The following is a 46612-nucleotide window of genomic DNA, read 5'->3' on the forward strand; positions in this document are numbered from 1 at the left end:
CTCGAGTTTCTCTCATTGGCTGTCCTTGTTGTTTAGTTTTCAAAGACCATTGGATAAGGTTTGCGATGGTAAGGTGCCGTGATGACAGTATATTCAACGGCCTTTCAATCGTGCGCGTCTTTGTGGCGCTCAGTTATAATACCATTTTGAAACTATGCTGTCAACACATTATCTCATAAAATCTCAAATTTCTAGAATCCTTAGATTCCTATCCTTCCAAAGTGTGCTCAATCGTTTGAAATACTGTTTTAAAGTTGTCATTATTGACAATCTGTGCAATTAAATCTCGCTTCTCTTGTTCTGTGTACTCGTAAAAGATGGGGTTTAAATCCCATACGTTTTCTCTAGGGTAGTATCTCAAATTTGCTCTGACCGTTTTTTCAGTATCTCCATTTCTAAAAACTAGCGTCAATGCGTAATTGTTAAAATTATATTCATTATCGAATCCCGACCCGTTCACATTTAAATCGGAAATTTCCATCTCTAATATACCTCCACTTAAGCTCACGTCCGTGTTATATTATGTTGCTTCAGATACTACTTTATTCAAGTATTTTTCTGAAGAGCATCGGTCAGCCATTAATCCATTTAATTGAGACCCCCACGAACGGAGTTAGGTGAACTACTTTAAATAATACTTACCGTAAAATCATCTAATATTACGGGAATCCATTGCGTTCCAGGTTTGGTCCGGGGCTCCACTTTCACGTTCTTTACAGCAATTTTTGTGACAGTTCCGCTAACTTGGATAATGTTTAATGAGTCATCCTCTTTGACTTGGGCGATCCCTACGATAAAACCTGTTACTACAGGGTCTACCTTGCTAATAGTAATCCCCTTTCCTGCGCGTCCCTGGGGTTTAAATTCGGCAAAGGAAGTCCTTTTTAGAAATCCACGTTCAGTGATAGTTATAAGATCTCTTAACGAACTCTCTGCTTCAGAATCAGATAATAACAAGGCATCGACAATCCAATCTTCATCACCTAGGGCTATTCCTTTAACCCCCCGTGATTTTCGACCCATAGGATTAATTTCCGCCTCTGAATAGCGGATCGCTTGTCCTTTGTGGGTTGCCAAAAATAAATCCCTTTGATCATCGCTAATGAAGACTTTAACCACTGAGTCACCCTCCTTGAGCCCAATGGCTTCGGGTGAACGAGCGTTTACAAAATCACTAGCTGGACTGCGCATAACCTGTCCATCTTTAGTAACAAATACAAGGTGAACTCCGTCTGAAGTGTCTTTGATGGATAAAGTAGAAACAATTTTTTCGCCCGTTGGCAAAGGAAATAGATTGGTTAGGGGACCACCTTTATCTTTATAGCCGACATCAGGAACTGTTTTGGCATTAATACTGTAGAATTTTCCAGTTTGGCTAAAGAAATAAAGTGTATCCTTTTCTGAACAAGTTATCTTCTCAGCTAAACTATCTCCATCTTTGAAAATACAGATCAGGGCAGTCGCTTTGTTTTTCTTGACTTGGAGAGTGGTCCTTTTAATATAGCCATTCTTAGTGAGCATAACTTCGATGAGATTGTCAGGTTCATCAAAAGAACTCAGGTCAAATTGATTTCTCATTTCTTCGGGCAAAATGATGGTCCGTCGATCATCTCCATACTGATCGGAAATGTCTTTGAGTTCCTTTTTAATAATGCTGTAGACTTTATTCACATCCGAAAGAATGCTTTCTAACTCAGCTATCAACTTTAAGACATCGGCATGCTCCTTTTTAATGCCCTCCAGTTCATAGTTCGTTAAATGTTGAAGTTTCATCTCTAAAATTGCTTGTGCTTGAATCTCAGACAGTTCAAAAGTAGTAATTAAGTTAGCCTTAGCTAAGGAAGGGGTTTTACTGGCCCGAATTATGGCAATCACATCGTCAAGATTATTAATTGCTATAACCAATCCTTCCAGAATGTGTGTTTTTAAGCGTGCCTTTTCTAGATCGAATTCTGTGCGCTTGGTGACAACAATTCTTCTATGGGTGATAAATGCAGCATTAATCTCCTTTAGACCTAAAACCTTCGGAGTGCCTTCTGCTGTAATCACTAAGTTAATAATCCCAAACGTATCTTCCATCTGGGTAAACTTATATAAAAGGCGTAAAACGCTTAGAGGATCCGCTTCTTTGCGGCATTCAACCACAAGACGAATCCCTTCTCGATCAGATTCATCCCTAACCTCACTTATTCCCTCGATTTTACCTATGTCAGCAAGCGTTTCTATCTTGGCAGCGAGGGTTGATTTATTAACTTGATAAGGAATCTCCGTAATTACGATTATGCTTTTACCATTTTTCCCTTGTTCTATGATCGCCTTACCACGCATCGTGACTTTTCCACGCCCAGTTTTGTAGGCATTAACGATCCCCTCAGTGCCGATGATCACTCCACCGGTAGGGAAGTCTGGTCCACTCACCTTTTCTAAGAGCTCATCAACCGTTATCTGAGGATTATCGATTTGAAGGATCACACTGGCTACAACTTCCCTCAAATTATGGGGAGGCATATTAGACATCATCCCTACAGCGATTCCTGAACCCCCATTAACCAGCAGATTGGGGAAAGGGCTAGGGAGGACGACAGGTTCTTTCAAGCGTTGATCATAGTTTGCTTTAAAAAGGACCGTATTTTTCTCGATGTCTTGGGTCATGAGCTGAGATAAATGTGTCATTCTCATTTCTGTGTAACGCATTGCCGCCGCATTGTCTCCATCAATTGAGCCAAAATTCCCTTGACCATCCACCATAGGATAGCGTGTGGACCAGGGTTGGGCCATACGTACTGCGGAATCGTAGATGGACGAGTCGCCATGGGGATGGTATTTTCCCATACAGTCCCCTACCAAACGCGCGGACTTGCTATACGGTTTGTCCGTATGCATCCCAATTTCGTCCATCGAAAAAAGAATTCTACGGTGAACTGGCTTTAGTCCATCCCTCACATCGGGGACAGCCCGTTGCAGTATAACATGTTTGGAATAACCTAAGAACGATTCTGGTAAAACGTCTTCAAGGGGACGTTGGCTAATGTTGTCCTCTAATATACTCATTGGGTATTAACCCCTCCCAAAAATTCTACATATCATCGTCAGTAAACACAATATTCTCCATCAGAAAATCACGTCTTGGCTCGACTTGCTCACTCATGAGGATTCTTAGTTTCCGTTCTGCCTCCAGAAGATCATCGATCGTCACCTGAATCATGCGTCGATTGGCTGGATTCAAGGTTGTTTCCCAAAGTTGCTCCGGATTCATTTCCCCAAGCCCTTTATAACGTGAAATCTTGGCTGTCTTGCCTAATTCCTTGAGTTCTTTCTTAAGTTCGTTCTCATCAAAAGCGTAGCGAATTATCTTGCCCCGTTCTTTCTCAACTTTATATAACGGAGATTGAGCAATAAAAACTCGTCCGTTCAAAATTAGCGGTTTCATGTAGCGATAGAAAAAAGTCAACAACAGACAACGGATATGTGCTCCGTCAATGTCCGCATCTGTCATAATACAAACGCGAGCATAATTACCCTTCTCTAAATCGAATTCTTTTCCGATCCCAGAGCCTACTGCTGTGATAATGCTCCTAATCTCCTCATTTTCTAAAACCTTATCGATCTTGGCTCGGTAGGTGTTAATGACTTTTCCTCGCAATGGAAGGATCGCTTGGAATCGTCGGTCACGACCCATTTTGGCAGAACCGCCTGCACTATCCCCTTCGACAAGAAAGAGTTCATTGCGGGATTTATCCTTCCCGCTACAGGCCGCGAGTTTACCGCTTAACGCCTTAACTTCGGCATCACGAGCCTTCTTTTTCAGTTCCTTAGCTTTCTTGGCAGCTAATCTCAGCAGGCAAGTCGTCAAGGACCGGTTGATAACCTCTTTAGCAACAGCAGGGTTTTGGTCAAAGAATTGGCTTATCCCCTCATTAGTTAGCGACTGAACAATCCCTTCAACTTCCATATTAGAAAGTCTGGTTTTAGTCTGCCCTTCAAATTGAGGCTCTTTAATCTTGAGTGATAGTACACAAGTCAAGCCATCTTTAAGGTCGTCGCCAATTAGATTTTCATCTTTTTTGAAAAGATTATTCCGCCGTCCGTAAAGATTAAAAACTTTGGTCAAAGCCGTTCGAAATCCCGACTCATGAGTCCCGCCCTCATCTGTAGGAATATTATTAACATATGAATGCAGAGATTCGTCATCTCCATCGTTGTACTTAATGGCACACTCCACAACGACATCATCTTTTTCCCCTTTGAAATAGATGGGTTTCTTATGCACTGGGGAAACGTTAGACACTTTATTTAAGTGTTCTATAAAGCCAATGATGCCATTTTGAGCATAAAAGGTTTCCGATTTCAGTTCTCCACGTAGATCAGTCAGAACGATGGTTAAGCCATTGTTGAGAAATGAAAGCTCCATCAAACGACTGCGCAGGGTGTCATATTTGAAGACCGTCGTCTCTTTAAAAATAAAGGAATCCGGTTTAAAAACGACCGATGTACCTGTTCCTGTCACCTTTTTCCCGATGGTATGTAAATCTGATTTAAGCTGACCACCATTGACATACTCAACACGATAACGTTTTCCATTCCGTCTTATCTCGACTGTCAAGTAAACAGACAAAGCATTTACGACGCTTGCCCCGACGCCATGCAAACCTCCGGATGTTTTATAGGTATTCCCATCAAACTTCCCCCCGGCATGTAACGTCTCAAAAGCTAAACGTACGGCCGAAACTTTTTTGACAGAATGTATGTCAACTGGAATTCCACGCCCATTGTCCTCGATCTTCATCGATCCGTCTGGATTAATAGTGACCTCGATTCGATCACAAAATCCAGCTCCAGCCTCGTCGATGGCGTTATCAATAATTTCATAAGCCAGGTGGTGCAGCCCTCTACTCCCCGTGGAACCGATATACATTCCAGGTCGTTTGCGGACTGCCTCCAAACCTTCTAAGACCTGGATAGATTCTGCATTATACTGAGTTTCTGACAAGACTAGTTCACTTCCTTAATGATTCTCATTTACTAAGCCCTGGATAAGTTCAGTTTAAACTTTAGATGACTAAAACTCCACCTGAAGTAAGTTTCCTTTATCCGATGGTTATCAATAATAAGTACATTATCATCTGATTCACCTATTTGTCCAGAAAACTCACCTCAATAACTTTAATAAAATAATAATGAGAACGCTCAGTAACTTCTGTGCGTTCTCATGACTCTCTTATTTAACGATCATGACCGGGCATTCTGCTTTGCTTAAAACACGTTGGCTAACACTTCCCAGTAAGGAACCAGCGATCGGTCCATATCCACGGTTACCCATAACCACAAGGTCTATCTTCCCACTCTTAATCTCTTCTAGAATAGCAAATGATGGATGTCCTGGAATTAACTTCTTTTCGATAGGTACTTTCCCTGGGTCAATTTTGTCCAAAGTTACCGTCAAAGCCTCTCCCCCATAAATACTAATTTCTTCTTGAGGGACACTTATTCCACTAGAAAGTGTGTATCCTAAAGCCTCTGGCGTGAAAACAACATGCAGAAGGACGATACGGGAAGCAAACTTCTTGGCAATCTTTATAGCAACCATCAACGCACGCTGCGCTGTCTCAGAAGCATCCGTAGGGACCAAAATAGTATTAAACATGATTTGCCCTCCTACTCTTACAAAGTACTTCTCCAGAGTATGTCTCATATCCGGTATTTTTTCAGTTAGGCGCTTCTATTTAAAACCAATACCTTGGGTAGTGTCTATTAGGTGAGAGGTTATTTATAAGGACTCCGACCACGACTAAGATGACCATTCCTACTGCTATAGTCACTATGTAATCCAGCTGGGCTTTCCCTAAAACAGCAAATAATGCGGTTGCTCCCCCTGGTGGATGTGTCGTCTTTGTTAGAAGCATAATCAGCAAAGCGAGGGCAGTGCCTAAGGCAGGCGTCCACCAGGTTAGACCAAACATCATAAACGTTATAACGCCCGCCGCTGCAGATAATATTTGGCCGAATACCACATTACGCGGTTGCGAAAGTGGAGCATCAGGAACCCCGTAAATTAAAACTGCAGATGCGCCAATAGAGGCCACAATCAACAGATCAAACTTGTTAAAAATAAACGTAATAGCCCATATCCCAAAAAGAGTGCCTATCAAAGAAAGGATCACATCCAAAGGTGGAGGGGAAATAAGGGGAGTAGCTCTCTTGTTACCCTTCATTTTAGTTAGATAGCTAATCAGAAACGACGGTACCTGCATATTAACTCACTCCCAGTCCAAATTTCTATAATTAATTATAACTTATTTTGGCTAAGAGGTTGTAACCAATGTCACACTTTTTCCAGTAATCATCCTCTATTCAAAGAAGAGGCAAGCATGCATAATGGAATTATCCACAAAAATGATTGGAGGAAGGCTATGAGAAAGATTCTACTGCTTCTACTTCCTTTTATGTTTCTTCTTACAGTTGATGTATCTGGATCCAAAGCTGCTTTCTCCCTAAATCAAGTTCGAAGTTTACCCACTCTCGGCAAGTCTTATACGTCTCCTATCAACTCTTCAATAAAGTTACAACCAGACGAGACGAAAGAGACTACACCAGATTTACGTTTTGCAGAACATCAATAGTGAATCTTTTTTTTGCTCATCTGACAAATTACAGATAATTCCAAAGATAAACTTCATTGAGTCGAAGTCAGCGTTATTTCTAATTATGTAATCACTTATCCAACTTTCCTGCCTCGACCATCTTTCTGTCTCGCCCTGCTTAGTGCTAAGAGCCGTTCGCCCAGTGAATTAAAGCTATAGAAAGATTTTGAGTTTTCTTTAATTGCATCCATTGCAACTGTGATTAACTCATCGTAGTTATCTTGATCCCAAAGAACATCCAGACTTGCATTGTCTTCATTATAGTTTCCATCCACCAAAATATTCTTTACAACAGTTGAAACATAATCAATATCTCTCTCTATTATTTGCATCAGCAGATGAAGGTGGACATGAATGCAGAACGGGTATGTCTGCAACGGTGAGAATTCGCGATCGGTTGGACAGTTCTACTCATCCAACCGTCTGCGGTACCGACAAACTGTCCAAGGAGTTGGAGTGCGGACTGTGGTCGATCGGACGAGTTCTCCACAGAAAGGTTGAAACGAATCGAGATCGACTGTAAGCAGCCTTGGGCGAAGACTACCCACGTGAAAAACCAGAGTTTCCAAAGTGAGAGGGTTGATTCATCCACTACAATGTCTCTACGTGGTGGTTCGTATAAAACACCCTCGATGAGGCGTCTTTCTCCTTTCTTCAAGGATATAACGTCATGGTCATTATATTCGTCAACTTAGGGACAGGCAAGACGTCAGCTTTCGGACTTTTTAATTCAGCGTCAACACTTTTGCCTTTTCTATCATTTTATATTTCACTTGCAGTTTCGTCTTCTGATCAGTATAGATCTACACTTTTTTATCTTGAACATACTTAAGCGCAATTCTTCAAGTTCAGACACATTATTCCTCCCAACTGGTTCAGGGATTAATATGCCAGAACAATTTGATCACCCCAACATTTGCGCCTGGGTGATCTAAAAATAAGTACTATACAAATAATATACTCCTGCGATTCCACCTGGGATTGCACACGCTATAATGTATGCGAGTATCGTTGGTTTGATTAGCTCCTTCCACACACTATACCCAGCCATATACGTTTCTCACCTCTGCGTATATCCTTCCCTAACCCATACGTCTCTTATTCGGATACCATTTGGATATAAAAAAGGACCCCACCGTTACCGATGCGAGCCAATGAGTAGGACGAGCAAATTTACAAAGGATATTATGCCTGCGACCCGGGTTTTTATGCTACTCGTATAGACAAATGCCTCTCTTCAGCCATTTCTGCTAATAGACTATATTAATGGAATCAGCAGAACGGAGGTTAAGTAATGTTCATAAGCGAGGATTTCCTGATATCGCCCTAGTTCCTTAATTCCATCCGTGAGTTGAATTTCCCCACCCTTGCATTTAGACGATGAAGGCCCCCATCCTTACCGATGAGAGCCTAGTGTAGGAGGAACGCGTATCGAGAGATATCATGCCCTAGATACGGATTATTATGCTATTATTTAGACGAATGCTTCTCTTCAGCCATTTCCGTAATAGAATACATCAATAGAATTGCTGAACGGAGGTTAAGTAATGATTGACGTTAATGCGCTAGAGGAACAATGCCCTAAGTGCAACGGTAAGGGTGGAATTGAGAACACCACGTGGTATCATAACTGGGCCATACGAAATTCTAAGCTTCATTTTTTAGAGGCTAAGGATAAGGTCCCCTCATTACGCGGGGGCCTTACTCTTCTATCATTCAACATCTTATACGTTAGCGTTAAGCGAACCACCATACTGTGGAGGGATCACGGTGATTTTTACTCCAGGCCATACTCTGGGACACATTTGCCTGTATCTTAACCAATATAAAACTCTTATTGCCGGAGATGCTCTTAATGTTGTAAATGGGCAATTGGTCGTAACACCTCACCATCATCCACCGTTTTATCCACTTTGGATTTTAGCGATTCCAAGAATTTCTTTATTGATAGTTTGAGGACGGTGGGTAAATCTACAGAATCGCAATGCCGCCCGGCTAAAATATGCGGCCTTGCTTATTACGGGGTTACTATTAAAAGCTGCTACCGAATAAGGATTAATGGAAGCTTCATTGGCTAAACAACCGACATATAGTCCCAATTAAAGAAATACTCTCCTACGCTTAATTAGCACAGGAGGGTATTTTAATGCTTTTTTGCGTCTTACTACTAGTTAAGTCAATATACTTACATAAGAAGTGAAATAGAGGATGGTGGAAAAAGTGAATCAGCGCACAATAATTCTGATCGTTCGCTGCCCGATTTTAGCAATTACGGCTCTAATAACAGTATTTTTGATATTTGTAGGTTTTGTTCGTATTGTAGGACATTTGAATCACACAATGACACCGCAACCTGTCAACGTTAAAATTGCTATCGTAATTGATGATTTTGGTATTGACAATCCGGGAACTCAACAGATGTTGGAACTGGGTATTCCTATTACTGCGGCAATAATGCCTAATTTATTGTATTCACAGAAAGAAGCTGAATTATTGCACAACCTAGGTTACGAAATCATCATTCACATGCCTATTGAATCAAAAAATGGACGTCCGGAATGGCTTGGACCCGGTGCCTTAACCACAAATTTATCTCCCCAGGAACTTAGAACTCGACTTGACCACAGTGTGGAGCAAATAACTTATGCTGTTGGTATCAGCAATCACATGGGATCAAAAGGCACAGAGAATCCTAAAATAGTGGAAGCAATTGTGGAAACCGCCAAAGAACACAATTTGATAATTTTGGACAGCAGGACCAGTGAATCCACAATTTTGGCCCAGGAAGCAAAGAAGGCAGGTGTTATATCGGGTACCCGGGATGTTTTCTTGGACAATTCAGCTGATCTTAATTCTATAAAAAAACAAATAAGACTATTGATAGCTAAAGCTAAAACTTCCGGTAAAGCTATAGGTATCGGGCACGTCGGACCACAAGGCCCTAATACTGCCCGGGCTATAAGGGAGATGCTGCCGGAAATGAGTGCTCAAGGCATTCAAGTAGTGCCATTATCTGAGTTGCTGCATTCGTAAGCAACATTCAGAATGTTACCTCGCTCTACTCCCTCATAAAACGCTTATTCAACGACGTCAGAACTGCGAACAAATTGACATGAGTTCTCGTCACACATCCATGCTGTCGCCCCCTCTGGGTTATCCAGAAACTTTACCAGCACCTCGAATTCCGATATTTTAAGACAGCTTCGAAGCATTCGTTAGGGATATATTTTCAAACGGCGTCTACTCAGGCTTTGACTTTTTCATCTGCTGTGAAAGTATCATCCGGAAAGGTAATCTAGTTTCTCTGACTTTAAAAAGCAACGCTTATTCCTTCCCCATGCGTTTTCACCTTCGCAAATACGTCTCCGATAAACTTCATTAGTATAGGGAGAGCGCAAATATATGTAACAGAGAAATTAGTTCTAATGGAGCGGGTGAAGAGAATCGAACTCTCGTAACTAGCTTGGAAGGCTAGCGCTCTACCATTGAGCTACACCCGCATGTTGGTAGCAGGTGGGGATTCGAACCCTCGCATGAGCGGGTATGAACCGCTTGCCTTAGACCGACTTGGCTACCCTGCCATGGCTCCCCGAGTAGGACTCGAACCTACAACCTACCGGTTAACAGCCGGTTGCTCCACCATTGAGCTATCGAGGAATATATCTGGCGGAGAAGGAGGGATTTGAACCCTCGCGGCAGTTACCCACCCTAACGGTTTAGCAAACCGACCTCTTCAGCCGCCTCAATAAAGTTACCCAGGTTAAGTTTAAGGGGGAGGCAAGCGGATTCGGGTGTGCTTAGGAATGGTAAACCAACTTAACCAAAAAATAAATAAATTCTTTATAATAAGGGAATATTAGTCCATGTATTTAAAAAATTTTTGAGGTGAAATGCATGGAATTATCCCCTCGTCTCTATCATTGGTTTGTCCGTCCAGATATTTTAAACAATTTGTACATAAAAGGTGTTCTGGGCCGATATTTTAATTTCACCGACAAAAAGGTACTTGATTTTGGTTCGGGAATTGGGTCAGCTAGCTCCCTGTGTTCGAAAGCCCACTATATAGGGGTAGATCCAGATTCGCGACGCATTGCTTATGCCAGATGTTTAAACCCGGGTTACAACTTTCTAGTCTTGGAAGGTACCAATCTGCCTCTGGAGAACAATTCTATCGATTACATCCTTACGCTATCGGTGTTACATCACATCGCTTCAGACGATTTCTCACCTTATCTCTCTGAGTTTCAGCGAATTCTTAAGCCTTATGGCAAAGTTGTTGTCTTGGAACCATGTCTGTTTAAAAAATCTTTTTTTTCTAACTCCGTTATGAAATTATGTGATAACGGTAGCTTTATTCGAGATTACGACTCTTACATAAAAATGTTTGAACTTAAAGACTTTAAAACCGAATTCCTAACACAATTTAAGAAGGTTTTATATAACGAGATTCTATTTACGGCAACGCTCCCATAAAAATAACGATTTTTTATTCGTTAACATTACGCTTAAAAGTTTTTGAAAAAGGTGAAAAATGGAGCCAGGTTACGTCAAACTCTTGAAAAACCATCAACTGGAACAAAGAGTGCTCAAGGCCAAAGAACATCTGTTAAAGTGTAATCTTTGTCCTCACCAATGCGGAGTCAACAGGCTAGAAAAGCTTGGTTTTTGCCAGGCTCCCGACAAGGCTGTGATCGCCAGCTATGGTCCGCACTATGGGGAGGAACCGCCTTTAGTTGGACACAATGGATCAGGCACGATCTTTTTTGGTTATTGCAACATGCGTTGTGTTTTTTGCCAGAACTGCGAGCTTAGTTTCGGCGGCGAAGGGCAAATAATTACGAACGAGACGTTAGCGGAAATTATGCTCCTGCTCCAGAATCATTACCACTGTCATAATATCAATCTTGTGACACCAACCCATTTTGTGCCGAACATCCTGGACGCTGTTTTTATGGCGGCTCAAAAAGGATTAAGCCTCCCGCTGGTCTATAATTGCGGCGGCTATGAAAATCTTGAAACTTTGGCTTTGCTAGATGGTGTGGTTGACATCTACATGCCCGACTTTAAGTATCATCTCGCTGAAAGGGGAAGCCGCTATTCCAAGGTGAAGGATTATCCTGAAAAGGTGAAGTTAGCTTTAAAGGAAATGGACCATCAGGTAGGCGGATTGAAGGTGAACAAAGATGGGATTGCTTACCGAGGACTGATTATTAGGCATTTAATGATGCCAGGGGGACTTGAAGATAGCAAAGAAGTCTTAAAATACATCAAGCAAGAATTGTCGCCCGATTGCGTAGTAAACTTAATGGACCAGTATTACCCGGCCCATCAAGCGTCCAGATATTTCGAGATATCCCAAAGACTGTCCAAACAAGAATACAAGAAAGCTTTAGCATTTGCCCAAAGACTAGGTTTAAACCTTGTAAGGTAACCATAATAACTGGTAGGGCTTTTTAAACTAATGATTGTTTATTAGGTATAACCAACTAACCCGTACCACGATATCTGATAGTATCCCTCTCTTTTATATAACGACCAAAATTTGACCGAAATATACACTGAAAGTTTTAATTGCCAACACTAACCTTTTTCGGTTTGTTCCGACGTCTTTTTTCATTAAAAAACGCTATTTATTAATGTTTGATAGTTTTATCAATTTTGACTTTATGTAAATATCTTGACTTTGCAAGATCCCCCGGTACAGGAAACTTAACGTCAGGACATAAATCAATTCCGGCCTTGCGGTAGGCTTCTGACCAAAGTGTTGAGCAAATGCTACTATCCTTGTTGTCGTAGGGCCATACCCAGTTAAACAAGTAGCGTGAGGCTTCCCAGATTATCAAGTAGTAGTCGTATGAGGCCCCGATCTTCCCCGTCACATAGTCAACAATCTTTCTTCGGTCATCGTTGGATAATCGTTCACAAGTGAACACGTCAGCACGTCCAGTATAATCCTGTATTTTTTTGAACCTTGCTGTTGACAAAGGAAGAATTTCTACTACTTGATTGGGGTTAACCACACCTACAACATGGCTATAAGGGCTTCTTGTCACTAACTTAATTATTTTATCCACCAAAGTATTACCACTTATTAAAAGGATGTCTCCGGGTTGAATTCCAGAAGCTGGAACCGACTCAATTATAGACTGTTCGGGCCTTCTAACTGACATGCCGTCATTTGAGTTGGCTAAAAAGTTATTAGTTGCCAACCACAATATTATAAAAAAATTTATCGAAAATAGTATCATTTTAACAGTTCCTATCATCCCTATGACCTCCTACCAGTTCAAGCCATAATATACCCTGTTTTGCTTTTTTCATGTGGAACAAAAGTCACTTACAAGAACGGCATGTTGGAAGTCAGGTTTCCCAAAGAAAAAACCGATACAAAAAAAAGAATAAACGTTGATTTATATTAATATTATAATTTAACGTCGCTGCGAAGAGGCTTGGGAGATCTCTTCGCTTTTCTTTTTCCCTTTTTAAGCCGAACCGTTGGTTGGTGGACAAACTTCGGTGCCTTCCCTAGTAACGATCATAAACTCATTACATACACATACACATACCCTATTAGTAAGGGTTTCTCAAATAAGGTAAGGAGCCACTACAGAGCACCCGGCACATAAGCCTACATAGGACTTATCTCGGGTGCTCGTCCATTTTAGCATTAATTTCGGACTCATTGGATCATCTCCCTGGCCCGTTGCCCTTTGCGGTGTTTCTATTTCGCATGATCGCCATTAGTACTGGTTATTGGATAGGCTGGCGGAACAGCCTCCAATTGCCTTGAACTTTAGTCCCAGGAAGCTTTCCGGGGCACTATTTATTCTAATCGGACATATGAACTGTTTAAAACTTATCTACCTACCAACTTTTTCTTTCTTAACATGGGGCATTGCCAATATTGAATGGGGAAATCTAGAATATTTTCTTCCAGAATAAATAACCCACAATCCCCAGGAATAGAGCAATACTAAACACTATGTAGCGATGTTTTAGGATGAGATGTAACCCAACGGAAATAAAGTCTGGCAATAAGATCTCCTCCTTTTAATGTGATGCGACTTCTACCTGATTTTGATCTGAAATCTCCACGATTTTTTCCCAGGCACTCCTTTCTAGCCTATCGAAGTAACTATCGACCCGTTTCCGCCAGTTTGCCTGTTTAAATTTGTCACTTAAAATACTAAGCAATTGTTCTCGTACAGGGCGTTCCTGAGTTATGGGATAAACTAAACCTTGAGTAGTAAGGTATTGCTGGTTAAATTGTTCTTGCCCAGGTAGAGCGGAATAGACAAAAATAGGTATCCTCTTCCAAAGGGTTTCGCTTATTGTTACACCACCAGGTTTAGTCACAATTGCATCGACTTGGTCATATAAGAGAGCCATTTCTCTCTTCGATGAAATATAAGAGAGAGGATAAATGTTTTTAATCTGCCAGGATATGATCTCTGTAAAGAGCCTTTTATTATTACCACAGAGAACAGTGCAATAAAAATCCGGGGAATTTTTCAAGGCTTGTAAAATCTCGGTCATATCTCCTAACCCGTTATTTCCACCTGCTATCAGGATATGGTAAGGCGGGAATAATTTCTGCTGGCGTGCCGTGGGAACTAACCACTCATCAACCGGAATACCGGTTATAAATACCTGGTGTTTGGGTACTCCATATTTTTGTACTAACTCGTTTTTTAACGGAACATCCGCAACAAAATGGTAATCGATTCCCCTACGTCCCCAAATGTTATTGATAAAAAAATCGGTATAAACGTTAATGACAGGGGTCTTAATTTTCCCTTGAACTTTCAGACACGAAATCAAAAGAGATGGATAAGCTTGGGTACAAACTATTAGATCAGGCTGCTTTTCTGACAGCAGCCGTTGCATCTTTGTTAGGAACAAACTTTCATACACTTGCCTATATTTTGTACTACTTGACGGGTAAGCGAAGTAATCATAAGCCCAATTGTAAGTTGCTGGAGAGTAACTAATCCAGTTTAAATAGAGGTTCGTAACGGCTCTTTCCAGTCGTGGGCTAAAATAGCTCAGAAAGTCAATACTCGCAAATTCTCCTTGAATCCGTTTTTCAAGAGAGCTAATTAAGGCATTGGCCACCGAGTGATGCCCTGTAGGTACGGTTAAGAACGGCAAAAATAAAATCTTCTTCAAGCTTCATCTCCTCTTTCTTCACGGACTACTTTATAGGGTAAAAAGTATTTGAAACTTTTATTAGTATTCTTCACAGCAGTCCCTTTTAAGCTAACTATCTACAAGAAATTTAAAATCTTATTTGGAAAATAATTTAAAGTTTAGTAGATAAATCAGGTCTTTATAATCTTACAAACCGGGGACCGATAGCTTGCAAACTTCATATTATAAAGTTAAGAGTTAATTGTTACCGACTCAAGGGAGAGCGTCGTCCAAGAAGAGTATTACACACTTACCACGGGTGTTCAGGTTGTTAAAACGAACAGTTGCTTATTTCTGGAGCTTACAAACCCTTTAGGCTCTGATAAAGTAGCGCGCATTTCAACCATCTCCGAAGGTTCTAAGGCAAGTACGGTAATTGACTTGATACGTAATGGTTCGCTTTCTGCTCCGGGAATTGTCATAATGCCACGGAACCTAAATACGGCCTGCGGTGATAACAGCGTTCTAGCAGCCAAGCTCATTTCTCAGAACAGCGATATGACGATAGGTGGGCAACTGCTAAGGTCTTTGATCCAAACTGGAGATCCCGTAATCATTAATTTTCATGGACGCTTTGTTATAACTGAAAATAATAGCTTTACGGTTTGTTTAAGAAATATTAATAACACGAGTAATCGTTTAACTATAAATATTTCTTGGTGGGAAATATAAGCGGAGTGCCACCGAGTGCCTAGTGGTAGAACATTCCAGCACTATCATAGGTAAAGATAAATCCATCTTGGGGAATATTACTATACTAGGAGGTGCTACAAGTGAAAGTATCCGAACTTGTCAATTTAGATAGCGATAGTTTTTGGAAATGGTGGTCAGGGGCTACAAAAAGAAATGATGAAGAAGAATTCAGGTCTATTCTTGTTGAAATCCAAGGTGGTACGAAAAGAAGATACAATTACTCTAAGGCTGTTTAAATTTATAGACTTATGAGAGCTTAGACCCTGATTTGGATACACAATAAATCTCTTACCAAAAAAGGGAAAAACTAAAATCATCTCGCTAATGGGCGAATGTCAACTATATGAGTATGCCCTCTCTCGCTTAGGTGGGGGAGGGCTATTTTGTTTTCACCAAAAGGTTAACTTTTGCTTTATACAAGTTGTACTCCCTAAACGGGATTGGGATTCCGGGTTGGCATAATTACCAACGTATCGGGAAAATTACGGATAAGGTATTAGGGAGGTATTGGAGCAAATTGGAAATTAGAGAAAATATCATTATTCCCTTGGGATATGGAAAATTCGTACGCTCCGATAAGATCATTGCGTTGGAGCCAATCGAGGAAGACCGAGGTCCCAGACGGAGAACACGCGTGTATGTAGAACAAATAGGTATTCCCCTAATTGCTTCACGGACCGAAACAGCGGTTTTAGCCAATATAGTGGAAACCCCCAAAGAAGTTATGGAAGCCACAGCTGCCCTAGAACTTTTACATGACATCTATGATGATATTCATCAGATAGGTCCTATGCTTCGAAAAAGTATTAGAAAAGAAGCCCAACTTGATTTGGATAAAATAGAAAGACGAATTGAAGAAATTCTAAAACATGAAGTTGAGTTTTAAGCCTTGTCAGAGATGTACCTATCAATAAAGCCCTCGGCGGTGCCGGGGGCGATTTCGTAACAATGGGTTAATAGGTTTATTAGAATTTCGTATGGTACACCTGTTTTTCATAGCGATTAGGATATTATTAAGTTAAACCTGCGATACCAATTACTGATTCTGCCCCACACCCAGGACAAATGTAACTGTAGTTCGGTATTTGCATCTCGATAGACTCAATATCATCATCACTAAAATCATTTATCTTGTTCTGACCTTTAGCCTTCAGTGTTTCCGTATCCCATGCTATGCTACTATACTCAATATTGCATTTCGGACATTTATAGTTCATAACAGAACCCCCTTAAAATTTTAATATTGACTAGATTAAATCTCCTTTACCTCGTCTAGCCCAAGTATTAACCTTTTGTCCATGACCGTCCCTGTTATAATTCCCCTGCTGAGGTCTTGCATTTCCCATGCTTCTCCCTCGCATGGGTGCCGCTTCAGTCAATCGGACCTCTACGGTTTCAGGTTCTTTCGTTATAATTTTCAGCGCAGCGGATAAAAGGGTCACCGAGTCATTTTCTGCCAGTAACTCTTCAACTACCCCTTTATATTTCTCAATATCTTCTTCTGCAATCACACGTAGGATCTCCGTCATAGTTAATCGTTGCTGACCCTCCACCGCCTCTGTGATTGTGGGAATAGGCATACGTATGATTTTCCGTTTAATAACCTGCTCAATGAATCTTAGCATACCTATCTCCCGCGGTGTGACTAACGTAATGGCTAAGCCGGATTTTCCTGCACGACCGGTTCGGCCCACACGATGGACATAACTTTCCGGATCTTGTGGGATATCAAAGTTAAAAACGTGAGTCACTCCGTTAATATCCAGTCCCCGAGCAGCCACATCAGTCGCGACCAAAACTTCGATCGTTCCCTCTTTAAACTGTCTCAAGACGCTGTAGAATTAACAACGCCGCGCTTAACAAAAAGATGGGAAACAAAGCATATTATAACCTCAAAAATAAAAGCGAATACTAATCTCAATGAAACAATATAGAACAATTCCAATTGACATATAAAAAGGCAATGTTAATTAGCCAACAATTATAACAATTTGACTGACATGATATAAAGGATGCCCTGCTGATTACAGGGCACCCTTTATCGTTAAGAATTAACGATAATCTACAAGTATCGATTGAAGTTGTTTTCCTGTTCATGCTAAAATAAACACAACATAGTGGATTTGCCCATGCAACTAAAGAGTTTGGTCAACCCACATTGGTTATTTGGCCATAGGAAATGAATTATTGGTTTTTGGCAATCAACAATGTTCCGATATTTCGAGCATATTGGCCAAGTTCATCATTTGTGGAGATTGCCCATTATGCATGGAGTTTACTTGTGATAAGTTGGCGAAGAATAAGTTGTGGGTACACTTTAGCAAGCATTTTACCTGCCGTTTTGGGGGCAACAATACCAGGAAGTCCTGGGGCGAGGAGTGCCTTGATACCTAACATTTCTGCGTATTCAAAGTCTGTGCCTCCTGGAATAGAGGCTAAATCAATGATGACCGCATCATGATTTAGGCACTCTAGCATCACTTGGTCAAGAATACGATGAGGAACAGTGTTAAATATGATTTCCGCACTTCCAATCTCATCTTCCAGATCGGAAAAATGCACTGCCCTAATTCCCATTTCCTCGGCTCGGGCCAAGTCAGCGGGTTTCCGCGCTACTCCGGTGACATGAGCTCCCATACCTTTCAACATACGCGCAATAGTCCAACCTAGACGACCTAATCCTAGAACGTAACTTTTACTTCCGTGAATCGTGATCGTCGTGGCTTCCATTGCCATTTGAATCGCCCCCTCTGCCGAAGGAATAGAGTTAAGAATGCAAACCTCATTAAGATTTGCGGTTTCTATGATCCGAATTCCGATCATTTCTGCAGCAGACTTCAAAGCCGGGCGTGCCCAACCAATAAAAAGAGGGACACGACTTGGTATTGCCTGAAGTACCTCTTTATTCAAGACGATGGGAAAATCCGAATATTTCGCTTTCACCCCCCCGCGTTCGTCGGTGCCAAACATCGGAAAAAGCAAAGCATCAACTTGACCAATCGCCTCTAAAGCAGACGATGCCAATACCATACCAGGAATAGGAGATGCTTTTTCGTAGCCGACCCCGACTATGTACGCTCCCTGTTTGATAAGTTCAGGAATGAGATAGAGTTCGCGATCATCCCCTCCTATAACAGCTAGGCGAACTCCATTGAGAACCGAAACCATTTTAAATGCCCCCTTTATATGTGTGAACCATTAGCTACGTTCAGTATATGAAGGTTGCAAGATTACGGTGCACATTGGTTTAAAACAAGGAAATCGAAGGAGCAGAACGATTTTAATCGCCCTGCTCCTATAGTTATATTTATTTGGTTCAAAGGTCAAGAAACTCATTTTTATTCATAAAACAATTTATTGAATTGATTCGGTATTGCCGCTTGCTAAATTAACACCCGATGAGTGTGTTGTAGTGGGGCAACGCTAGCTTTAATCATCGCCATAATCGGTTAGCGATTAAACATTGTTTCTTGTCAATGGTGGGGGTTACTGATAGTTTACCTAGGTGCGGTTACGGAGTTCTTGAAGACGGTTCCATTGTTTTTGCATAAGTATCCTCCTCTTGTCTTAAGATGTACATTTTAAGGCTGTGCATTCTTGTTTCCTTTTGCTGACAACAATAAATATAGAGTTTGCATCATCGGTCCGTAATATACGGATTTTATAAATTAAGTACCCCTTGGCGAGAGGTATGATATTACCGCTATGTGGGGGAACCTGTCATCGTTCCTGCTGAAATGCAGCTTTGGGAAGTGGATTGGATGTCTTCTTTAGTAGCGCGTTACTGCACAATGCACCTAATTCAATAATTCGCTGAAATGTGGCGGTTTTCTATATAACAACATTCTTAATTGTTCTGCGACTAATTGTAAGAAATTTCGAAGATCCCCGGCATAACATATACGCTTACAATATCTACGACAAAGATAAACTGGATATCACCTATTTAACTGGATAACGTTTCGCTATTCCTAAAATCGTCATCAGATTCCGAAACTAGAAATTCTGATGGTATACCTTGATTAAAGTGTAACCAAAAGGCAGTTCCCTCTAAGAAGGAACTGCTCTTTTGGTATCTAAATGGATAACTTTAGACTATTGATTTTTAGGTAAGCGTCTTTAAACGTTGGACTCTTCTAAGTAGTTTTAAGCTTGGGGTTTTTGATTTAAGTCGTTATTTTGCGTTAAATACCCTAATCGGCTATTTAACATCGCCACATGTTTTTGCATATCCACCGTCATGTCCTTAAACATCTGTTTAGCTGTTTGGTCTTGTGTGGATTCTGAAAATGTAGCATAGGTCCCCAACGCAGATTGAGCAGCAGCAACCGCTTTCTGCATATCTTGTTGAACGGTCATACAATACCCTCCTTTAATGTGTATAAAAGTAGTATGAAAGAAAACGCCTATTCTTATGTAGGTAATATATTACTTTACATACAATAAACAGCTATATTTTGGGTATAAAAAGGCCAGTATTGTTTCTCTACAGTATCTGATGATTTAAATCCTTCCTAAACTTACCAACTCAAAATTAGGATTAAAAAGGAAGTAATTGTAATAATAAGGTTGACTAATTGGAGGTTGATAATATGACGGTTGCTTCTCAGGTAAAACAAACCCTAGCCACTTTAAAAGGAGCTCGTGGAACGTTAAATATGTATACAGCACAAACACGGGATGACGAAACTCGATCAGTTTACACTAATTCTCTAGAAATTACCGATAACGTTATTCATGATTTGGAAGATCGACTTAAAACTCTCGAATTTGAAGAGCCACAGTATAAAGGTAATTAAAAGGGTGTGAAACTATGCAGGAACCGCTGGCTGTCATTATTAGATCACTTTCTCTATTTGTTTTAGTTTGGTTATCAACAAGACTTATAGGCAAAAGAACTATTAGCCGAGTAAAACCCTTTAATTTTATGGGCTATATTGTTTTAGCCATTGTCGCTACTTTAATGTCTTTAAACCTAGTAAATCTCATTTCCGGTTTTATAGTTTTGCTGACATGGCTTATCCTCCCCATAGCCCTGGATTATTTATCAATCAAGAGTGGATTGGCCAGTATCGTTAATCGGAGAAGATTCGATCGTATCTCTCTTACAATACTTTGATTGGTATTCCTGTTATTGGCGATGACAGTGTCAAAAAGATCCTGATAATAGGTAATTTGGTCGCTCATCATGTCAATTGATTTTTTATTTCCAGCCAAAATATTATTGTATGACTTTTGGTCGGAACTTTGTCTTTCCTTAGAATGGACTTGGGTTTTCTTTGGTTGCTTGATAATATAAAACTTCTAGGATATTCCAATTTCAAGCTTTAAAGTTGTAAGTTTTATTCCTGGGCACTTCCTAATTCATCCACGTCAATAGGATACGTTTGCCCTATCTTTAAGCTAACCATATCCACAAGCCAGAATAAGAGAGCCCCGAATACTATTCCTCCGGCGACATCCAACAAAGTATGTTGTTTGATAAACAACGTGGATAGGATAATTATCACTGCTAAACCCCGTACCGAAGCTGTAAAAATAGGTGCCTGGATATTCAATCTTGAGCAGGCTCGGAAAAGAACAAAACTAATTAATACATGGATACTGGGAAACGAATTATACGGTTTATCCGCAAGGTAAATATACAATACAATCCCGGTAAACAAGTCGTGAGCGTCAAGCGGCGGCCTAGGCGTAGTGGTCTGGGCAAGTATAAAAAAGCAATAACTTAATACTAACCCCATTAGACAAGAGATTAGTGTCGTAACATAAAGACGCGGTTGCCGTTTCATCAGCCATAATAATGTGATCATTACAAAAGGGTACCAAACGATGTAAGGAAGGGCAAAATACTTAACGAATGGGATCATCTGATCAAAAACGGTAGCGAGATTATAGACCCGCCCGCTGGTGTGATTTAAGAGAAAATAGATAGAATTAAACGCCGGCAAAACTAATAATGAGAAACCCCAATACTTCGAAAACTGCTTTTCCAAGATACCTACCCCGTTCTTCGATAATACAGCCATACAACATTTATGTCATTTAAAGATGTCGAAGGCTTTTTTTTACTGTATCTAACCCTTTTCCGTCTTTTTTATCATCAGCATTACTTGGTACCTATCTAAGACAGCATCCAATATTTTACTTACGGTTACAACTTCCGGATCTCTAAAAGATCTACCCTCTTTAATCTTGATCATGCTTAGATCATGCTTAAGTGCAATTCTTCGATTTGCTTTATTACTGACACATATGTCAGTGTTCCAATATTGTTCGGGCATAACCTCTACTTTCTTAAACAGATACTAATACCTTTGGGTTACAAAGAAGGCCCCCATACTTACCGATGAAAGCCTAGTGTAGGAGGAACGCGTATCGAGTGATATCATGCCCTTGATACGGATTATTATGCTAGTTGTTTAGACGAATGCTTCTCTTCAGCCATTTCCGTAATAGAATACATCAATAGCCGGAAACCCGACTGTAGCCGTTTTAATAATACTGACTGTTCTACTAACTGGTTTCGGTGTTTTTGACCATATTGCCCAATGGGCTGGATCGGGTACGATCATTCCAGTCACTGGTTTTGCTAATACAATAGCATCCGCTTCGATCGAATACCGAAGCGAAGGTTATGTTCTTGGAGTCGGTGGCAATATGTTAAAACTAGCAGGTCCAGTGATCGTTTATGGTGTTTTCTCTGCGTTTGTTGTCTCAATAGTCATCATAATTTTTAGAGCATTGGGTGTGATGTAAATGCTATCAGCGGTGGGAGGTCCCAACGAAGCACAAGGTCCTTTGGCAGCCGATTTTGGAATTTCGATAGATCAAGATTCAACGATGTTCATCCAACAATACCCATTTCGCTTATTGAATATATCGCCGTATAAGACGGTTGCTGGTAAGTGGTAAGAAGTAATCGAATGGCCTTTCGCACTCTTATTTACCGAGTTCTTTCCAATGTTCATAGGCCTCACTTAATTCAGTTAGACCAATGGATTTATCTTTCGCTTGTATAGCACCCCTAAGCCTAGCAATATTGCTTGAGAAAGCATTAATTTCATCACGTTCTGAACTGAATTGTACTCTGTTAACGACCTTATCCCAAGCTCTATTTAAATTATCGATATCTTGCTTAGCTGCTTCCCAATTTTCGTGATTGACATCCTGTACAAGCGTTTCAATGGATTGTGGAATATTGTCATCTACCCCTAGGGGTTGTTTTAATAGATCACCACTTAGCATGACCATCACAAAGAAAACGAGTGTGACTATTGGAATAGATATCACCAAAAACCGTCTCATAAAATCATCTCCTTAGTAGGGTCCCTTATAATCACCAATATCTGTCATATTCTTAAGATGATCCTCGTACTTGTCCACATACAAACTCCCTGATGGATTTAAGGTTGCCAAGAAAACGTCTGATATGTCACGAATTCCCTGCTTTTTGAGCTCATTAAGTAGCCAAGTATTGTCTTTCTTAAGCTGTTTTAGGTTCTCTTCTACAATAATACCATCGTAAATTAATTCGGAACTTATTCCTGAGGGGGAAACTGCAATGTTCATGTCCTTGGGAGTTAAAGGCAGGTGTTCCGGTTTTAATAAGACAGAAATCTGACCGTTGGGCTCTATAATTGCAAAATCGACTTGGGTCACATCAAATACGCCTTTGTTCCTGAGCAGTTCTAAAATCTCTGATATCCTATATTTCATTTTCTTTAACACATTCTCCATAATTTTGCCGTTCATGATGACGATCGTCGGTTCACCCTCTAAAAATTTAGCAGCATAGCGCCATTTTGAGGATATGATTTCCATCAAGTATCCTAAGACACACCAAATTAAAAGGCCTACAAAATGTGGCCACGCCCGACTGGATAAATCGGTTGTTAAGGTAGCGGCAATGGAACCAATTGTAATCCCGAGTACATAATCGAAAAAGTTAAGCTGACTTATCTGTTCTTTGCCAATGATTCTTGTAAAGATCAGAAGAGAGAAAAAACCTATAAAAGCTCTAACAATTACCACTAAACCCTCATCCATATTACACCTTCCATAATTCGCATAGTATAAGGGTATTATCTGACATTAATAAATCTTTATACTATAAAAAAAGACTCAGCCGCAGATACGGCTAAGTCCTCTAACATTCTGACTACGGGCAACTAGGGTTATGAGCCTTGGGGGCCTCACCCCTGTGCAGGTTGTGGCGGTGTTGGAGTAGGGGGCGGCTCCCACGACAAAAAAGGAAATGAAAATTGGGAGCTGGCGCTGGTCTGCAACCACTGCGGCTACTTGACAACCATAGCCCGCACCAAGAGTGCTGCTCCCGAACCTTCAAATCTCCAACAACAGCGAGGACGACAGTCAGCCCCTGGGCAAGTACGGCAGAATGGCGATGGAGTACCTGCACGAAAACCATCCACAGCGGTTTATGATTTTGAAAATGGATGGCACGCTGATGGAAAAAATGCACAGAGTCCACAAGGAAGCGGTGGAGAAAATCGAGTACATCACCCAGCAGATGCTGGAGGCCGAACCGATGTCGGCAACGGAGGACATCATGGAGAAGACCCGCCACATGAACAGCCTGCGGTCGGCAGCGGAGGAAATCGTGCTGAACGAGATCATATTCAAGGTGAGATAAGCCCGTCTCCAAACAGTCAAAATGCAGAGCCGCCCAAAAGCGAACAGGAGTCGCCGCCGGACGGCTCTTTTTTCCAGCCGCAGATTGGATTCGACAAACATGCACTTCGCTTTCTCAGGGTTCGACTTGACGCGGGACCCTATGTCGTCGGATGCTCTAATGTAGCGAGGGTGAGTGGCCAATGGCCAATTTGAAGTTATAAATGTTCTTGAGTATAAAAAACCAAGCCTGTTTCCGTTGGAACCGGAAACAGGCTTCATAAATTTGTTTTATTAAATGTGCACTACTTCTCTTAGGCATTATAAAACGAAATTTAACGGTTTTGGCTTATCGACCCTTCTCCAAGGCCATTCGCTTAAATTTCTCCCGCGCATTCTCTGGGGGAACCGATAAAACTTCTCGACGTGTCATAACCAGAGCACCACTCGGACAGGCAGCAGAGCATACACCACAACCTATACAGACCTCATTCTTCAAAACTGGTGCTTCAATCCCACTTCCCTGGTCGGTCATAGAGATCGCCTGGATATGACACTTATCGGAACAAATACCACAACCAATACAATTCTCCAGTTCAAAAGATGGGATAAAATTACTAGGGTGGGTGGCATAGATCTGTTGTTCATTGATCCCGCGGAGAACATTACAGCAACAACCACAGCAATTGCAAATGTAAGTTGGTTTATTCATCACATTATCACACAGGTGTACTAAACCAAGCTCTTGTGTCTCAGCGAGCACCTTCAGAAGCTCATCGACAGTTGCCGGTTTGCCTAAACCTTTACGAACTATCCATTCAGCGGCTCCACCAAGAGACATGCAGACTTCCAAAGGTGCATCACAAGCCTTACCAACATGGGATCTTTCATGGCGACAAGCACACATGGTTATGGCGCCTCCGCCAGATTGCCGAATGATTTCCGTGGCCTTCTCATAATCCAAGACTTCAGTTTCTACTGCTAAGGGCATTACATTCTCATATATCAAGGTTCGCATGATCTTCGTATCCAGACCAGCTATTTCTTGCATGACTCCAGGACTGTGAAAGTAGGTGTCGAATAGTTCTGCTAACTCTTTCATGTTAACTTGGTCTCTTGTTCTCATAAAAGTATATTCAAAGAATCCGACTAAAACTGGTGCTAACATATAATAAAAAGAATTTTTGCGAGGGATATCAAGGACCAAACCCTTGTCAGACATTCCGTCTAAGATAATCTTTAATTCGCTTTCCTCGATGCCTGTGGCAGATGCTATTTTATCTAAGGACATCGGAATTAAGGAAAATTTACTACCTACTAAAGCTTCACTTTCCGTGTAGAGACGATGGAGAATTGCCATGAGATCTTCATTGATCGGTGCACCTTCTGGAGCCTTACTTAGACGTTCTGCAAGTGCATGGAATATCTCTTCCTTAGCATTAATTACATGACCCAAACTCTTTCCCCCCTCTTAATCGAAGTTCGATATACGAAGATCGTGGTTCGATTTTGATTAGGGATTGTTTTCCTCCCTACTTATGGTGTACTCTTTCGAACCTCGGACCTCAAGCATCGAACTTCGCACCTCGCCATAATAGTTATCCTCTTAGAAGTTTGAACTTCAAACTTCGCGCCTTGCCTTATTAGCTGTATTCACTCTGACCTCGGACCTTAAACTTCGCGCCTCGAACCACGCTATTTGATCCCCTCAGCATAGGCTTCATGGATAGCATCGAGAACTTTACGTGGTTTAGCAGCATCCCCAATGATACTCAACGACTCAATCTTACCTTGAAGAGCAGTGTAAAGTTCATTTTGGGAACAAGATCCTACTGCTAAGATGACGGTATCTGCCGGTATGACCCTTTGTTCTCCAGCGTTTTCCACGAATACACCATCCGCCCGAATTTCAAGGACTTTGTTATCTTCGAGACAGTTAACCCTGTAACGTTTCAAATCTGCCAACATGGACCAGCGGGTACTAGGCCCGATGTCCCGTCCGATTCCTTTGCCCATCTCTAAAACAGTAATCTTTTTACTTCCCTGAGTTGCCAAACGATAGATTTCTTGGTCTGTTTCAGCCTGCTGCAAGAGAAGGAATCGCAAAGTTTGATTATCTATGGTACCTGATTCCGCTAGCAAGAGTGCTGTATCAACTCCGACAGCCCCACCCCCAACGATGATGACATTTTGACCGATTATTTTGCGACCTAACAAAACATCCCACGCCTGCAAAACCTGGGTTCCTGGTTCGATTTTGATAGGCGGAGTAATGGGGCGAGCACCCGTTGCAATTACGACCCTATTAAATTCTCCGTTCTGGACGGCGGATAGAATCTTTTCAGGGGTAGCCTTTACGTTATACTGGATAATCACCCCTAAATCCTGGCAGATATTTGCTAAGTAGGTTCCAAAATATAAGAAATCTTGACGACCAGGAGGGGCTGAAGCTAATGCTAATTGTCCACCTGTCTTGTCACTTTCTTCCCAAATCGTGACCTTATGTCCTTTTTGCGTCGCGACACGTGCAAACTCTAATCCGGCAGCACCTGCCCCGATCACAAGAATCTGTTGATTTTGAGCTGGTGGATTTTTTAACTCTAATTCTGCCAATTCAGCTTCTCGGCCTGCCTCAGCATTGACCAAACAACTTACGGGTTTAAGTTGAAAAACATAGTCTAAACAGCCTTGATTACATCCGATACAGGGTCGAATTCTATCCGAAGCTCCACTCATGGCTTTTTTGGGTAGCTCTGGGTCCGCAAGAAGGGGGCGGGCCATGCCAATAAAGTCTGCTTTACCTTCTTGCAGAATTTCCTCTGCCAATTCAGGAGTGTTAATCCGGTTACAGGCGAAGACAGGAATTGAGACCGCTTGTTTAATGCCATGAGCTAGGTAGGTATAAGCTCCAGGAGGAACATTCATGGTAAGCTGAGGGACTTGGGTTTCATGCCAACCGCCTGTCACATTGAGAGCGTTTACGCCTTTTTTCTCAAGAGCTTGACAAAAAGCTCGTGATTCAGTATTTGTGTGACTGCCGGGCACAAAATCATTTCCCGCAACTCGAACTATGATAGGGTAATCCGGTCCAACTGCGACACGTACTGCCTCTACCACTTCAAGCCCGAAAGTCATGCGGGCCTGGAGGTCTCCACCATAACGATCGGAGCGTTGATTGGTGACCGGTGAAAGAAATTGGGAAATCAGATATCCCGCACTGGCGAGAATCTCAACCCCATCAAACCCTGATGCTTGTGCTCTTTTAGCAGCCTTAGCAAAGGAATCAATCACTTGGTTAATTTTTTCCTGCGTAAGCTCTTCCGGAGTTTGCCTTGTCAACCTGGAAGGAATTGGAGAGGGAGCCACCGAAGGCTGGCCGGTAAGAACAGAGTGAGCGTACCTGCCGGCTTGATAAAGCTGAGGCACGATTTTGGCACCTTCGGCGTGAACAGCCTCCACTAAACGTCTCAGACCGGGAATGAAGCAATCGTCATCTAGTTGAGTCATCCCAGGGCCGTTTCCAATCCGGTCAATACCACAGCCGCCAAACACGATAAGACCAACCCCACCACGGGCTCGGGCACGATAAAACTCAATCAATTTGTCATTTACTTCACCTTTAGGGCTATATCCTAAATGCATAGGCGTCATCACCAGACGATTGCGAAGTTGAAGTGTACCTATTTTTGCAGGAGAAAAAAGCATAGACATTATCACAAACCTCCTAATTGTAGTTTCTTAATACAAAAAGCAGTCCAGTGAACTCGTTCAACTAAAGATGAACTTTAGTTCTCGATCATACTCGTTATGTAGATATATAGATATATAGATATATCGGAATATTCGAACAGCAAAAATGAAAAAAATTAATCCAAGGAAAGTTTTTCGAGAACTTTTTCAAAGGTAGCAAACTCTTCATCCGTAAAGCGTTCTTTAATTTCTTGATTCAAGGTTTCAGCCAGACAGGTAATTTCCAAGATATTTTGTTTAGCCTTATCCTTAAGAAAGACTAAAAGTGAGCGTCTATCTTCTGGGTCGTCCCTCCTTTCTACTAAATCCTGGCGTTCCAGACGATCCAAGATGGAGGTAAGTGTAGATCCATCCATTTCTAAACTTTTGGCTAAGTCCTTGAATTTAACCCCATCTTTTTCCCACACCACACTCATTACATAGAATTGTGCCGGAGTAATTCCGTAATGAGAAAAACTACTCTCATAATACCGATTGACCTTTCTCATGACTCGACTAAGTTTATAACAGACATACTTCGAAGGGCTACAGCTAATATTGGTCTCGTCCATGATCGCACCTCGTATACTTTTTGTTGGCACACCATTATTGGTATAGACATTAATGGTGTACCAACAATTATGAATCAAGTATAGCGCAGAATAAATTTAAAGGCAATAGGATTTACCATGATTTACAAACTTATTGACCAGCAAGGGTCATCTTCGTATTGCATATTTATGACCGAAAGCTGTCCTCAAGTGTTTTTGAGAACAGCTTTATCAATCTAGTATATGCTTCCTTAGCTCGGGTCCCTTTGCTCTAAAGACATATCCACAGATTCATCTTTGGCACTTAGAAGTCTAAGTTCTCGGTAACTTAGAGTCTCATAGTTCTTAAGTTTTAGCCTGCTTCGATTCCTAGATCTGCACCCTTAAATTGACTGTTATAAAGGTCTGCATAGAAACCATTCTGGGCAAGAAGTTGGTAATGGTTACCCACTTCTACAATACTTCCTTGATTCATAACCAAAATTAGATCTGCATCTCTAATAGTGGAAAGCCTATGTGCTATCACAAAACTTGTTCTATCTCTCATTAGATTGGTCATCGCTTTTTGGATAAAGACTTCCGTTCTTGAGTCAACGCTACTGGTAGCTTCGTCCAAAATTAAAATGGCAGGATCGGCTAGGATGGCACGTGCGATCGTCAGTAGTTGTTTTTGCCCTTGAGAAATATTCGAAGCTTCCTCATTTAAAAATGTTTGATAGCCATCCGGAAGTGTCTTAATAAAATGATCGGCATGTGCAGCTTTTGTAGCTTGGATAACCTCTTCTTCTGTAGCTCCTTCACGACCGTAGGCGATGTTTTCCAGCACAGTACCATTGAAGAGCCAGGTATCTTGGAGGACCATCCCGAACATACTGCGTAGGGCACCACGTTTAATCTCTCGAATATCCACTCCATCAATCGTAATTTTCCCAGCACTTATTTCATAGAATCGCATTAATAGATTGACAAGGGTAGTTTTACCAGCACCCGTTGGCCCCACAATAGCAATGGTATTTCCCTGTTTAACGTCAATATTCATACCTTTAATTAATGGTTCTTCCTCTTTATAGCTGAAATCAACGTTTTCAAATCTTACATTACCCTTAGGAAAGGCTATTACTTGCGCATTAAGATCATCTGAGACTTCTTCAGTCTCATCTAAAAGTTCAAAGATGCGTTCAGCCGAAGCGATTGTCGACTGAATAATATTAGCGATATTAGCCGTCTGAACAATTGGCATTGTAAATTGCCTCGAATATTGGATAAAAGCTAGTATATCTCCAATACTTATTGTACCTCTGGTGGCGAAAACACCACCGACGACACAGATAATTACATAACCAAGATTACTGACCAATCTCATTAAGGGCATTATTATCCCAGAAATAAACTGTGCTTTATAGCCTGCCGTATAGAGTTGATCATTAATTGAATTAAAGGTTTTGATCGATTCCTCCTCACGCCCAAAGGCCTTAACCAGTTTGTGACCAGCAAACATTTCTTCAACATGCCCATTAAGTTCTCCAAGCGATTTTTGTTGATTAGCAAAGTGTTTTTGAGAACGTTTGGCAATATTAATGGTAATAACCACGTATAGGGGTAGTGTTAAGACAACAATCAGGGTTAATAAGGGGCTGATTGATAGCATCATCACGACAACCCCTACAAGCGTCACAATCGATGTAATCAGTTGAGTGAGACTTTGCTGAAGAGTGGTTGAGATATTATCTACATCATTTGTGACGCGGCTCAAAATTTCGCCGTGGGTCCTGGTATCAAAAAACCTAAGCGGTAAGCGTGAAAGCTTCTCACCGACTTCCTTACGCATCTTATAGACAGTTTTCTGGGCTACACCAGCCATAATATATTGCTGCAGATAACTAAACGCGGCACTTATCAGATATAACCCGATCAGGATTAGGACGATCTGCCAGATATATGCGAAATCCAGCTTTGGTACAGGCTTTAGCATCTGGACAGCGATCATTTTAGCGCCGAAGCCCTCCGCGATTTTTGTGATTCCTTTACCCATAATCTTGGGGCCCAAAATACTAAAAATTGTGCTTAGAATTGCAAATACAAATACGATTATGAATTTCGTTCTTTGTGGCTTTAAATAATTAAGCAACCTGAAAAGTGTCTTTTTAAAATCTTTAGCTTTTTCTACTGGTTTCCCGAGGGATCCCATAGGCCCCCCAGATCTTCCGCCGGAAAAACCCTTGTCCGTTTTATTAATCTTTCGTTCTTCACTCACCCTACTTCCTCCTCTGCAAGTTGTGAAGCTACAATCTCGCGATAGACACTACAGGTTTGTAACAGTTCTTTATGGGTTCCAATCCCTGTGATTTGTCCGTCATCTAAAACGATGATTCGATCTGCATCTCTCACGGTTGAGACACTCTGAGCAATGATGAACACCGTAGCCTTGGCGATTTCAAGTTTGAGCGCAGCTCGCAGCCTCGCAGCCGTTTTAAAATCCAGCGCAGAGAAACTATCGTCAAAAAGATAGATTTTAGGTTTCCTTACCAGAGCCCGAGCAATGGAGAGACGTTGCTTTTGTCCTCCAGAAATATTAGTTCCTCCCTGAGCAATCTTATGATCAAAGCCAGCTACCATACCTAGGATAAATTCAATAGCTTGTGCTACCTGAGCTGCATGTTTAATCTCTTCTAAAGTAGCCTCTTCTTTGCCGTATTTAATATTTTCTGCAATAGTCCCTGTAAAAAGCACAGTTCTTTGAGGAACAAAACCTATCTCAGCTCGCAAATCTTGCTGCCTCATGTCTCGTACATCAATCCCATCCACTAAAACACTCCCATGTTCAACATCATAGAAACGTGTTAATAAATGAATTAAGGTTGATTTACCAGAGCCTGTCCCCCCAATAATAGCCGTCACTTCACCTGCTTTGGCGCTAAAACTAATATTACTCACGGCAGGTTGATCTGCACCAGGATATCGAAAGGAAACATCTTTAAATTCCACGAGCTCTCGTTCACTGTTTACAGATCTTGGCTCTTCAGGATCCCTAATATCCAGATTTGTATCTAGTACTTCATTGATTCTGACTGCGGAAACTTGGGCACGTGGAATCATAATAAATAACATAACGAGCATTAATAAAGAGAATAAGATTTGGGTCGCATATTGAATAAATGCCAAAAGTGAACCCATCTGCATATCTCCTAAGTCTATTCTAATAGCACCAAACCAAACTAGGGCTACTGTTGTCAGGTTCATGATCAACATCATCATTGGCATTAAAACAGCCATAATCAAATTAATTTTTATGGCATTTTCCATAATATCTTGATTGGCCTGATCAAAGCGTACTTTTTCTTTGTCAATGCGATTGAAGGCACGTATCACTCGAATGCCGGTGAGATTCTCACGTAGAACCAGATTTAATCGATCAAGTTTTTCCTGCATTACTTTAAATAATGGCAATCCTCTCAGCAACGTAATCCCAATAATCCCAAAAAGTACGGGTATGACTACAACAAGCACCCAGGCTAACGATATATCCTGTTGGAGTGCCATAACAATTCCACCGATACCCGTCAATGGCGCAGTAACCATCATACTAAGGATCAAAACGGAAACTTGTTGAACTTGAGTTACATCATTGGTCGTTCTGGTAATCAGTGTGGCAGTCCCCAATTTGTCAAACTCCTGCAAGGAGAAACTTTCGACTTTGTTAAAGATTTTTTCACGCACAATTTTTCCGAAACCCACTGCCGTTTTCGAGGATAGATAGGTGGCAATGATTGCACAAACAGTACCTCCCGCGGCAATGATTAACATGAGACCACCAATTTTAAAAATATAATCAACATCTTTGTTAACGATTCCGTAATCCACAATATCTGCCATCAAGGTAGGAAGATATAGATCAGAAAGTACTTGGAGAAAAAGTAGTAAAACAACAGCAGCAATGTGGGCAGAATACTCCTTCATCAATCGAAACAGTTTAAGCATAAAAGATCCTCTCCCATCCTCGTCCTATTTAGTGTGATTAGCCAAACTTTTATCTATCATCTATGCCGCTTAAAAGCTTCTTAAGTGTACTCAAACCCTCAAATATTTTCTCTAGGTCCTCAGGGTTTCCTTTATTCATAACACTTTCAATATTTTGTTGCAGATTCATCTCAAAATGTTGATGCATCTCCTTAAAATGAGGCGAAATTTTGACAAATACAATCCTTCTGTCCTTTTCACTGCGTTCTCTTTCTACCATTCCTTGCTTTTCTAACCGATCAACGATGCCAGACACAGTACTATTCGGTAGGCTTAGCTTACTACTGAGCTCAGTAATCTTGAGCTTAGTTTCCTTACTTAAGATCATGAGTACCATGCCTTGTGGTGGAGTGATCCCTGAATCTTCGAAGACTTTATTCATGCTCTGTTTAAATAGAATCATGACCTCCTGAAAAAGATTTGCCACTTCCGCACTTTTATTTATTCTTTCCACTTCGTACTCCTTTATTTAAGTATTTCGACTTGGTTTATTTTCCGACGTATATATTTCGGTCTCGAAACTTTCGTTCATGAAATATATTACTCCTTAAATATTTGATCGTCAAATCAAGATATGTGATTTCCTCAGAATAATGGGATATCCAGGAAATACGTTGATTGGACACGTTAGAGATGACACCTTGTAATCAACAATTGGATAAATTTTCTCGGAAGTGACCTTCAAAATATTACCAAGCACTTTTCGTTCGTAGTAAAAATTGCAAGAGCCTTCCACCACCTCATTTGAAGTGTGTGAAAGGCTCTAGTCAGCTTCGAAGTGTAACTACCTTACGATTCCACGATTCACAAAATCCTGTTTCAGGATCTCCAATCTCTTCGTACCGTCTAAACGTTTTTGTCTCATTTCTTCTTGAATCGCTTTTGTTTCCTCAATACCCTTGACGATCGTCTGCCAGGATTTTTCCAAGGTTTCTATACTCACCGAACTCCCTGAAGCTAGTTTAGCCACCATTTTTGATTGTAAGGCAGTGTTTTCGGCATTACGAAGTAATAGCTCATTTGTCTTCTCATCTAACGCGCTCATCGCTTTGGCTTGTACTGATTGACGCTTTAACATGATGGCCTGAACCAGGCATTGCTTAAAGATTGGCATGGTAATCACAAACGCCGAATTAATCTTACGCACCAAGTTATAATTTCCATATTCAATGGCTTTGATGGTTGGCATACTTTGTACAGCAACATTTTCAGCAAGTTGTAAGTCATAAATTCTTTGTTCCATAATATCTTGAACCTGCAGTAAGTTATTGACGTTTTGTTGGTCGAGTCTGTCACCCGTCTGATTAGCTTTAGCCTGAGCAGCAGGGATAACATTATTCTTAAGTTCTGCAAGTACAACTTGACCAGCGTAAATATATTGCCCTAACTGCTCGTAATACTCCGTGTTTTTATCAAACATATCCGCTAAGTGCTTATTGGCAATATTAATTTCTGCTTCATATTGTTTCAGCGTTACAAATACTTTATCAACTTCATCACCCATAGAGTTATATTTTTTAAAGAGGGCATCAACTGAATTCTTTGCTTTAGAGAAAAGCTTCTCTAGAAAGCCTGGTGATTTTTGTTCGAAATCTTTGATATCAAACTTCTCCATGATCTTATTGAGTTGAAGCAATAGTTCGCCTGAATCCTCAACCTTTGTCGATTGCATAGAATGAAGGATAGCGTCTGAAAAACGAGCAACCTCTTCTGCAGAGTTCTTACCAAAGGACATGATTGAGCTAACATCTTCTATATTGATTTGTCGTACAATACTGCGAACCTCGAGGCTTTCTTGGACTCTAACCATAACTTCATGTTTCTGTTTCTCTAGATCAAACTCTGGTACAGGGACCGGCAATAAGCTTTTATCCTCTGTTAACGTGGTTGTAAAGCCTTGAATTTCCATTTCAAATCCCCTTTTCTTATATTTATGTGCTAGCGAAGGTTAAATAATCGAGATAAAAGTCCAGGTTTAGGAGTTGATGGCGCTGAAATGCTGCTTAAAGGTGGCAGAGCAAGGTCGTATTTCACTAAAGGAAGCTGATGAACATCCAAAAGAGTTGGCTTGATATGCTGTTCAATGTTTCTGTAGCTCGTTGGCGTAAAAATAACAACGTCGAGACCGATCAGGTTAAAATAGGCAATTAAGATGCAGTCATTTTCATTGAAGGATTCCTTAACATGATCATAGAGTATCACTTTAGGTATCTCTTGAGGATAATCAAAACCTTGGATGAGCTTAATAAAGGATTCATCCATTGTTAAGATCGTCATGATTATGGTTAACTTAAATTTCTCATCAACCGTTGTTAAAAACATTCCTGAGCTCATTAGTTCGTTGATTTTAACCATCAGGAAATGTTGCAAAGGTTCTTTGAGATAACTCAACTTGTAATGCCGATCTTTCAGGACTTTGGACACATCTAAAAATCCGTCCTTGTTCAGTAAATAGTTTGCTTGGTAAAGTTCCTGCTTGGTATAGCATATTTTAGTGAAGGGGACATCCTGAATAATTTTTGTATTAGGAGCCTCGGCAAGCGCTTTGAGGCCTTGCCAATAATCATTAATATCTTCGCTAACTCCATTGACCTTGGCAAATATATTGGGAACATAAACCTTCCTATTCTGTATTTTAAACTCTGGACGAAGTTTTGTAGGTTCTCGCCAGAGTATTTTAAGTTCATCATAGGTGGTTTTAAGAGTTATCGGTTGAGTTAGGTAGTTTTCAAATTGCCATGGTTTAAAAAGACCCACTTCTTCACCATAGATTACTTCCTCAATTTCTTTCGATGCATTATAGGCAACGGTGCTTTTGCGAATCAATTGCTCGTGTTCTGGAAAGGCAGCGAAGGATAAATTATGATTATTTTTGACTGGATAAGTTAAAACATTGCCCTGATCGAAGCGTTGAAATGGTTTATCGCCCAATTGCTCAGAGTGAATAAACAGAACGTCACACCCTATCCTATGGAAAGCATAAAGCAGAAATATTTCGTGTGCTTTAATCGGACCATAGAAAAGAATTTTGGGATTATGTAGATTAGACCCTTCGACACGGAAAGGATTACTCCGCTTCCCTTGCGTAAAGAGACTCGGAAGGTATCGGTTGAACCAACTTACAATCTTTAACGAAAAATTTAAGACAATGGAACTATTAACGTTACTATTTTTTTCTACAAAGAGCTTAACAATCTCCACAAACGATTTCAATATCGTGTTATTTAGAAGCTCTCCATAGGTTTGGGGGAGGATCTTGGCCTGGAGAATCTTTTCGATAAGCTCCTGCCAGCCCTGAGGAGAATCGCTAAATAGTCTCTGGGGTATCAAGGCACTTTCCTCAGCTGTGGGTGCCGGAATACTCTCAAGAAACTTTAGATACTGGAATTTTTGAAAACCTTTATCAAGATTGTAAAGAGTATTATAATACTCCGCCTGCCAATCATCCGTAGTACTGGGCACTCCAATATAACGAACAAAATAGGTCGGAACTATTGGATAGGGTTCCCCTACAAAACCACTGCGTTGGTTCAAGGGCACTAAACTATCCTCAAAGATCGAAGCCGTTTTCTTCAAGGAGACCACAATAATAGGACCGTTGCTTAAGCTATCCAACCGATTCTTGTTCTGTATTTGCGTGTCGCTTTTGATCTTCTCTTGCTCAAGTGTGGGCATAATGGTTTTAGGCTTTTCCTGAGATCTTTTTGAGGGAAAGGCCCCTATTGGAAGGTCTTTCGACTTTCTAATTAACAAGCAATATTCGTTTTTGTAATCTATAGTCTCAAATAAATCTTTAAACGAAGTATTTAGCACAAGTACATCAAACCCGACTAGGGACATTAGAATCAGGAAATAAGTTTCGTGTTTGGTAGGACTTCCCCAATAAACAATTTTAGGGTTATAGGGTGATTTTTTATTGATGAGTTTGCCATAGTTACCAAACCACAGCAAAATTTTAGTACTAAAATTGAGCATTATACTTAAATTAACCGGTCCCTCATTCGTCATAAATAGATTTATCATGAAGCCAAAGGCTTTTTTAATTTTTTGATGAACTTGATTATCTGAGGTTAATGAAAAATAGCCCTGTGTTTCTAAGACATTTAGAAGCGCCCCATTACTAAAATCCTTCAACGGAAGAGGTGCCAATAATTTTTTAGCTCGTTCAATTAATGATCGGTCGGTAGTCAGTGGGACAGTTTTGTCAAAACAATAATAATTACCCATTGATCTCAGTCTTTCATCTAACCTAATAACCTCAAGTTGATACTGTCTCTCGTCGTCGCAGCCAATAATACGGTAAAAATATACGTACGGTATCGCCCCCCTTTCTTTCAGAGGAGATAAAATATCCTTAAAAATATCGTCTGATTCTTTTAAAATCGTTAACTTCTCCTTGCTTTCCGTACGTCTCACTCCTTTCAAGAAAGCTAAGTATCACTATTCCCAAGATTCCCAGATAGATGGTTCATATCCTACCGTTGCCTGTTTTCCATTGCGTACGATAGGGGTTTTATAAAGACTAGGATTGTTCAAGAGTATTTCTTCCTTACCACTAGTCGAAATAATGCGATCCATGTTTAAGCGCTTATAATCCTTAGTCTCATTATTAACTAGATTCTTTAATCCTACAGCAGCCTTTACACTTTGCAATTCTCCTTTGCTCAAGCCAAGCATTGTCAAATCTACAAATTGATAGTTAATTCTTCGTTCTTTAAAATAACGTTCTGCTTTTTTTGTGGCAAAACATTTTTTTACACCGAAAATCTGAATATTCATCACCCGATCTCCTTTAGAAGAAACAATCTCTATGGGATTATTACACGATTCGTTCTAACTGATACTTCCATAACTCATTATCTAATTATCTAGACCATTCCCCCTCGTTTGTTTCTAAGAATATTTTTTAGTAAGCTTATCATAAAACGGTCTGAATTCTTTAGGGAGTAACAACTTATTTTCCGACACAGCCATTTAATTATTTCTACAATTATTATCTTAATACCTGCAATAAAACTCATTTCATTGATATAATAACCAAAAAGCCTGCAAAAGCAGGCTATGACATAACTATTAATGCCTCATTTCTTCAAGATTTACGATTACAACGAAAAAAGAGACACTTGTAATGTCTCTAAATCCTAATGCACCATCCGTGCTACTTCAGCTAAAGGACCTATATCTTCTATATTAAAATAACGTAAGTTTTTTAGCTTCTTCACGGAGTTCGTCTCTGAAATCTGGATGAGCAATACTAATTAACTCTTGGGCACGCTCTCTCATAGTCTTCCCTCGAAGTTTAGCAACACCGTATTCAGTGACGACGTAATCAACGTCCTGGCGGGGAACAGAAACCGCAGTACCATGGTTTAATAACGGTACAATTTTAGAAAGCCGGCCTTTCTTAGAAGTATTGGCAGCTGAATGCAGGCATATAAAGGCTTTTCCTCCAGGTGAAAGCTGTGCTCCCCGGACGAAATCCAACTGACCACCTGTACCGCTATGTTGCCTCGGACCAATGCTTTCTGAAGCTACCTGACCTGTAAGATCCACTTCAATCGCTTGATTTATGGCGATCAATTTATGATTTTGACCTATTACAGAACAATTATTGGTCCAAGTTGTGCTGTGCATCTCCACCGCAGGATTCTCGTGCATCCACTTATAGGTTTCAGCTGATCCTAGAGCAAAACATGCACATATTTTATGGCGACTCAAGGTTTTCTTTTTCCCATTTAGGACGCCTAATTCCCATAGGTATTTATAAGCATCACCCAGCATCTCCGTATGGGCTCCTAAATCATGCTTATTTGCCAGGAGTGTGCCTAGTAGATTAGGCATCCCTCCAATGCCTAACTGTATAGTAGATCCATCCTCAATCCTTTCTAATAATAAATCAGCAATGGCGATATCTTCTGCAGAGCCTTCTTTAGCGACAGGTATCGTATATAATGGTCGGTTACTTTCTACAATACAATCGACCTGCGATATGTGTATGAAGTTATCACCAAATACATAAGGCTGATTCTCGTTAACTTCCATGATTACCATAGCATTTTCCTGTTTCGCCACCTCATGAAAGTATAGGGGTGCAGTTGCAGTACAAAAATACCCATTCTTATCCATTGGAGCTGAAGCGGATATTACCTTGGTCTTTCCTGGCGGAAGGTCTTTAATCCTGTCGATAAAAACTGCAGCATTGCCGCTTACACTATCTGGAATAAAATTAGCGTATCCCTTCCTTACAGCTTCTCTCAATATTGGAGAAAGAATGAACACAGAACTTGCCCTTAAGTGGGGATAAATTTCGGGTTTTATCCAATCCGTCGATAATGTCGGCCCCAGCCCAAGGACCTCAACATCGTCAAATTCTCCTGCTTCAGCCCGTTTACCGATCGCATTTAATATCCCTATCGGTTCGCTGACGAATTGATTTGCCACAATCTTGTCTCCAGATTGAATCAACATCGCGGCATCTTCCAGTGACCTATACTTTTCTTTATATTGTTCTTGAAATTTTAAATACAAGAAAACTCCTCCTTTGATACATGACAGTATCAAACTATCCCGCCACCGGACATTATTTGGTTTCTTCGAGCAAATAGGAATGTCAGGAATTTAGGCTTTAATAGTGTTAATAGCGTTAATAGTGGCAATACTTTCGATACTTTTTCCTTTCATTTCAACAACAAAGAAAAATGCAACCAAACATGCTATAACTGGTGGAATGGCAAAGAATACAAAAGTACCGGTAAAACCAACACCCATCTGTTGTACATAACCTGCGACAATAGGGCCGAGAAATCCTCCTACACGACCAAATGCCTGAGCCCAAGAAACACCAGTAGTTCTAAATTCGGTTGGGTATGCTTCAGCAAGGAGCGGCTGGGTACCACTTAACGCCCAATTCATTGCAAAACCTACTACCACACCAAAAACAACTACTTGCCATTGGTTACCGGCAACTCCTAGTAAGAGAATTGCTATGGCCGTAAACCCCCAACCCATAATAACGTTTTTTCGGCGTCCAATGATATCTGCAACATAACCAGTGCATAATCCGCCTATCATTCCAAAGACATTTTGTAAGACAGCGAAAGAATAACCCTTTACTAAACCATACCCTGCTCCAACAAGAAGGGTAGGTAGCCAGCCTGTTATACCATAAATCACCACTGAGCCCATGAAGTAAATAGTCCAAATAGTCATAGTCGCTTTGCGATATTCAGGAGAAAAAATTGCACTTACTCCAACTTTTTTAAAGGCTGGTGGTACAATTAAACTACCCGGAGCCCAATCACTAGCCACACCTTTAGCTGATATCTCCATTTTTTTAATGAGTTCTAATGCTTCTTTTTCTCGCCCTTTGCTTAAAAGCCAGTGTGGAGATTCATTGAGTTTGAACAGCAACACTATCGAGAATAGAGCAGGTATCCCTCCTGTAAGAAAGCAAACTCTCCAGCCATAGACAGGAACTATATAAATAGCAACAATACCCGCTATCACCCAGCCTAAGACATAGAAGGCCATTATTGACGAGATAAAATAACCCCTATTCTTGGTCGGTGCACTCTCTGACATCATTGTCACTGCAATAGGTATACAAGCACCGAGACCCATGCCAGCAATTACCCTCAGAATAGCAAATACTTCAAAATTAGGCGCAAAATAAATGGGCATTGTTAAGATGGAATAAAAAGCCACAAAAAATGCAAGAGTCTTTTTCCTACCGATGCGATCAGAAATAACCCCTGAAAATATTCCCCCGATCATTAAGCCCAAAAGGCTCCAGGAGGCAAGACTTCCGGTTTGAACCTTTGTTAGCGCCCATTCTTTGGCCATCTGCGGCATTGTATAGGCGACAATCATATAATCATATCCATCAAAAAGAAGCGCAAGACCAACTAAAAGATAAACAGTAAACGTATATTTTGATACACCTAAACTATCAATAATCTCAGAAATTGTTGACTTCTTATCCATTGGTTACCTCCCTAACTTAATTAGATAATGAATAATACCAAAAGATTGACTGGATTTTTTTTAAGAGAACTTCCTCCCCATGCCGATATTTTTCATTTTTCATACATAAATAGGATATTTAATCAAGAAGCACTTTTCCTTTACCCTTTATGGCTTTACTCAAGAGTCGTTAGTCAGACCATGTTCTAGGCAACTCACCTCATTTCAAATAAATATTGCAACTACTTTTGATCCCGACAATTGCTTTTTCAAAACAATATTGTCGGTATAATCTAAATAGTTGCAATATTCATGCCAATCAGATTTTATGATATTAATTTTTCAGGGCCTGATTATAGGCCAGCTTATCAATTCTACTACTTATTTCTTAATGTCTATGAACTCATTATTAACCATTTATGAATGTCAATTTTGACCTTTTTAGTCTTCTGATCCTTCTTGTTAGACTAGATAGACTGATATCCAGCTGTACTGCTGCTTCTTCCCTGCTCCCGCAGCGCGTAATCATTTGAGCGATAAATCTATTTTCGAATTCTTCCATTGCTTCATTAAGGGTCTTCGCTAGATAATTATTGTCTAATGATAGAGGTTCACATGTTTGATGAAATTTTGGAGGGATGTGTTTAGGAGTTATAACCGTTTCTTGGGCAATAATGATCAAGCGCTCAACTAAATTGGCCAGTTCTCGGACATTACCCGGCCAATCATATTTAGACAAAGTTTCAATCGCTTCTTTGCTGAATTTTACATTGAAATTATATTTTTTATTGAAATGGTCAGCATAATGTTGAATAATTAAAAGAATGTCATCTTTTCTTTCACGCAAGGGGGGAATCGTAATTGGCAAAACATTTAATCGATAAAATAAATCTTCCCGAAAAAGTCCTCGCCTGACCATATCCTCAAGGTTTTTATTAGTCGCTGCCAATATCCGCACATCAATCTCTTTTGGCTTAACTCCTCCCAGCCTAGTTACTTGTTGATCCTGAATAACATTCAAAAGCTTAACTTGCAAGTTTTTAGGTAAATCTCCTATTTCATCTAGAAAAAGAGTACCTTTATTTACAAATTCAAAATATCCCGCTTTACCTTCTTTGCTAGCTCCAGTAAATGCCCCTGTTTCATATCCGAATAATTCAGATTCCAAAAGATTCTCAGGAATAGCCCCGCAATTAATTTTTAAAAATAAGCCAGCTTCATTACGAGGGCTTGCCTTATGAATTATATTAGCAATTAAGTCTTTTCCGACCCCAGACTCGCCTAGTAAAAGAACCGTACTGTCAACATAAGCGACTCGATAAGCCAAATCGATAACTTTACGCATTTCTCCGCTCTGGGCGATGATCTCCATGTTATTGTCTTTTTTAATTTGATTCAGTTCTGCTAAATATTTAGAGGCAAGCGCTTGTGTTTGCAGGTATTTGTTCTTTAATTGATTTAAATCCGTTATATCCCGTACGTTACAATATATCCTATGGATTTTCCCGTTACTATCGTAACTTGGAACACCAGTACTTAGAGCAGTCTTACCAAGAATAGTATTTATCACTGCCGTTTCTTTCACGCCGGATTCAATAACTCTTAACGTCGCACTGGCATCAGTTATTCCCTCTGCAGTCAGGTCTCTTGTTGTTCGACCTATTGAATCTGGGTACTTTAGCCCCATAATTCGTTCAATCGAGGGATTGGTATAGATAATTTTACTTTCACCATCGGCGATAAGCAGACCATCATAAGAGTTTTCAAGCATTCCTAAATAGTCCCGATTCTGTTTCTCTAATTCGGCATTACGTCTTTTAAGCTGTTCAAGAAGTTCTTGGCTAATGGTTTCTTCTCCTAGTCCCATTGAATCCACTCCTTTTTCAATACTGCCAAATTAATTGGAAATCGGATTTAGTTTTTTATCTTAAAAAGTTATTTTCAACGATGCTCTATGTCATAAATGACCATAGATGGTTAAATATGTCATAACGCTATATTGATTGTACTGTTTGAAAGGTTGCAGCGCAAGAGTATTATTCAAAAAATACTGAATGATTGGATAATTTAAGCAATTTACCATAAGTTAAATAAATAGGGTTCAGTTGAAACATTGTTGAGATAAATTATTTCATAACAAAGAAAACCCTCGTGGGAGAGGGTAGCTATTACGACTGCCTGTTCAAGATTCATTACTATTCTCCTTATTTTAAAGCACGAGCCTTAAGTACTGTATAGATCGCTGCTTTATTGTAATATATAACCCTAATCTCCTGCTGCCTGCCAAAATATAGCCTCATTTAATATTCTTACTGCAAAATCTATGCCAGACGAACTATTGTTTATATTCTGTATTTTCAAATAAATAAAGCTGGTTTGAAGCCTTTTGTCCTATTTATTCCCTTTGATTTTTTTAACTAGGAACCCATTAACGGTCATCTATGAGCGTCAATTTTGACCTTCTTGGGTTATTGTTGTGGATTAAAGATCAACGTTTATAATCCTCGAGCTTGCTTAGGAAAGGTAAGGAAACTAAAGAAATGCGACTATGGCATCAAGATCTTCTTCCGTTATTACCGCGCGCTCAACTACTCGGACAGCATCGAGAATGCTGCGCCTTGCGCGGAATGGGGTGGGGAAAAAAACATTCTACCGTTGATTATGTATTTACTCACAGTGTGAAAAATCTTGTAGACTATCATTGTCTAGTTCTCAAAGAAATGGAACACCGGGGCTATCAGCCGAATCCTCAATGGTACTACCCTGAATACCGTGGGAAAAAGGCTATTCCTTGGGCGAGCATTTTGACATCTGAACAGAATCCTGTCGTGGAATCTAAGATTTACCCTGAGCATGACGATGCTTATCGAGAGGAATGTATTGCCAACCTTGCAAAAAAAGGCGTAAGACTCTCCTCGATATCGCCTCATAGCAGCAGTGCTAAGACGAGATTCATGCAGCATATTAAATTGACCGGGGCTGAATAAATAAATCCAGATATTTAACTATGGTATTTATATAGGAAAGGAAAAATATTATTAAGTGAATGAGTTACTCTTATAGAAATAAAATAAGCAAGTCCGAATTAACAAATTTATTGCGAATTCGGACTTATTATTTATGGGACTATTTTTAAAAAAAAGCCTGGAGTTTAATGATTTAAAGAGGTATTGTTTTGTTTGAATTTACGATAAAGTGTGGCACGAGAAATACCTAGCTCTTTAGCCACCTGGGTCATATTTCCTCCACATGTTTCAATGCACGCTTGAATAGCGTCATGCTCTAACGTCTTCCTAAAATCTCTAAGTTTGCATGCCTCTGAATTATGAGGAAAATCAATTGATAATTTAGCCAATCTTTCCGGGAATAATTGCGAACTTATTGTATTTCCCTCTACCATAGTCACTGCCCTTTCTATTATGTTCTGCAACTCGCGTACATTCCCTGGCCAATCATACAGTGCACAGTTCCGATAAACATCTGGGGCGATACTGTCTATTTTCGTCTCCATTCGTTCAGCCATTTTTTTGACAAAGTGAGCTATTAATAGAGAGATATCCCCTTTTCTATCTCGTAGGGGCGGAAGTTCAATGCTTACAACGTTAATGCGGTAGTACAAATCTGCACGGAAATCTCCTATTTCTACCTCTTTTTCTAGATCCCTATTCGTAGCCACAATGACACGTACATCTACAGGAATGGCACCTTTATCCCCGACCCGGGTGACTGCCTTTTCCTCAAGAACACGCAAGAGGGATGTCTGCATGTCTAAGGGCATTTCCCCAATCTCATCCAAAAAAATAGTGCCGCCATCAGCCAGTTCAAATTTCCCAGGACTGCCTCCTTTTTTAGCCCCGGTAAAGGCACCTTCTACATATCCGAAAAGTTCACTACCCAATAAATCTCGTGGAATAGCGGCACAATTTATAGCAAAGAAAGGTTGATCTTTCCGTGAACTTGCATTATGGATTGCTTGGGCGAACAGTTCTTTTCCAGTTCCGCTTTCTCCTAGAATTAAAACATTGGAATAAGTTTTTGCAACTTTTATACCGATTTTGATGCAGTCAAGAAATTTTTGCTCTTGTCCAATGAGATCGGAGAAAGTAAAACGAGCATAATTTCCCAAGGCGCTGGTAACGAACTTTGCAGCTCGGGACATCTGTTGAATTATCAAGACTTTACCGAGAAGCTCCCCGTTTGATTCTAAATAACGTGTCGAGACCACACACCTGATTATTCCGGTAGAGTTTTGGATGTTTACAAACCGATCCGTAACATTTTCTTGGGAATTAATAACACTTGCAAGATCTCTGTACCGATTAATTGATTCAAAGGTTTTATTCAAAATACTAAAAATATTTTTTCCAATAGGATGTTGTTCAAAACCCAGGATATCTAAGGCCTTTTGGTTTACATGGATGACCGCGCCGAATTCATCAATGGCTATTAATCCGTCGGAAAAACATTCCATAATTACGGTTTTAAAGTGATTGGCAATCTCGAATTTCCTGGCTAGGCGATGGACTGCCAGTTGTTTCTCGATAGAGTCAACCGCAGCTACTACCATCCCTAAAGTATGAGATTGAACCTTGATATAACTTGCGGCCACAGTTAACGTACCAATTATTGCCTGAGTATCTGGATCATGAATAGGAGCGGATGAGGTAGTGCAGTGCTTGAGACATACGCACCAATGCTCGTCAGGATGAACCTGAAAAGGTCGATCATGATAGACTGCTATAGCAGAGGCACTGGTTCCCATCACGGATTCTGACCAATTGCTTCCCTGAACTGCCTTGCTTGTTTCGTGCATCGCTAATGCTGAAGGGTCCCCGACTGCTTCAAGCACAAAATGATTATTATGCTCGATAGCCTCTAATGTTATCGAAAAGCCCGAACCTTTGACAAAATCATAAAAGTTATCCATGGCTGGAACAGCAATCTCTATTAATTCTCTGTATTTTAGCTTGATTCGTTCAAAATCCTTAGTAGACCATAGATCATAATTTTTCCCTTTACGTGGATTAACTTTGCCTTTACACCTTCGCCATGAAGCTAAAACTTCTGGCTTTAGTTTTGAGGTATCAATAGGCTCGCCAGCAATAAATTTACCCCAAATACTTTTATCTTGGCCATTTGTGTTAGATGTCATATTAATCCTCCTCCCAAAGTTGGAAGTATCAAAGCGATTAAGCAAAGACCACAAATGGTTCCATCTTAAAACAAATTAAGCATTTTAGCCTCTTCGCGGAGTTCGGCTCTGAAATCGGGATGAGCAATACTAATTAACACTTGAGCACGTTCGCTCATATTCTTACCTCGAAGTTGGGCAACCCCTTGTTCAGTCACAACGTAATTAATTTCTTGGCGGGGAGTAGTAACCGCAGAACCATGTTTTAACAATGAAACAATTTTTGAAACTCGGCCATAATTAGTATTAGCTGCTGAACGAAGGCATATAAAGGCTTTTCCCCCAGGTGAAAGCTGTGCTCCCCGTGTGAAATCCAACTGCCCACCTGTACCACTATATATCTTTGGGCCAATGCTTTCAGACGCCACCTGACCCGTAAGATCTACTTCAAGAGCCTGATTTATGGAGACCATTTTATGATTTTGACCTATTATATATGGATTATTGGTCCAAGCTTGGCTGTGCATCTCCACCGCCGGATTTTCGTGCATCCACTGGTACGTTTCGACTGACCCGAGAGCAAAACATGCACATATTTTCTCGCGACTTAGTGTTTTCTTTTTACCGTTTAAGACGCCTAATTCCCATAGGTATTTATAGGCATCGCCCAGCATTTCCGTATGAGCTCCTAAATTATGTTTATTTGCCAGGAGCTTACCTAGTATATTAGGCATCCCTCCAATTCCCAGCTGTATCGTAGAACCATCCTCAATCATTTCTAATAGTAAATCAGCAATGGCGATATCCTCTGCAGAGCCCTCGCCAGCTGAAGGTATTGAATATAACGGTTGGTTACTTTCTACAATACATTCGATCTGAGATATGTGGATGAAGTTATCACCATATACATAGGGCTGATTCTCGTTAACTTCTAGGATTACCATCGTATTCTCCATCCGCGCCGCTTCATGAAAATACAGGGGAGCAGTGGCTGTACAGAAATACCCATTCTTGTCCATTGGTGCAACACTAGATATCACCTTGATCTTACCTGGCGGAAGGTCTTT

At 40.5% G+C, this 46612-nt stretch carries 43 protein-coding genes, 3 tRNA genes and 3 pseudogenes; 15 read left to right on the forward strand and 34 right to left on the reverse strand.

All coding sequences use genetic code 11. The features are described from left to right. Positions 1-208: 208 nt before the first annotated feature. The 5 genes from ACYQ3Q_RS27030 to ACYQ3Q_RS27050 all read right to left on the reverse strand — a co-directional run bounded on the left by ACYQ3Q_RS27030 (position 209) and on the right by ACYQ3Q_RS27050 (position 6251). Positions 209-508 carry a hypothetical protein gene (locus ACYQ3Q_RS27030; RefSeq protein ID WP_459931511.1) on the reverse strand — a complete coding sequence of 100 codons (300 nt, stop codon included), beginning with the start codon at positions 506-508 and terminating at the stop codon, positions 209-211. A 119-nt stretch (positions 509-627) separates the two neighbouring features. Next, on the reverse strand, positions 628-3051 hold the full coding sequence (gyrA, locus tag ACYQ3Q_RS27035) for a DNA gyrase subunit A (RefSeq protein ID WP_459931512.1): 2424 nt from the start codon (positions 3049-3051) through the stop codon (positions 628-630). 25 nt (positions 3052-3076) lie between these two features. Next, a complete protein-coding gene (locus ACYQ3Q_RS27040) occupies positions 3077-4990 on the reverse strand; it encodes a DNA gyrase/topoisomerase IV subunit B (RefSeq protein ID WP_459931513.1) in 1914 nt (637 codons plus the stop codon). Between the two features lie 228 nt (positions 4991-5218). Then, positions 5219-5644, reverse strand: coding sequence for a universal stress protein (locus ACYQ3Q_RS27045; RefSeq protein ID WP_459931514.1), 426 nt, complete (start codon positions 5642-5644; stop codon positions 5219-5221). 79 nt (positions 5645-5723) lie between these two features. Continuing rightward, complete coding sequence (locus tag ACYQ3Q_RS27050; RefSeq protein WP_459931515.1) at positions 5724-6251, reverse strand: HPP family protein; 528 nt, start codon at positions 6249-6251, stop codon at positions 5724-5726. A gap of 159 nt (positions 6252-6410) precedes the next feature. On the opposite strand from ACYQ3Q_RS27050, the gene ACYQ3Q_RS27055 reads away from it, so the two are divergent. Next, positions 6411-6620, forward strand: coding sequence for a hypothetical protein (locus ACYQ3Q_RS27055; protein WP_459931516.1), 210 nt, complete (start codon positions 6411-6413; stop codon positions 6618-6620). A gap of 95 nt (positions 6621-6715) precedes the next feature. Here ACYQ3Q_RS27055 and ACYQ3Q_RS27060 read toward each other — a convergent pair whose 3' ends face one another. Further along, positions 6716-6973 carry a hypothetical protein gene (locus ACYQ3Q_RS27060; protein ID WP_459931517.1) on the reverse strand — a complete coding sequence of 86 codons (258 nt, stop codon included), beginning with the start codon at positions 6971-6973 and terminating at the stop codon, positions 6716-6718. 35 nt (positions 6974-7008) lie between these two features. Between ACYQ3Q_RS27060 and ACYQ3Q_RS27065 the strand changes: the two genes are divergently transcribed. The 3 genes and pseudogenes from ACYQ3Q_RS27065 to ACYQ3Q_RS27075 all read left to right on the forward strand — a co-directional run bounded on the left by ACYQ3Q_RS27065 (position 7009) and on the right by ACYQ3Q_RS27075 (position 9674). Further along, a complete protein-coding gene (locus tag ACYQ3Q_RS27065; RefSeq protein ID WP_459931518.1) occupies positions 7009-7164 on the forward strand; it encodes a hypothetical protein in 156 nt (51 codons plus the stop codon). Between the two features lie 1220 nt (positions 7165-8384). Beyond that, positions 8385-8516, forward strand: a pseudogene (locus ACYQ3Q_RS27070) (MBL fold metallo-hydrolase); the annotation flags it as partial. Positions 8517-8861: 345 nt separating this feature from the next. Then, positions 8862-9674 carry a divergent polysaccharide deacetylase family protein gene (locus ACYQ3Q_RS27075; RefSeq protein ID WP_459931519.1) on the forward strand — a complete coding sequence of 271 codons (813 nt, stop codon included), beginning with the start codon at positions 8862-8864 and terminating at the stop codon, positions 9672-9674. A gap of 393 nt (positions 9675-10067) precedes the next feature. On the opposite strand, the gene ACYQ3Q_RS27080 is transcribed toward ACYQ3Q_RS27075, so the two are convergent. From ACYQ3Q_RS27080 to ACYQ3Q_RS27090, 3 genes are all read right to left on the reverse strand, one after another. Then, positions 10068-10141 (reverse strand) — tRNA-Gly (locus ACYQ3Q_RS27080). 4 nt (positions 10142-10145) lie between these two features. Then, positions 10146-10222 (reverse strand) — tRNA-Met (locus ACYQ3Q_RS27085). Between the two features lies 1 nt (position 10223). Then, positions 10224-10298, reverse strand: a tRNA-Asn gene (locus tag ACYQ3Q_RS27090). Between the two features lie 237 nt (positions 10299-10535). Between ACYQ3Q_RS27090 and ACYQ3Q_RS27095 the strand changes: the two genes are divergently transcribed. After that, the gene (locus ACYQ3Q_RS27095; protein ID WP_459931520.1) at positions 10536-11114 is read left to right on the forward strand and encodes a class I SAM-dependent methyltransferase; all 579 of its coding nucleotides are present in this window, start codon (positions 10536-10538) and stop codon (positions 11112-11114) included. 58 nt (positions 11115-11172) lie between these two features. Next, positions 11173-12072 carry a radical SAM protein gene (locus ACYQ3Q_RS27100; RefSeq protein WP_459931521.1) on the forward strand — a complete coding sequence of 300 codons (900 nt, stop codon included), beginning with the start codon at positions 11173-11175 and terminating at the stop codon, positions 12070-12072. A gap of 202 nt (positions 12073-12274) precedes the next feature. On the opposite strand, the gene ACYQ3Q_RS27105 is transcribed toward ACYQ3Q_RS27100, so the two are convergent. The 3 genes from ACYQ3Q_RS27105 to ACYQ3Q_RS27115 all read right to left on the reverse strand — a co-directional run bounded on the left by ACYQ3Q_RS27105 (position 12275) and on the right by ACYQ3Q_RS27115 (position 15253). Beyond that, positions 12275-12907, reverse strand: coding sequence for a hypothetical protein (locus ACYQ3Q_RS27105; protein WP_459931522.1), 633 nt, complete (start codon positions 12905-12907; stop codon positions 12275-12277). 784 nt (positions 12908-13691) lie between these two features. Continuing rightward, positions 13692-14810, reverse strand: a complete 1119-nt coding sequence (locus tag ACYQ3Q_RS27110) for an MGDG synthase family glycosyltransferase (RefSeq protein ID WP_459931523.1) — start codon at positions 14808-14810, stop codon at positions 13692-13694. 284 nt (positions 14811-15094) lie between these two features. Next, positions 15095-15253: a hypothetical protein gene (locus ACYQ3Q_RS27115; RefSeq protein ID WP_459931524.1), complete on the reverse strand. Its 159-nt coding sequence runs from the start codon at positions 15251-15253 to the stop codon at positions 15095-15097. A 1-nt stretch (position 15254) separates the two neighbouring features. On the opposite strand from ACYQ3Q_RS27115, the gene ACYQ3Q_RS27120 reads away from it, so the two are divergent. From ACYQ3Q_RS27120 to ACYQ3Q_RS27130, 3 genes are all read left to right on the forward strand, one after another. Next, positions 15255-15503 (forward strand): hypothetical protein, encoded by a 249-nt coding sequence (locus ACYQ3Q_RS27120; protein WP_156146614.1) that lies wholly within the window; start codon positions 15255-15257, stop codon positions 15501-15503. A 101-nt stretch (positions 15504-15604) separates the two neighbouring features. After that, complete coding sequence (locus ACYQ3Q_RS27125; protein WP_459931525.1) at positions 15605-15760, forward strand: hypothetical protein; 156 nt, start codon at positions 15605-15607, stop codon at positions 15758-15760. Between the two features lie 281 nt (positions 15761-16041). Further along, positions 16042-16410 carry a hypothetical protein gene (locus ACYQ3Q_RS27130; protein WP_045577206.1) on the forward strand — a complete coding sequence of 123 codons (369 nt, stop codon included), beginning with the start codon at positions 16042-16044 and terminating at the stop codon, positions 16408-16410. A 127-nt stretch (positions 16411-16537) separates the two neighbouring features. Here the strand turns inward: ACYQ3Q_RS27130 and ACYQ3Q_RS27135 are convergent, their stop codons facing one another. The 4 genes and pseudogenes from ACYQ3Q_RS27135 to ACYQ3Q_RS27150 all read right to left on the reverse strand — a co-directional run bounded on the left by ACYQ3Q_RS27135 (position 16538) and on the right by ACYQ3Q_RS27150 (position 19883). Continuing rightward, entirely contained in the window at positions 16538-16741 is a 204-nt protein-coding gene (locus tag ACYQ3Q_RS27135; protein WP_045576343.1) for a hypothetical protein, read from the reverse strand. Positions 16742-16771: 30 nt separating this feature from the next. Further along, a pseudogene (locus tag ACYQ3Q_RS27140) lies at positions 16772-17359 on the reverse strand (helicase-related protein); the annotation flags it as partial. A gap of 427 nt (positions 17360-17786) precedes the next feature. Continuing rightward, positions 17787-18692, reverse strand: coding sequence for a dipicolinate synthase subunit DpsA (dpsA, locus tag ACYQ3Q_RS27145; protein ID WP_459931526.1), 906 nt, complete (start codon positions 18690-18692; stop codon positions 17787-17789). 978 nt (positions 18693-19670) lie between these two features. Further along, entirely contained in the window at positions 19671-19883 is a 213-nt protein-coding gene (locus ACYQ3Q_RS27150; protein WP_459931527.1) for a DUF1657 domain-containing protein, read from the reverse strand. A gap of 233 nt (positions 19884-20116) precedes the next feature. Here ACYQ3Q_RS27150 and ACYQ3Q_RS27155 point away from each other — a divergent pair, with 233 nt between their 5' ends. Together ACYQ3Q_RS27155 and ACYQ3Q_RS27160 are read left to right on the forward strand one after the other, a co-directional pair. Next, on the forward strand, positions 20117-20323 hold the full coding sequence (locus ACYQ3Q_RS27155) for a DUF1657 domain-containing protein (RefSeq protein WP_459931528.1): 207 nt from the start codon (positions 20117-20119) through the stop codon (positions 20321-20323). A 14-nt stretch (positions 20324-20337) separates the two neighbouring features. After that, positions 20338-20643 (forward strand): DUF421 domain-containing protein, encoded by a 306-nt coding sequence (locus tag ACYQ3Q_RS27160; RefSeq protein ID WP_459931529.1) that lies wholly within the window; start codon positions 20338-20340, stop codon positions 20641-20643. A 223-nt stretch (positions 20644-20866) separates the two neighbouring features. Here the strand turns inward: ACYQ3Q_RS27160 and ACYQ3Q_RS27165 are convergent, their stop codons facing one another. Then, the gene (locus ACYQ3Q_RS27165; RefSeq protein ID WP_459931530.1) at positions 20867-21553 is read right to left on the reverse strand and encodes a phosphatase PAP2 family protein; all 687 of its coding nucleotides are present in this window, start codon (positions 21551-21553) and stop codon (positions 20867-20869) included. Between the two features lie 48 nt (positions 21554-21601). After that, positions 21602-21808, reverse strand: a complete 207-nt coding sequence (locus ACYQ3Q_RS27170) for an aspartyl-phosphate phosphatase Spo0E family protein (protein ID WP_459931531.1) — start codon at positions 21806-21808, stop codon at positions 21602-21604. A gap of 187 nt (positions 21809-21995) precedes the next feature. On the opposite strand from ACYQ3Q_RS27170, the pseudogene ACYQ3Q_RS27175 reads away from it, so the two are divergent. Next, positions 21996-22283: pseudogene (locus ACYQ3Q_RS27175) on the forward strand (SpoVA/SpoVAEb family sporulation membrane protein); the annotation flags it as partial. Beyond that, positions 22284-22439 carry a hypothetical protein gene (locus ACYQ3Q_RS27180; protein ID WP_459931532.1) on the forward strand — a complete coding sequence of 52 codons (156 nt, stop codon included), beginning with the start codon at positions 22284-22286 and terminating at the stop codon, positions 22437-22439. A gap of 27 nt (positions 22440-22466) precedes the next feature. On the opposite strand, the gene ACYQ3Q_RS27185 is transcribed toward ACYQ3Q_RS27180, so the two are convergent. Next, positions 22467-22832: a DUF4363 family protein gene (locus tag ACYQ3Q_RS27185; RefSeq protein ID WP_459931533.1), complete on the reverse strand. Its 366-nt coding sequence runs from the start codon at positions 22830-22832 to the stop codon at positions 22467-22469. Positions 22833-22844: 12 nt separating this feature from the next. After that, complete coding sequence (locus tag ACYQ3Q_RS27190; protein WP_459931534.1) at positions 22845-23573, reverse strand: YetF domain-containing protein; 729 nt, start codon at positions 23571-23573, stop codon at positions 22845-22847. A gap of 252 nt (positions 23574-23825) precedes the next feature. Here ACYQ3Q_RS27190 and ACYQ3Q_RS27195 point away from each other — a divergent pair, with 252 nt between their 5' ends. Beyond that, positions 23826-24371 (forward strand): hypothetical protein, encoded by a 546-nt coding sequence (locus ACYQ3Q_RS27195; protein ID WP_459931535.1) that lies wholly within the window; start codon positions 23826-23828, stop codon positions 24369-24371. A 133-nt stretch (positions 24372-24504) separates the two neighbouring features. On the opposite strand, the gene ACYQ3Q_RS27200 is transcribed toward ACYQ3Q_RS27195, so the two are convergent. From ACYQ3Q_RS27200 to ACYQ3Q_RS27255, 12 genes are all read right to left on the reverse strand, one after another. Further along, positions 24505-25611, reverse strand: a complete 1107-nt coding sequence (locus ACYQ3Q_RS27200) for a 4Fe-4S dicluster domain-containing protein (RefSeq protein ID WP_459931536.1) — start codon at positions 25609-25611, stop codon at positions 24505-24507. 239 nt (positions 25612-25850) lie between these two features. Next, entirely contained in the window at positions 25851-27866 is a 2016-nt protein-coding gene (locus tag ACYQ3Q_RS27205; RefSeq protein WP_459931537.1) for an oxidoreductase, read from the reverse strand. Positions 27867-28021: 155 nt separating this feature from the next. After that, entirely contained in the window at positions 28022-28456 is a 435-nt protein-coding gene (locus ACYQ3Q_RS27210) for a MarR family winged helix-turn-helix transcriptional regulator (RefSeq protein ID WP_459931538.1), read from the reverse strand. Positions 28457-28787: 331 nt separating this feature from the next. Next, positions 28788-30689, reverse strand: coding sequence for an ABC transporter ATP-binding protein (locus ACYQ3Q_RS27215; protein WP_459931539.1), 1902 nt, complete (start codon positions 30687-30689; stop codon positions 28788-28790). Then, entirely contained in the window at positions 30686-32413 is a 1728-nt protein-coding gene (locus tag ACYQ3Q_RS27220) for an ABC transporter ATP-binding protein (RefSeq protein ID WP_459931540.1), read from the reverse strand. Before ACYQ3Q_RS27220 ends, ACYQ3Q_RS27215 begins: the two co-directional genes overlap by 4 nt. Positions 32414-32462: 49 nt before the next feature. Further along, complete coding sequence (locus ACYQ3Q_RS27225) at positions 32463-32906, reverse strand: MarR family winged helix-turn-helix transcriptional regulator (protein WP_459931541.1); 444 nt, start codon at positions 32904-32906, stop codon at positions 32463-32465. A gap of 330 nt (positions 32907-33236) precedes the next feature. Then, entirely contained in the window at positions 33237-34361 is a 1125-nt protein-coding gene (locus tag ACYQ3Q_RS27230; protein WP_459931542.1) for a toxic anion resistance protein, read from the reverse strand. A gap of 29 nt (positions 34362-34390) precedes the next feature. After that, positions 34391-36868: a YceG family protein gene (locus tag ACYQ3Q_RS27235; protein ID WP_459931543.1), complete on the reverse strand. Its 2478-nt coding sequence runs from the start codon at positions 36866-36868 to the stop codon at positions 34391-34393. Between the two features lie 24 nt (positions 36869-36892). Next, a complete protein-coding gene (locus ACYQ3Q_RS27240; protein ID WP_459931544.1) occupies positions 36893-37231 on the reverse strand; it encodes an arsenate reductase family protein in 339 nt (112 codons plus the stop codon). 411 nt (positions 37232-37642) lie between these two features. Further along, positions 37643-38980 (reverse strand): acetyl-CoA hydrolase/transferase family protein, encoded by a 1338-nt coding sequence (locus ACYQ3Q_RS27245; protein WP_459931545.1) that lies wholly within the window; start codon positions 38978-38980, stop codon positions 37643-37645. Positions 38981-39070: 90 nt separating this feature from the next. Continuing rightward, positions 39071-40435, reverse strand: a complete 1365-nt coding sequence (locus ACYQ3Q_RS27250) for an MFS transporter (RefSeq protein WP_459931546.1) — start codon at positions 40433-40435, stop codon at positions 39071-39073. Between the two features lie 388 nt (positions 40436-40823). Next, positions 40824-42281: a sigma-54 interaction domain-containing protein gene (locus ACYQ3Q_RS27255; RefSeq protein WP_459931547.1), complete on the reverse strand. Its 1458-nt coding sequence runs from the start codon at positions 42279-42281 to the stop codon at positions 40824-40826. Positions 42282-42954: 673 nt separating this feature from the next. Between ACYQ3Q_RS27255 and ACYQ3Q_RS27260 the strand changes: the two genes are divergently transcribed. Then, positions 42955-43401 carry a TIGR02328 family protein gene (locus tag ACYQ3Q_RS27260; protein WP_459931548.1) on the forward strand — a complete coding sequence of 149 codons (447 nt, stop codon included), beginning with the start codon at positions 42955-42957 and terminating at the stop codon, positions 43399-43401. A gap of 164 nt (positions 43402-43565) precedes the next feature. Here the strand turns inward: ACYQ3Q_RS27260 and ACYQ3Q_RS27265 are convergent, their stop codons facing one another. Together ACYQ3Q_RS27265 and ACYQ3Q_RS27270 are read right to left on the reverse strand one after the other, a co-directional pair. Then, entirely contained in the window at positions 43566-45566 is a 2001-nt protein-coding gene (locus ACYQ3Q_RS27265; protein WP_459931549.1) for a sigma-54-dependent Fis family transcriptional regulator, read from the reverse strand. A gap of 65 nt (positions 45567-45631) precedes the next feature. Next, the coding region (locus tag ACYQ3Q_RS27270; protein ID WP_459931550.1) for an acetyl-CoA hydrolase/transferase family protein at positions 45632-46612 on the reverse strand (981 nt) is incomplete at its 5' end.

The organism is Desulfosporosinus burensis (assembly GCF_054657535.1).

Coding starts and splice junctions, on each gene's coding strand:
- ACYQ3Q_RS27150 (WP_459931527.1), bottom strand. CDS start 19,883: ATGACCGTTCAACAAGATATGCAGAAAGCGGTTGCTGCTGCTCAATCT.
- ACYQ3Q_RS27265 (WP_459931549.1), bottom strand. CDS start 45,566: ATGACATCTAACACAAATGGCCAAGATAAAAGTATTTGGGGTAAATTT.
- ACYQ3Q_RS27050 (WP_459931515.1), bottom strand. CDS start 6,251: ATGCAGGTACCGTCGTTTCTGATTAGCTATCTAACTAAAATGAAGGGT.
- ACYQ3Q_RS27060 (WP_459931517.1), bottom strand. CDS start 6,973: ATGCAAATAATAGAGAGAGATATTGATTATGTTTCAACTGTTGTAAAG.
- ACYQ3Q_RS27105 (WP_459931522.1), bottom strand. CDS start 12,907: ATGATAGGAACTGTTAAAATGATACTATTTTCGATAAATTTTTTTATA.
- ACYQ3Q_RS27210 (WP_459931538.1), bottom strand. CDS start 28,456: ATGGACGAGACCAATATTAGCTGTAGCCCTTCGAAGTATGTCTGTTAT.
- ACYQ3Q_RS27045 (WP_459931514.1), bottom strand. CDS start 5,644: ATGTTTAATACTATTTTGGTCCCTACGGATGCTTCTGAGACAGCGCAG.
- ACYQ3Q_RS27100 (WP_459931521.1), top strand. CDS start 11,173: ATGGAGCCAGGTTACGTCAAACTCTTGAAAAACCATCAACTGGAACAA.
- dpsA (WP_459931526.1), bottom strand. CDS start 18,692: ATGGTTTCGGTTCTCAATGGAGTTCGCCTAGCTGTTATAGGAGGGGAT.
- ACYQ3Q_RS27185 (WP_459931533.1), bottom strand. CDS start 22,832: ATGAGACGGTTTTTGGTGATATCTATTCCAATAGTCACACTCGTTTTC.
- ACYQ3Q_RS27230 (WP_459931542.1), bottom strand. CDS start 34,361: ATGGAAATTCAAGGCTTTACAACCACGTTAACAGAGGATAAAAGCTTA.
- ACYQ3Q_RS27155 (WP_459931528.1), top strand. CDS start 20,117: ATGACGGTTGCTTCTCAGGTAAAACAAACCCTAGCCACTTTAAAAGGA.
- ACYQ3Q_RS27165 (WP_459931530.1), bottom strand. CDS start 21,553: ATGGCTGTATTATCGAAGAACGGGGTAGGTATCTTGGAAAAGCAGTTT.
- ACYQ3Q_RS27260 (WP_459931548.1), top strand. CDS start 42,955: ATGCGACTATGGCATCAAGATCTTCTTCCGTTATTACCGCGCGCTCAA.
- ACYQ3Q_RS27095 (WP_459931520.1), top strand. CDS start 10,536: ATGGAATTATCCCCTCGTCTCTATCATTGGTTTGTCCGTCCAGATATT.
- ACYQ3Q_RS27240 (WP_459931544.1), bottom strand. CDS start 37,231: ATGAATATTCAGATTTTCGGTGTAAAAAAATGTTTTGCCACAAAAAAA.
- ACYQ3Q_RS27190 (WP_459931534.1), bottom strand. CDS start 23,573: ATGGATGAGGGTTTAGTGGTAATTGTTAGAGCTTTTATAGGTTTTTTC.
- ACYQ3Q_RS27055 (WP_459931516.1), top strand. CDS start 6,411: ATGAGAAAGATTCTACTGCTTCTACTTCCTTTTATGTTTCTTCTTACA.
- ACYQ3Q_RS27250 (WP_459931546.1), bottom strand. CDS start 40,435: ATGGATAAGAAGTCAACAATTTCTGAGATTATTGATAGTTTAGGTGTA.
- gyrA (WP_459931512.1), bottom strand. CDS start 3,051: ATGAGTATATTAGAGGACAACATTAGCCAACGTCCCCTTGAAGACGTT.
- ACYQ3Q_RS27135 (WP_045576343.1), bottom strand. CDS start 16,741: ATGAACTATAAATGTCCGAAATGCAATATTGAGTATAGTAGCATAGCA.
- ACYQ3Q_RS27120 (WP_156146614.1), top strand. CDS start 15,255: ATGCCACGGAACCTAAATACGGCCTGCGGTGATAACAGCGTTCTAGCA.
- ACYQ3Q_RS27220 (WP_459931540.1), bottom strand. CDS start 32,413: ATGCTTAAACTGTTTCGATTGATGAAGGAGTATTCTGCCCACATTGCT.
- ACYQ3Q_RS27065 (WP_459931518.1), top strand. CDS start 7,009: ATGTCTGCAACGGTGAGAATTCGCGATCGGTTGGACAGTTCTACTCAT.
- ACYQ3Q_RS27160 (WP_459931529.1), top strand. CDS start 20,338: ATGCAGGAACCGCTGGCTGTCATTATTAGATCACTTTCTCTATTTGTT.
- ACYQ3Q_RS27180 (WP_459931532.1), top strand. CDS start 22,284: ATGCTATCAGCGGTGGGAGGTCCCAACGAAGCACAAGGTCCTTTGGCA.
- ACYQ3Q_RS27170 (WP_459931531.1), bottom strand. CDS start 21,808: ATGCCCGAACAATATTGGAACACTGACATATGTGTCAGTAATAAAGCA.
- ACYQ3Q_RS27255 (WP_459931547.1), bottom strand. CDS start 42,281: ATGGGACTAGGAGAAGAAACCATTAGCCAAGAACTTCTTGAACAGCTT.
- ACYQ3Q_RS27205 (WP_459931537.1), bottom strand. CDS start 27,866: ATGTCTATGCTTTTTTCTCCTGCAAAAATAGGTACACTTCAACTTCGC.
- ACYQ3Q_RS27115 (WP_459931524.1), bottom strand. CDS start 15,253: ATGACAATTCCCGGAGCAGAAAGCGAACCATTACGTATCAAGTCAATT.